The following is a 56,512-nucleotide window of genomic DNA, read 5'->3' as shown; positions in this document are numbered from 1 at the left end:
CGAGCTGGCCAACAAGGTGGCCCGGCGCTGTGTGGTGCCGCCCTGGCGCGACGGCGGTCAGGCCCAGTACATCGAGCAGCCCGTGCCGGACACGGCGGCGACCAGCACGGCGGCGACCCGTGGGTGGGCTCTCGCCCGACTGGGTGACCCGCTGACCCTGGCCGATCTCGCGGGACACTCCCGCATGAGCCTGCGCACCTTCGCCCGCCGCTTCAACGACGAGGTGGGCATGAGCCCCGGCCGCTGGCTCATCCAGCAGCGCGTCGTCCGGGCCCGCCATCTGCTGGAGTCCAGCGACCTCTCGGTGGACCAGATCGCCGGCGAGGTCGGTTTCGCGACGGGCACCTCGCTCCGCCAGCACCTGCACGCGGCGATCGGCGTCTCGCCGGGGGCCTACCGGCGCACGTTCCAGGCGGCTCGCTGAGCGACGATCGCTCGTCGTCCCCCGTGCGATCGCTCGCCGTCCCCCCGTACGCTCGCTCAGCGCCCCCCGTACGAACGATCACGGTCCCTCGTGCGTCGGAGGAGGGACAGCGAGCGTTCGTCGAACAGGGGGCGGGATGCGCAAAGGGATCGTGGCGGCGGTGGCGCTGGTGGGACTGGCGGCGGTGGGGTGCGACGACGACGGGGTGCGCGAGGGCCTCGTCGTCACCGGTACGCCACCGGCGACGCCGTACGCGGGGCGGCTGGACCTGCCGTTCAGGGAGAGCGCGGACGGCAGCGCCCGAGAATTCGAGGAGAGCTCGGGCGCGGCCGGCCGGGCGTTGGAGTGCGACGGCGCGATCTACTCGGGAGGTGGGGGCGACGGGTGGGCCGAGCGTGACGGCGGCTCGACGCCGGAGGAGGGCCTGAACGCGTACTTCGACATGGACCAGCCCGAACTGCCCGATCACGGCTACCGGGTGGAGCGCAGGTCGGCGGGCCGCGTCCTGTTCTCGTACGACGTCGACGGCAGGACCAAGATCGCCGTTGTCGTCGCCAAGGACCAGCCGGACCGCCCCGGTTGGGGCCCGGAGACCAACGCCTCCTGCGACCCGGCCGAACTCCCCGCGAGTTTCACGGACGACAGGTTCGAGATCTGGACCGACCGGGACGGCCGTCGCCTGCCCACCACGACGGTGAGCAGCTCGACGGGGCCGGAGCACTGCGATTGGCAGAGCGTCCACTTCCTCGCGTTGGGCGGGCGCAAGGACGTCAGGCAATACGCCCGTGATCCGCACGGGGTGCTCGGGAGCGAGCTGCTCACCGCGGCGTACAAGGGGGACGTCCGTATGCCCGCAGTCGCGCACGACACCGGATACCGCTTCCATGACTGGGCGCTCTGGCTGACGGACGACAAGGCCACGGCGTACGTACGCACGAACCACGGGGTGGAGGCATGGCCCGCCACGAAGGAGCGGGTGGCCTGCAAGTGAGACTTCAGCGGCTCATGTGCAGGGCGACCAGCAACTGCCAGACCTGGTCGGCGACTTCCTCCGGGGTGCCCTCAAGGAGTCCGTGCAGCCAGTCGGCGAGCACCCCCGCGAACGTGGCGGCGACCGCGGAGGCCACCAGCGGGGCGTCCGCGGCGCCCGCGAGGGTGCGCTCGGCCAGGCTGCGGGCGCGCAGGTCGCGATGGAGGACGTGCCCGAGCGGGCCGCCCCCACCCGGGCTCAGCAGCGCGCGGTAGAGGCCGGCGTGCGGGGCGAGGTCGGCGAAGAACGCGAGCAGGGCGGGCGGCGCGGACACCGGGTCGGGCCGCCCGCGCCACGCGTGCAGCGCCTCCACGGCCTCCCGTACGACATCGGCGCAGGCGTCGACGGCCAGTGCCTCCAGGTCGGCGTAGTGCACGTAGAAGGTGGCCCGGCCGACCCCGGCCCGCCGCACCAGCGCGGCGACGCCGACCTCCTCCAGCGGGTGCTCGGCGCACTCCGCGAGGAGCGCCCGGCGCAGCTTCTCGCGGGTGCGGGCGGCCCGCGGGTCCTCGGGCGTCACCGCGCGAGCAGGACGGCGGCCAGGGCGAGCGCGCCGGGCAGGGCCTGCGCGAAGAGGATGCGGCGGTTGGCGGTGAGCGCCCCGTACACCCCGGCGACCACGACGCACACCAGGAAGAAGACCTGGACGCGGAACCCGGTCGGATCGGCGGCGATCAGCCCCCACACCAGGCCCGCCGCGAGAAACCCGTTGTAGAGCCCCTGGTTGGCGGCCAACGGCGCGGTCGCCCGGGCCATCTCCGGGTCGAAGCCGTGCAGGCCGCGCCCCGGCTTCTTCTCCCACAGGAACATCTCCAGCACGAGTATGTACGCGTGCAGCGCGGCCACCAGGCCCACCAGCACGTTCGCGACCGTCTCCATCGTCAGCAAGCTCCCTCGTACACGGTTGTCCACGGTGTCCCTGGACGGATATTTCCTGGACAGGTGTCCACTATAGCTGGACGACTGTCCAGGAAGTCACGGGGCGCTTCAGGTTGCCCCGCGCGCCCCCTGGGGTAGCGATGCTGCGTTTTCCGTTGCCGGAGGGGGAGTTGACGTGTCGGGCAGCCTCGCGCCGGGTGGTTGGAGCGGGAGTGAGCGGGGCATGTGGGCCGCGTTCCGCAGGGGGGAGTGGTACGCGGACGGGGGCGAGGTCCGGGCGTCGGTGGTGCGCCGGCTGCTGCTCGCGCCGCCGCCCGCCGAACCGGGCCACCTGCCGAGGCTCAGGCTCAGGGACGTACGGATCACCGGGCGCCTCGACCTGGCCGAGGCGGTCGTCACGGGGACACTACGGCTGCGCTCCTGCCGTTTCGAGCAGGTCCCCTGCCTCGACGGCGCGTCCCTGGGGGCGCTGGAGCTGCGCGACTGCGTACTGCCCGGCCTCTCCGCGGTCGGCGTCACGATCGGCCGGCAGTGCGAGCTCACCCGGTGCCGGGTGGAAGGTCCCATCGATCTCTACGGCGCCTCGATCGGCGGCACCCTGCACCTGGAGGACAGCACGCTCACCGGGCACGGCGAGCGCCGCGGCGAAGGCGCGCTGCAACTGCTGTGCGCCACCGTCGGAGGGGACATCCAGGCGGGCTCGGGCCTGCGCGTCGACGGCTGCACCGACCTGCGGGACACCTCCGTGCGGGGCAGTGTCGTGCTCAAGCGCGCCGAGCTGCGCAACCCGACCGGGATGGCGCTGAAGGCCAACCGGCTGCACATAGGGGGCGACCTGAACTGCCGCGGCGGCCTCGTCGCCGAGGGCACGGTCGATCTGTGCGACGCCCGGGTCGGCGGCGGCGCGCTCTTCGAGGACGCCTCGCTGACCGCTGAGCACGGGCCCGCGCTGCGCGCCCACGGCATAGACGTCGGGGCCGAGTTCAACCTCTGCGACGGTTTCACCGCGCACGGCCGGCTCTCCATGAGCAGCGTCACCGTACGCAGCCGGTTCTGCTTCAAGGACGGGCTCATCGACGCCCCCGTCGGACAGCCCGCCCTCCTCAGCCGCCGCTCCACCGCCTCCGAACTCGACATGCGCTTCCGCGCACCCGTACGCGGCACCGTCGACCTCAGCCACACCCGCGTCACCGTCCTGAGCGGCACCCCGGACAGCTGGCCCACGGCGCTGCGCATGGAGGGCGTGGTCTACGACAGCCTGCTGCCCCAACTCCCCGCCGCGCAACGGCTTCCCCTGCTCGGCCGCGACCCCGAGGGCTTCACCCCGCAGCCCTACGAGCAACTGGCCGCCGCCTACCGCCAGCACGGGCACGACGGCGATGCCCGTACGGTCCTGCTCGCCAAGCAGCGGCGGCTGCGCACCACCCTGCCGTGGCCGGGGCGGGTGTGGAGCGGCCTCCAGGACATCACCGTCGGCTACGGCTATCTGCCGATGCGCGCCGTGTGGTGGCTGTGCGCGATCGTGCTCAGCGGGATCCTGCTGTTCACCCGCTGGCCCCCGCAGCCCGTCGACCCGGGCAAGCCGCCCCGCTTCCAGGCCGCCATCTACACCTTCGACCTGGTACTGCCGCTCGTCGACTTCGGACAGGAGCAGGCGTTCAGCCCGCGCGGCGGACTCCAGTGGGCGGCCGCGGTCCTGGTCTGCCTCGGCTGGCTGCTCGCGACGACGGCGGCCGCGGGCGCCAACCGCACACTCCGCAGGGCGTGAGTGTCACCGAGCCTCGGCGGCCCGCCGCAGCGTCAGCGCCCGCAGCGCGAGCTGCATCTCGAACTGGGCCGTCGGATCGTGGAGCCGCTCGCCGAACAACTCGTCCAGCTGCCGCATCCGATAGCGCACCGTCTGCGGGTGCACGGCGAGCCGCGCCGCCACCTCACTCGCGTTGTGGCCGCTCTGCAGCCAGGTCAGCAGCGTCTCGGCGAGCCGCTCCCGCTGCGGCGAGCGCATCCGCTCCAGCGGGCTCAGACGGCGTTCGGCCATCGCGTCCACCAACGCCTCGTCCCGGAAGAGCAGGAGCGTGGCCAGGTGCTCCTGGCAGCGCACCATCTCCGTGTCGGGCAGGATGCCCCGCCGCACCAGCTCCAGCGCCTCGGCCGCCCAGCGCAGCGACCGGGCGCCCTCGTGCAGCGCCACGGTGGGCCCCATCGCCGTACGTAACCCGTGCAGCGCCCCGGAGACCGCCCGCGCCCGCCCCGGCCCCTCCGGATCGGGCACGACGAGGACGGCCGGCTGGACGTCGAACCGGGCGAGGAACTCCGGCGGCACGATGGGCCGCGCCGCCGCGGGCCGCGGCCCGCGGTCGATCGCGACCACCGCCAGCGCCCTCGGCACCGGCCACCCCGCGGTGTGCGCGAGCTCGCTGATCGCCTCGGCCGACGCCGGCGGATCGGCGGTGAGCAGATCGAGGAGCCGGGCCCGCCGCTGCTGCAACTCGCCCGCCCGGTGCAGCCGTGCCTCCGTGTAGCCCGCGGTCGTCGCGGCCGCCATCTCGTCCAAGTGCAGGAACAGCGCCTCGCCGAACGCGGCCAGCACATTGCGCGGCAGCAGTTCGGCGTCGACCAGCGCGTTGATCCGACGCCATGTCACCCGCGCGCCGAGCCGCAGCGCGGACTGGAACGAGTCGAGACTGCGCCCCTCGTCCGCCTCGCCCCGCCCGATGCGCCGGTAGGTCTCCTTCACCGGCTCCCAGTCGGTGTCCGGCTGCGCCATCCGCTCCAGGAACCCCTGCAGGGCGTGCTCGACACCCCGCCGCACGACCTGCATGTACGTGTCGTCCGTCGGGCGCGCGTACTCCGGGATCTCGGTCTTGATCGCCCGTACGACCTCTTCCCTGATGTCGGTGAAAAACGGCCGGAGATGGTGGTGCAGGCCAGAAGGGATCGCCTTGAAGGGGCCGTTGGGCTCCTCGCCCGTCTCCTGGGCGGCCACCGCGTCCGTCGCGTCCGCCACGGAGTCTGTCGCCTCGACCGCTCCGCGGCCCGCGTCCTCGCTCTGCGAGGTGGGGAATCCGGTCATCGCTGCGGCTCCCTTCTGCGGGCGCGGTCGGGGGCTCGGAGACGATACCGGCAATTGACGTGCTCCCTGGCCTAAAGTCCAGGGATTCCGGCCTGGGTCTTCTGACCCTTCCGGGGGCTTCCTGCTTCAACGCGCTGTGCCGGGACTTTCGTCCTGGTCTTACCGGCGCTCTGCGAGGCGTTTGGCGTCTCCGTCCGTCCGGCGGCGACGATACGGCGTCCTTCGAAGAGGACGTTGCGGGCTGCGTTGTGGTCGCGGTCGTGCACGGTGCCGCACGCGCCGCACGTCCACTCCCGGACGTGCAGGGGCTTGGGGCCGTCACGGAATCCGCAGGCCGAGCAGACCTGAGAGGACGGGAAAGCGCGGTCCACCCTGGCGAAGGTGCGGCCGTGCCTGACCGCCTTGTACTCCAGCATGCCGACGAACGCGGACCATCCCGCGTCGTACACGGACTTGGCGAGCCGGGTGCGGCCGAGACCGGACACCGCGAGGTCTTCCACATACACCGCTTGGCTGTCACGGATGATCTGTGTGGATGCCTTGTGGTGGAAGTCCCGGCGCCGGTCCGCCACCCTGGCGTGCTGGCGGGCGACCTTGATACGGGCCTTGGCCCTGTTCTTCGAACCCCTGGCCTTGCGGGACAGCTCCCGCTGAAGGCGCTTGAGTTTCTTCTCCGCCCGGCGCAGGAAGCGGGGGCTGTCGATCTTCCGGCCGTCGGACAGGACCGCGAAGGCGGACAGGCCGAGGTCGATACCGGACTCCGCCTCCAGCCCGGGGAGGATGTCCGGCTCGGTGTCGACGACGAAGCTGAGGAAGTACCGGCCACAGCTGTCCTTGGTGACGGTCAGGGACGTGGGCGCGGCCGGTAGCCGCCGGGACCACTTGACCTTGAGGTTGCCGACCTTGGCCACGTATACCGTGCCGTTCTCCTGGAGACAGAAGGCGTTGGTGTTGAGGCGGATCGACTGACGGGTGTCTTTCTTCGACTTGTACCGGGGCGGCCCCACCTTCCGGCCCTGCCGCTTGCCGTTGATCGAGTCGAAGAAGTTCTTGTAGGCGGTGTCCAGGTCCCGGAGGGACTGTTGCAGGACGACCGCTGACACGTCGGCGAGCCAGGCCCGTTCCTCGGTGCGCTTGGCCTGGGTGATGCGGAGCCGGGACAGATCCGCCGACGTCACATACGGCAGCCCGGCCGCGTGTGCTTCCTTGCGGTCGCGCAAGCAGTCGTTCCAGACCACGCGGGCGCACCCGAACGCCTGGGCCAGCGCGCGGCGCTGGGCGGCATCCGGGTAGGCCCGGTAGTTGTAGCGGAGCTGCACAACCACGATCCTAAATACGACTGGTCTCATGGATGACGAGAACGGCTACAGACGTGGCAGGCACGTCATTTCAGCGATGCATGTGCACTTGGTCTTCGTGACGAAATACCGGCGAGGGGTCTTCAACGACGAGATGCCCACACGCCGCGAAGAGATCATGCGCAAGGTGTGCGAGGACTTCGGGGCGGAGCTGAAGGAGTTCAACGGCGAACGCGATCACGTCCACCTCCTGATCAACCACCCGCCCAAGGCCGCCGTCTGCAAGCTGGTCAACAGCCTCAACGGCGTCTCCGCCCGCCGGATACACCAGGAGTTCACCGACCACATCAACCACGCCATCATGCACGGGCACCTGTGGTCGCCCTCGTACTTCTCCGCCTCCTGCGGCGGAGCGCCGTTGGCGATCGTCCGCCAGTACATCGAGCAGCACAAACGCCCACTCTGAGGTTGCGCGTCAGTGCAGTGTTGAGATGCATTCATCCCCGGCGTGAACGCCGGGGCCTTCTGCAAGATGCCCGGTAACGAGCCGCGCCCCGTCAACGGCGGACAGACGTGGGTGTGTGGATGGTCACTCGGTGACAACGGGGACCCGACGGCACCGGCGGTCGACGGCCCGGAGCCCCCGCGGATTGGCCCCGGGCGCCGAATCGAGGCCCGGTCTTTGTCAGCCGACTGACAGAAGCCGGGTGACGAACTGTCAACACGTCGTCTAACCGGACCGGCACCCCTCGGCGGACGCTGGGCCCGTCCCCTTGCTTGCCCACCCCGCCGGACAACAGCCGCACCGTCCCCACGAGTTGGAGCCACCCCATGACCCCCGCCCGGCCGCCCGCCGACGCACCACTGACGGACCACCTGCGGCACTGGGCCCGCCACCGCCCGCAGCAACGCGCCTTCAGCCACGTCGACTTCCCCGACACCGCGTCCCCGGGACAGCACCGCACCCTCGGCTGGCGAGCCCTGGACGCCCGCGCCCGCGCCGTCGCCGACCGGCTGGTGACCCTCGCCGCGCCCGGTGACCGGGCCGCCCTGGTCATGCCCCAAGGACTCGACTACGTGGCGGCCTTCCTCGGCTGCCTCTACGCACGCGTGATCGCCGTACCGCTCTTCAGCCCCAGGCTCCCCGGTCACGCGGGCGGACTGGCGGCCGTCCTCGCCGACTGCGAACCCGGCTGCCTGCTCACCGACTCGGCCACCGTCACCGCGGTCGACGCCTTCGTCCTGGACCACGCGCTGCCCGCCGTACCGGTCGTCCCCGTCGACCGGCTCCCCCTCCAGCGCTTCGCCTTCGACGAGGTCGAGGCCGCGCCGGTCCCCGACGACATCGCCTATCTCCAGTACACCTCGGGCTCCACCCGGGACCCCGTGGGCGTGATGATCAGCCACGCCAACGTCGTCGCCAACGCCCGCCAGGCCATCGACGCCTTCGCGGGCGACCTCGACGATCCCGGCGCCACCACGGCCGTCGGCTGGCTGCCCCTCTTCCACGACATGGGCCTGGTCCTCAGCGTGGCCGCGCCCGTCCTCGGCGGCTTCCCCTCCGTCCTGATGGACCCGGCGGCCTTCCTGGAGAACCCCGCGCGCTGGCTGCGCCTGCTGAGCGCGTACGACGGCACGATCAGCGCCGCCCCCAACTTCGCGTACGACTACTGCGTGGCCCGCACCGACCCCGCCGTGGCCGACGAGCTGCGCCTCGACCGCGTACGCGCCCTGATCAACGGCAGCGAGCCGGTGCGGCCGGGCACCATCGACCGCTTCCGTGCCGCCTTCGCACCCGCGGGCCTCGACCCGGCGGTGCACTGCCCCGCGTACGGACTCGCCGAGGCCACCGTGTTCGTGTCGGCGGACGCGCCCACGGCGGAGCCCACGACGGTGGCGTGCGACGCGGGTGCGCTCGCCGAGGGGCGGATCGAGAGCGCACAGGACCGGGCGGGCGCGGCGGCCGTGCTCGTGTCCTGCGGCGCGCCCGTCGGCCAGGAGGTGCGGATCGTCGACGCCGAGGGCGCCGCGCTGCCTCAGGGGCGGGTCGGCGAGATCGAGCTGCGCGGGCCCAACATGGGGCGCGGCTACTGGAAGCGCGCCGATCGGACGCTGCTCGACCCGGGGGGTTGGCTGCGCACGGGCGACTACGGCGCTCTGCTCGACGGACGGCTGCTGGTCACCGGCCGCCTCAAGGACGTGATCATCGTGGACGGACGCAACCACTACCCCCAGGACATCGAGGAGACCGTCCAGAGCGCGGTGGACCTCGTCCGCCGGGACCGGCTGGCCGCCTTCGGCGTGACCCGCGCCGACGACACGGGCGAGGAACTCGTCGTGGTCGCCGAACACCGCCGCGAACTCGACCCCACCGAGGAGGAGACCCGCGCGAGGGAACGCGACGTACGCGCCGCGGTCTTTGCCCGCCACGGACTGCGGCTCGCCGCGCTGCTGCTCGTCCCGCCCGGCTCCGTGCCCCGCACCAGCAGCGGCAAGGTGGCCCGTGCGGCCTGCCGGGCCCGCTTCCTCGACGGCGACTTCGATCCCTGGTGAGCCCCACGCGTACGGCGTACCGCCCGGAGGCCGGACGGCACTCGTACTGCGGCAAGGGGAGTCAGGCTCCCGACGCCGCGTGGACGCGCTCACCCCCCACATAGGTCAGGGCGACCTTCGCGGAAGCGATCTCCTCCGGCGGACCGGCGTACGGGTCGCGGTCCAGCACCACGAGATCGGCCAGCGCCCCGGCCCGTACGCTCCCGGTGTCGTCGAGGTGGTTGGCGTACGCCGAGCCCGCCGTGTACGCCATGAGGGCGGCCGTCAGGTCGATGCGCTCGGCCGGCAGGAACACCGGCCTGGTCCCGTCCGGGGCCACCCGGTTGACCGCGACGTGGATGCCCTGGAGCGGGTCGGCGCTGCTGACCGGCCAGTCGCTGCCCGCGGCGAGCCTCGCCCCGGACCGCAGCAGCGCCCCGAACGGGTACTGCCAGGAGGCCCGTTCGGGCCCGAGGAAGGGCAGGGTCAGCTCGTCCATCTGCGGTTCGTGCGCCGCCCACAGGGGCTGGATGTTGGCCGTGGCACCGAGACGCGCGAAGCGGGGTACGTCGTCGGGGTGCACCACCTGGAGATGGGCGAGGTGCGGACGCGTGTCGCTGCGCCCGTTGGCCCTCCGCGCCGCCTCCACGGCGTCCAGGGCGTCGCGTACGGCCCGGTCGCCCAGCGCGTGGAAGTGACACTGGAAGCCGAGCGCGTCCAACTCGGTGACATATGACGGAAGTCGAGCCGGATCGATGAAACTCTTCCCCCGATTGACGGTGGCGCAGCCGCACCGGTCCAGATAGGGGTCGAGCAGCGCGGCCGTGCCGTTCTCGGCGACCCCGTCCAGCATCAGCTTGACGCTGCTGGCGCGGAACCGGCCGTGGCTCGACGCGGCCCGCCGTTCGACGAGTTCGGGTATCTGCTCGGCCCCACGCTCCCGGTCCCACCACAGCGCGCCGACGACACGCGCGGTCAGCGAACCGTCGCGGGCGGCCGTCAGATAGGCGTCCGACGGGTCCTCCATCCCCACGAACGCGCCGACCAGCGCGTCCTGCCAGGCGGTGATGCCGAGCGCGTGCAGCTCCCGCTGGGCACGCAGCAGCGCGGCGAGCCGGTCCTCGGCGGTGGCCCGGGGAGTGTGCCGGCCGACGTGGTGCATGGCCCCTTCCTGGAGCATCCCGTTCGGCTCGCCCGAGGCGTCCCGCTCGAAGCGCCCGTCGGCCGGGTCGGGCGTGTCCCGGGTGACGCCCGCGAGCTCAAGGGCGCGGCTGTTGACCCAGGCGCCGTGGTGATCCCGGTTCGGCAGGTACACAGGCCGGTCCGGTACGACCGCGTCCAGCAGCTCCTTGGTCGGCGTACCGCCCGCGAAGGCCTCCATGGACCAGCCGCCGCCCGTGATCCACTCCCGTTCCGGGTGCGCGTCGGCGTAGGCCCGTACGGCGGCGAGGGTCTCCTCGGCGGTCTTCGCCCCCGTGAGGTCGCACTGACTGAGCTCCAGCCCCGCCGGGACCGGGTGGACGTGGGCGTCCTGGAAGCCCGGCAGGAGCAGCCGTCCCGCCAGGTCGACCACCTCCGTCTTCGGGCCGACCAGGTCGTGGACCTCGGAGTTTCCGACGGCGGTGATCCGGTCGCCGGTGACGGCGACGGCTGTCGCGCCGCGGCCTTCGGGGCCCCTGGGACCCCCGGGACCCTCGTGGCTCTCGGGGGTGAGGACCGGGCCGCCGGTGAAGAGGAGATCGGCGTGCATGTGCATCTTTCCTTAGTTGGATGTGGCCAGTAGTTGGGGCGCGTCGGCGTCGGTGCCGTGCCCCGTACGGAAGTAGGGGGACTTACGGACCCACTTCGCCCACGCGGCGGCCAGGAAACCGGAGGCGATCATCAGGGTGGGGGTGAGCAGCAGGAACCAGCCGTTGTCCGCGCTGACTTCGAAGTGGTCGGTGGAGGTGTAGAAGGACCAGGCGAGATAACCGCCGAGCGTGAGCAGGGCCGCCGCGCTCAAGGAGGGCAGGACCACCGCCCGTATCCCCTGCCGCCAGTCCTCCCGCAGCAGGCCCCGGAAGCGGGCGGCGGCCGCGAGGGCGGTGAGCGCGTAGGACAGCGCGACGACGATCCCGACCGCGTTCACCGTCGCCATGATCATGTCGGCGAGACGGGGAATCACCAGGGCGAGGGCGGCGACCACCGTCGCCAGCGCGCCGATCAGCAGCGTTCCGGTCGCCGGAGTCCCGTACCGCGCGCTGACCTTGGACCACACCGGCCCGAGCGTACGGTCCCGGCTCATCGCGAACATGCCGCGAGCCGTCGGGATCACCCCGGCCTGCAGCGAGGCGACGGCCGAGAACATCAGGGCCACCAGCGGCAACGCGGCCAGCGGCTGGGAGGCGAGCCGGTCACCGAAGAACGCCAGCCCCTGCGCGCCGTGCCCGGCCAACTCCTGCTCGGACAACACGCGTTGGAAGGCGACCGAGCCGAGGAGGAACAGCCCCAGCATGGTGACCAGCGTGATGAGCCCGGCCCGTGAGGCGTCGCGCGGGTCGCGCACCTCCTCGTTCACGGTGAACGCCGCCTCGAAGCCCCAGTAGCAGAACACCGACAGCAGCAGCCCCTGCGCCAGCGCCGACGCCGAGGGAATCGCGAACGGGTCGAACCAGCTCAGCCGGAACGGGTGCGGACCGGTGACGATGCCGTAGCCGCAGAAGCCCAGCAGCACGACGTACTCGAAGACGAGCAGCCCGCTCTGCAGCCGGGCCGCGGTCCTGACCCCGGTGACCGCGGTGAGGGTGACGGCGACGAGGACCACGATGCCCACCGCGGTCGTCTGGGCGGTGGAACCCGGGTCCAGCACCAGCCCCGCCACCGTGTGCAGCCCGGCCTCACCGGCCAGTTGGAGCATCGCCGAGCCGGTCACGGCCGTGGTGTACGCGAGGAACGCCACCGTGGCCACGATGTTCACCCAGCCGACGAGGAAGCCGAGCCAGGGGGTGAGCGAACGGCCCACCCACACATAGCCGTTGCCCGCGTTCGGCTCGACCCGGTTCAGCCGGCTGTAGGCGCCCGCGATCCCGAGGATCGGCAGGAAGGCCAGCAGCATGATGGCGGGCAGATGCAGCCCGACCACGCCGGCCGTCACGCCCAACCCGATGCCGATGCTGGTGGTGGCCGCCGTGCTGGAGGCGGCGATGGCGACGCCGTCCACGACGCCGAGCGACTTGCGCAGGGACGGGGGGTCCTCACCGTAGGGCTGCTGCGTCATGGCCTGCTCCGATCGCACCCAGGGGGCCTGATTCCGGCCCGATGACCGGAAATGAAACTGCCCGGGGCCTTAACAGGTCAACGCCGTTGACATAAGGTGCCCGCACCGGAGGGAGAGTCCATGACGTCCATGAACGACCGGGTCGTCCCGCCCGCCGCCCGGCGGCGCAGGCGCCCCACCAAGACCGGAGTCGTGCTCTCCGAGGAGCTGATCGTCGAGACCGCGCTGCGCCTGCTCAAGGAGCACGGCGCCGACGCCCTCACCGTCCGCCGCCTCGGCCTCGCCCTCGGCGCCGACCCGACCGCCCTGTACCGGTACTTCCGCGACACCGACGACCTGCTCCTCGCCATCGCCGACGAACTCATCGGCCGCACCCTGCGCACCTGGCGCCCCGCCGGGGACTGGCGCGCCGACCTGCGGGATCTCGGCCTGCGGATACACGCCGGAGCCCTGTCGCATCCGCAGGCCGCGGTGCTCAGCTCCTACCGCGTCACCGGCCGGGTCCACGAGATCGAGGCCGTCGAAACCATCCTCGGCGTGCTGCGCCGAGCCGGTTTCCCGGACCCGGACGCGGTGCGGATCTACCACGCCTTCGTCGACCAGTCCCTGGCCTTCGCCGCCCTCGACGCGGCGAGCCTGGCGCTCCCGCGCGCCGCGCGCGACGCGGAGGCGGGCGTGTGGCGGGCGACGTACGCCCGGCTGCCCGCCGACACCCACCCGCACATCGCGGCGACCGCCCGTCATCTGCTGGTGGACATGCGCCGCAGCGCCTATCCGGTGGCGCTGGACATGCTGCTGACCGCGGCGGCGGCCTGCCTGGAAGAGGTCACCGAGCACGCCGGTCACGCCGGTCCTTTCCAGGCCCGAGCAGAAGATCAGGAGTCCGCCCGCCCATGAAGCCGCCCGCCCGATCTCCGAAGCAACGCAAGCACGACACCCTCCACCGGCTGGAGCACGACGTCGACTGCTGGGTGTCCACGGCCGACGGCGCCGGGGAAACGCCGTACCTGATCCCGCTGTCCTTCCTTTGGGACGACACGACCCTGCTGCTCGCCACCCCGGCCGCCAGTCCGACCGGCCGCAACCTGCGCGCGAGCGGCAAGGTGCGCCTGGGCATCGGCCCGACCCGCGACGTGGTGCTCGTCGAGGGAACCGCCGAGGCGCTGGAGGCCGTCGCGCTGCCGGACGGAGTCGGCGACGCCTTCGCCGAGAAGACCGGCTTCGACCCGCGCGGACTCACCACGGCGTACCTCTACTTCCGTGTCACCCCGCGGCGCGTGCAGGCCTGGCGCGAGGCCGACGAACTCACCGGGCGCGACCTGATGCGCGACGGGGAGTGGCTCGTGGCGGACTGAATTCGGCCTACGGGGTAACCGGGAACACAGCGGGCGGCCGCCGCCCGCGCCCGGAACCCGTACGGAGGACACATGGCACTGGTCACCGCAGGCGTCGTGGTGCTGGACTGCGCCGAGCCCGAGAAGCTCGCCGCCTTCTACAGCGAGCTGATCGAGGCCGAGGAGACGGACGCGACCGCGAACCGTGTGGAGATCAGGGGCGTCGACGGCATCCGGATGGCGTTCCGCCGCGACGTGACGGCGACGCCGCCCAGCTGGCCGCGTCCCGAGAACTCCCTCCAGGTGCACCTGGACTTCCAGGTGGCCGACCTGGACGAGGCGGAACGCCGGATCATCGGCCTCGGCGGGCGCCCGATCGAGACCAAGGACCCGTCCGGCCCGTTCGAGGAGCGCGGTTACGCCGACCCGTCAGGACACTCCTTCACCCTGCGCCTCCTCCCGTCGACCACACCCAAACAGGGCTGACCGCAACAGGGCTGACCGCAACAGGGCTGACCGGAACAGGGCTGAGCGCCCGGCCCGCGCCAGGCCGGTCTCGCGCGGGTCGCCGGTCCTCAGTCCCGGCCGCCCTTGTCCGAGGACGGCCAAACCCCCGTCGAGCGCTCGACGGCCTTCGCGCCCGTACGGTCCGCGGCGCTGCGCGCCACCGCGAACAAGGCGCCCTGAAGGGCCGCGGCGAGCAGCACCTCGCCCCAACCCCGGTCCTTGTCCAGGGCGTCGGGTGCGTCCTCCTCGTGCCGGATCGCCTTCCAGGTCGCCCGGAAGGCGATCCCGGCCAGCGCGCCGCTCGCCCAGCCCAGCGCGAAGCCGAGGGGCTTGTAGGCGAGGGGGAGCTTGAGTTTCCTCGGCTTCTTGGACACCTTCTTGGACACCTGGTCCTCCTTCTTGGTCGAGGCCGACGGTGTCACCGAATCCGGGCGCGGGGTAGAGGGCGTGGGCGTACGCCGAAGTGTGAGGCGGCCACGCAGGGGAAACCGGCCGAGGTGAACCGGAAGCCGAACAAGTCGGACCGCAGGACGCGCCTCACCGTGCTGGTCGCCCTGGGCGCCAACCTGTTGATCGCCGTGGCCAAGGCGGTGGGCGGCCTCCTCGCGGGCTCACCCGCGCTCCTCTCCGAGGCGGCTCACTCCGTCGCCGACAGCGTGAACGAGGTGTTCCTCGGGCGGGGCGCCGACGAGGAGGCGAGCCGTCGGATCCGGGCCCTGCTGGAGGCGCAGCCCGAGATCGACAGCGTGGAGGCGCTGCTCACCATGCAGCTCGGACTCGACTCGACCCTGGTCGCCGCCCGGATCGACCTCGTGCCGGGCCTGGACGGCGAGGAGGTCGAGGAGGTCGCCGTCCGCATCAAACGCTCCGTCGCCCACACCGTCCCGGAGGCCGACCAGATCTTCCTGGACGTCACCGACGCGGGTGCGGCACAGACCGCGGCGCGCGGGAAGGTGACAGCGGAAAGCCCCGCCGCGACGGGGGAGCGCGGCGGGGCCTGAGGCACGGGTGCCCGGCGCGCGACGGATCATGCGCACCGATTTCCACGAAATCTCAGTCCGGTCGGTCGGACGAAATCTCAGTCCGGTCGGACGGAATCTCAGTCCGGGTCGGTCGGACGGATCTTCTGTGAGGAGCGGTCAGTCCGTCGGCTCCAGCACGAAGACGGGGATTTCGCGGTCCGTCTTCTTCTGGTAGTCGGCGTACGGGGGGTACGCGGCGACAGCGCGCTCCCACCACTGGGCCTTCTCCTCACCCGTGATCTCACGCGCCGTCATGTCCTGGCGCTCGGCCCCGTCCTGGAGCTCCACGTGCGGATCGGACTGCACGTTGAAGTACCAGACCGGGTGCTTGGGGGCGCCGCCCTGCGAGGCGACCACCGCATAACGTCCGTCGTTCTCGACCCGCATCAGCGGGGTCTTGCGGATCTTGCCGCTCTTGGCACCCCGGGTCGTGAGAATGATGACCGGCAGTCCCGTGTCCAGCAGCGTGGTCCCCTTGGTGCCGCCGGAGCCCTCGTACAACTCCACCTGGTCGCGCACCCACTGCGTCGGGCTGGGTTCGTACTCACCCTCAAGAGGCATGACTTCCGTCCCATCGTCGCTCGTGCTGATCCTGTCTCGGCATGATTCAACACCAGCACCGACGCGAATCATCCGCACCCGGCCCGCAGGTGCGCGAGCTCCACTCCTCATGGCGACTCCTCACGGTGACTCCTCATGGTGCGACGAGCATCCGTATCGCCAGCACCACGATCACGGCACTCGACGCGAGCGCCGTGACCAGCCGCCCCCGGTGTCCCGTCAGCGCCCGGCCGAGCAGCGCGCCGCCGCCGGCGAGCAGGAGTTGCCAGCTCGCGGACGCGACGAACGCGGCGAGCACGAACACCCCCTGCTCCAGGGGGCGCACCGCCTCGGCCGTCCGGCTGCCGAGGACCAGGGCGGCGAAGTAGATCACGGTGGTGGGGTTGAGGAGGGTGATCCCGAGCAGGGTCAGGTACGCGCGCGCCGGGTGCACCGGGTCCCGTACGGACCGGGCCGTGAGCCGCTGTTCGCGGTACTGGCGCACCGCGCCGACCGCGCCGCGTACGGCCATGGCGAGCAGCACCAGAGCGGAGGCCCAGCGCAACGGCACGAGCACCGGTCGCAGCGCGGCGGCGAGCGCGGCGCCCCCGAGGGCGGCGACCAGGGCGTACAGCCCGTCGGCGGTCGCGACGCCCAGTGCGGCGCACCCGCCGGTTCTCAGGGACGTACGGGCGGTGAGGGAGACGAGATAGGTCGCGACCGCTCCGACGGGGATGGCGATGCCATAGCCCGCGAGAAGCCCCGCGACGAGCGCGGCGGTCACGACCGGGGAAGCTTGGGCCTCCGCGGACGGCCGGGCTGCTGCTGGACCCGCACCGGACGAGCGGCGGCGGAGGTCGGCGGCAGGAGGGCTTCGATCGTGGGCATGGGCAGATCCTGGGGCCCTCGAGCCGCCCGTGCAAGCGAATTACGCGAGGACGTCACCGAGCCACCGAAGGCGGGTGTGTACCGTGGAGGTAGCGGTTGGATCGAGCCACACACGCGCCGTACGTACGGCACCCGGGCGGCGGCCGAGGCCCGTGGGAGCCCGGCGGCCGCCCCGACCGGCGACGGTGATCGGCCAGATGGTCCGTCCGGGGCATCTGGCCGAACTTTGTGTGGCTCCTATAGGTGCCTGGGGCATCTAATGAAGATCGGCAAGAGGGAACCATCGCTTGCGAGGTCACTCATGACAGAACCCGTTGCCTTCCCCCAGGACCGCACGTGTCCCTACCACCCGCCCACCGCCTACGACGCCCTGCGCGAGGCACACCCCCTGTCCCGCGTCTCCCTGTTCGACGGGCGCAACGTGTGGGTCGTCACCGGGCACGGCACCGCCCGCGAACTGCTCACCGATCCCCGGCTCTCGTCCGACCGCACCCGCCCGGCGTTCCCGATGCCCACGGAGCGGTTCGCCCAGTCCCGCAACCGGCGGGTCGCGCTGCTCGGGCTCGACGATCCCGCCCACCACACCCAGCGCCGCATGCTCGTGCCGAGCTTCACCCTGAAACGGACCGCGGCCCTGCGTCCGCGCATCCAGGAAACCGTCGACCGGCTGCTGGACGCCGTGGAGCGGCAGGGCCCGCCCATCGAACTGGTCAGTGCCTTCGCGCTGCCGGTGCCCTCGATGGTGATCTGCGCGCTGCTCGGCGTCCCGTACGCCGACCACGAGTTCTTCGAGGAACAGTCCCGCAGGCTGCTGCGCGGCCCGGCCGCCGCGGACACCCAGGACGCGCGCGACCAGCTGGAGGCGTACTTCGGGGCGCTGATCGACCGCAAGTGGAAGGACCCGGGGGACGGGCTCCTCGACGAGCTCATCCACGAACAGCTGCGCGAGGGGAAGGTGGACCGCGAGGAGCTGATCAGTCTGGCGACGATCCTGCTGGTCGCCGGGCACGAGACGACCGCGAACATGATCTCGCTCGGCACGTTCACCCTGCTGCACCATCCCGAGCAGCTGGCGGAACTGCGCGCCGAGCCGACGCTCATGCCCGCCGCCGTGGAGGAACTGCTGCGCTTCCTGTCCATCGCCGACGGGCTGCTGCGGGTGGCCACCGAGGACATCGAGGTGGCAGGGGCGACGATCCGCGCCGACGAGGGCGTGGTCTTCTCGACCTCCGTCATCAACCGTGACGCGGGCACCTTCCCCGAGCCGGACGCCCTGGACTGGCACCGTTCGGCCCGTCATCACGTCGCGTTCGGCTTCGGCATCCACCAGTGCCTCGGCCAGAACCTCGCCCGCGCCGAGATGGAGATCGCCCTGCTGTCGCTCTTCGACCGGTTGCCCGGACTGCGTCTGGCCGTGCCGGCGGACGAGATTCCCTTCAAAGCGGGAGACACGATCCAGGGGATGCTGGAACTCCCCGTGACCTGGTAAGAGGCTGGCGGCCATGAGTATCGAGATCGCCATCGACAAGGACGTGTGCATCGGCGCGGGACAGTGCGCGCTGACCGCGCCGAACGTCTTCACCCAGGACGACGACGGCTTCAGCGCGCTGTTGCCCGGCCGTGAGGACGGCGGCGGTGACCCGCTGGTCCGGGAAGCCGCGCGGGCCTGCCCGGTGGGCGCCATCACCGTCTCCGAGAGCTGAGGCCCACGCGACGAGGCCCACGCGACGAGACCAGGGAACGACTCGACGACCGCCGAGGACCACTCGACGACCGCCGGGACCACTCGACGGGGACGGCCGACTCACGCCGGCCGCCCCCGCCGGGCGTCGGCCTGGGCCTGTCCGGCGGATCATGCCGCAGACGCGGGGCTTGGCGCGCCCTCCCTCAGGCTCTTCGAGCAGGGGGACCCCATCGCGTCGACGTCCTCCTCCTCCGCCTTGCAGCCGGACGCACCAGCCCCCGCTCACCCGCGTTCATGAGGCGCCGCCCGTTGCCTGCGACCTGATCCGCCGGACAGGACCTATCGTCGCTGGGTCTCGACGAGCACCCGTGCCGCCCCGCCCGCCTGCTCGGCCGGCTCCGTGCTTCGTGCGATGCCCGCGGTGACCATGGCGCCCTCGGCCAGCAGGAACAGCTGGTCGGTGAGGGCGCCGGGAAGTCCCGCGGCGGTCACCAGGCCGCCCAGGTAGTCCTTGAACGCTCCCTTGTGGCCGCGGACCTGGGCGACCACGCGTGGTGAGGTCGCGCCCAGTTCGCCGTATGAGTTGATCCAGGCGCACCCGCGGAAGTCGGGCTCGGCGAACCACTGCCCCAGCCATTCGAACACCGCCAGGATCCGCCGCCCGGGCTCCTCGTACCCGTCGACGTGCTCGGCCAGCCGCTGCCGCCAGCGCACGTCGCGCCGCTCGAGATACGCCTCGACCAGGAGCTCCTTCGCCGGGAACAGCTGGTAGAGCCGCTTGAGGGAGACCCCCGAGGCGCCGCGGATGTCGTCCATGCCGACGGTCTGGATGCCACGGGCGTAGAACAGCTCCTCCGCGGCGTCCAGCGCTTGTTCCCGGGCGGCGGCGAGGGCCTGTTCGCGGGCGGATGTGCTGTCCATACGGGGCTGCTCCTTGACGCGAGAACCAACGTTCTCTACGTTAGCAGTCGAAGGTGAGAACGCACGTTCTCCATTTGGGTCGAGCAGACTCGCGTGAACCTGAAAGGACACCCCCCTCATGAACGACCGCCCGCCCCTCCCGCCCTTCACCCGTGAGACCGCGGTCCAGAAGGTCCAGGCCGCCGAGGACGCCTGGAACACCCGTGATCCCCACAAGGTCGCCCTCGCCTACTCCGAGGACTCGGTCTGGCGCAACCGCGACACCTTCGTCACCGGCCGCGCCGAGATCGTCGAACTCCTCACCGCCAAGTGGGCGCGCGAAGACGAGTACGCCCTGCGCAAGGACCTGTGGGCCTTCGACGGCAACCGCATCGCCGTCCGCTTCCAGTACGAGTCGCACGACGCCGACGGGCAGTGGTGGCGGTCGTACGGCAACGAGCTGTGGGAGTTCGACGAGCACGGGCTGATGACCCGGCGCGAGGCCAGCATCAACGACGTACGCATCGAGGAGCACGAGCGCCGCATCTTCGGCCCGCGCCCGCAAGCCGAACGCGGGGACACCTTCCCGGTCCACTAGGCACCCAGCGTGTCCACCGGCGATCCCACATGTTCACTAGGGTTCCCCACGTGACCGGACACGCCGAAAAGCCCTTCCTGTACGTCGTCGTGTGCGCGGCCGGTGTCGCGCGGGACGTCAGCAAACTGATCACCACGGCACAGGAACGGAGTTGGGCGGTCGGCGTCATCGCCACCCCGCAGGGGCTCGGCTTCTTCGACGCGCCGGCCGTCGAGGCGCAGACCGGTCGCCCGATCAGGTCCGCCTGGCGGGCGCCGGGCGACCCGCGCCCCTTCCCGGCCCCCGACGCGGTGGCCGTCGCCCCGGCCACCTTCAACACCGTCAACAAGTGGGCGGCCGGCATATCCGACACCCTCGCGCTCGGCACGCTGAACGAGGCGTACGGCCTCGACGTCCCGATCGCCGTACTGCCCTGTGTGAGCGACGCGCTGGCGGCGCACCCCGCGTACCGGGGGAGCGTCGAGCGGCTGCGCGGGATGGGTGTCCGGTTCGGTGACCGCTACTCCGGGGAGCCGGGGGAGGACGGCCTGCGCGCGGAGTTCCCCTGGGGAGCGGCCCTGGACCTGCTCGCTCCCCGCGCGTGACGCCCGGAGGTCACGCGCGACGATAGATCGTGATCGAGTGGCCGACGTCGTCGATGGGCGTGGCGCCGTCGAGCAGCGCCGCCAGACGGCCGTCGGCCTTCGCGACGGCGGTGTCCGACACGGCGAGCAGTCCGTGCACCTCGCTCGGCGGCACCTTGCGCGGATCGGCCGCCTCGATCCCGTAGTACGAGGGCACACCACTGCCCTTGTAGACCAGCCAGACCCGCTCGTGCGGATACCGTTCGGACAGACGGTCGGCCAGGCGGCCCAGGTCCTGCCCCCAGTCGACGTTCGAGTCGTGCAGCCGCAGACGGGTCTGCGAGGGTCCGCCGAACGCCTCGTTGGAGTACGGCAGGTAGTACGGGAACGCGCGCAGCGAACTGATCGCGACGAAGCCGACCAGCGCCGCCGTGACGAGGTGGGCCCAGCGCCGGCGCAGGGCGACGACCCCGGCCGCCGCCACCGCCAGGAACACCGGGACGAAGAGGGCGTATCTGACGCCGAGGTCCCGGGACCCGGTCATGGCCACGGCCAGCAGGACGGCCGGGGGGAGCAGGACGTACGGGGCGGCGGTCCGCAGCCGGGGCACGGCGGCCATCACGCCGAGGCCCATGAGCCAGAGCGCGATCATGCCGAGCGGTGTCTTCACCAGCAGCGCGGCCGGCAAGTAGTACCAGAGCGAGCCGTGGTAGAGCCGTCCGAGCAGGAAGCCGGTCCACACGTCGTTCTCGAAGCCGAACTGGATCCGCATCCCGTCGCGGTACGGCCGAGGCACCGGCAGCCAGTCGATCACGAGCCCGCGCAGACCGTGCACGGCCGGGAGGTTCGCGGGGGCCGTCCAGCGCAGCTGCGGGTCGACGACCAGGTAGGTCGCCCAGACGACGGCGAGCGCCACCAGCGCCGTACCGGCCGCCACCGCCACCCCCAGGCCGACGAGCCGCGGTTGTGCGCGCAGGCCCAGGCCCGGCGTGCGGCGTGCCTGCCAGAAGGAGAGGAACACCAGGAGCAGCAGCACCGGCACCGCCGGCAGCGTGCTCATCTTGGTGGCGAGCGCCGCGCCGAGCGCCGCCCCCGCGAGAGCGAGGTGGAGCAGGGGTCGATGGCGCCGGGCCCGCCACGCCAGCCACACCGACGTCAGCAGGAAACCGGCGGCCGGTACGTCGAGTGTGGCGAGCGAGCCGTTGGTGATGACGTCGGGCGAGAACGCGTACAGCGCGAGCGCCACCAACCCGCCCACGGAGCCGACGAGTTCACGGGCGAACGCGAGGACGACCAGACCGAACAGCAGCGTCAGCACGATCACCGGCAGTCGCGCCCACAGCATCACCCGCCAGGGATCGTTGCCCGACTCGTACAGCAGCCGCCGTCCGAGCGCCGTCTGATCACCCGTGAAGTGGGCGTCCAGGTGCGGATGGGCGAACACCAGTCCGGTCGCGATGATGAGCTTGCCCAGCGGCGGATGCTCGGGGTTGAAGCGCAGGCTGTGTTCCCGCACATAGGTCTCCGCGGTGCCCACGTACACCGGCTCGTCGATCGTCGGCGTCTGCTGCGCGGCCGCCGTGACCATCGCGACCGCCATCTGGGCCAGCAGGGCGACCACCGCCAGCGCGAGCAGCCACCGCCGGTGCCGCCGGAGCCGATCGAAGCGGCCCGGCGGTCTGGCGGTGCTCGTGGGCAGGCGGTCGCCCTGCCTGCTGGCCATGGATGTCGACATGCCCTTTGATACGTCCGCTCCGTGCGCACCCGCTCATCCGGAATCCACCCGGCTTCGGTGCGAGTATGCCCGGTGACCTCTCGCGGGCCGGGGCAGCGTCCGTCAGCGCGTCCGGCGGACGTACTCCGCACTGCCCGGCGTCGACACCTGCACATCACGGCGCACGATGCTCAGCCGGCCCCCGTAGCTCGCGAGGGCCTTGCGCAGACCGCTGTCGGTGTACTCGATGTCCACCACCCGGTCGTCGAACGCCTTTGCGTACGTGCCGCACTCGTCGTACTGGCCGCACTCCTCGGCCACCGCGAAGTCGAGCTTGGTCCTCGACCTGAGCCCGGCCAGTTCCGAGGTGTTCTTCTGTCCGATGGCCAGCCCCCGGGCGTGCGCGTGGGCCGAGAGGAGGGTGATGAACGCGGTGGCGTCGCTCGCCGTCAGCAGATGGCCGGAACGGGTGTAGCTGTCGTAGTTGTCCGGCTCGACGGCGTCGAATCCCTTGTCGGCGCATTCGTCGACCCAGCGGTCGACCCGCGCGGCCACCCGCTTGCGCTTGGCCGGTGTGCGGAGGTCGAGGAGCGCCTCGTTCCAGTCGCGGTCCATGACCACCTTGCCGTGCGCGTCCCGCAGCAGCAGATCGGCCGGCCACGCCTTCGACTCGTCCGGCTGGGCCTGGAAGGCGTTGACGTAACAGATGTTGTACAGGCCGGGCGCGGGCGCGTCCGAACGGTCGCGACTGACGATGCGGACGCCGGACGGTGGCGGATAGGCGCCGCCGATCTGGTAGTCGAAGCCCGCGTGGAGCGGCGGGAGTCGTACGGCCGCCGTGCTCGGCGGGGAGGCCTTGCCCTGCTGGGGCGGCGTCCCGTCGTCCGACCCGGTCGTACAGCTCACCAGCGTCGCGAGTGCCACCAGGGCGGCGGCTGCCCCCAGGCCGGCGACACGGGAAACACGTTGGGCGGGAATGTCGGCTCCATCGATCGCGGGTACGACCCCGCCTCGGACGCTCCCGCGGTCCTGGCGACTTTGGCCGGACTCGAACGGTGTCCGCTACCGGCTGGGCGCACCTCTGCGTGCCCGGCGCGGCGCCTGGGCACCTCAGGATCAAATCGTCTCGACGACGCCCGAGTCAAGGCGGCCCCGCGACACCCGCCCGCGTCGCGGACCCGGCCCAGTCACATGACAGAAGCGTCGCTGTGACCTGCGGCGTGATGCTGACCGTCACCCTCTTGTCGTAGCCGCGGAACTCACGGAGGAGGACACCTCGTGCCCATCGGAATCATCGGTGCCGGAGCCATCGGACAGGCCCTCGCCTATCGGTTCGTGGCGGCGGGCGAGCGCGTCGTCATCAGCAACAGCCGGGGCCCGCAGTCACTGCGGGACCTCGCCGCCTCGATCGGCCCGGCCCTGACGCCCGCCACCGTCGCGGAGTCGGCCGAGGAGGAGATCGTCGTCCTCGCCGTGCCGTGGCGACGGCTGAGCGAGGCGGTGGCAGCCGCGGACGTCCTCGACTGGCAGGAGCGGATCGTCATCGACACCACCAACCCGCTCGGACCGCCCGACTTCAAGGTCGCCGACCTCGACGGCCGCACCTCCAGCGAGGTCGTCGCCGAACTCGTCCCCGGAGCACGCCTGGTGAAGGCGTTCAACACACTGACACCGGCGGTGCTCGGCTCCGATCCGCGCACCTTCGTCGGACGGCGGGTGATCTTCCTCTCGGGAAACCACCCCGGGGCCAACGAGCGCGTCACGCGGCTGGCGGAGCGGGTGGGGTGGGCGGTCATCGATCTGGGCCCACTGGCGTCCGGCGGACGGCTGCAGCAGTTCCCGGGCGGCCCCCTGCCGACGCTCAATCTGCTCCTGGAGCCCTGACCCACGCCGTATTGTCAGGACATGACCGCAGACCGCATCGAACTGGCCGTACACGACCACGGTGGTGACGGCCCACCCCTGCTTCTGCTGCACGGAGCCAGGCGTACGCTCGCCGACTGGGCCGCCGTGGCCCCCCTCCTCGTCCCCCGGCACCGGGTGCTCGCCGTGGACCTGCGCGGACACGGTCTCTCACCGTCGGGGACCTGGAGTCTTCCCCGGGTACTGGACGACATCGAGGCGGTACTCGAGCGGTACGGCCTTCCCGGCGCGCTGCCCGTCGGGCACTCGCTCGGCGGGATGATCGCCGTACGGTACGCGCTGGAGCATCCGGACGCCACGCCCGGCGCGGTGAACCTGGACGGATACGGCTGGGGCCGACCCGACCAGTACGTGGGCCTCGACGCGGCGTATGTCGAGGAGCGCCTCACCCAGGTGCGGGAGTCGGCGGCCGCGACGGTGTCCGGCGAACCGCTTCCGGTGGACGGCCTCAAGGACCTGCTCGCCGAGCAGCGCGCACTCTCCGACCAACTGGGCATCCCCTACGAACTGTTGGAGGCCGGGCTGCTGCGTACCGTGCGGCCCGCGCCCGACGGACGGCTGGTGGTGCGCCCCGAACGCGCGCTCGTGCTGGAGATGCTGGCCGCCGTCGACGCACTCGACCTCTTCGAGCTCTTCGACGCCTTCGCGCGGACGCGGCGGCCACTTCTGCTCGGACGGGCCGCGCGACCCGTGCCGCCCGCCCCCGGCCTGCCCTGGTTCGACGAACTGATGACGGCGTACGGGAAGGGGCTCGCCAGGGATCTCGCCGAACTGGCCGCGCGGCGGCCCGCCGTGCGGGTCGTCGGGATCGACGGTACGCACGAGATGCTCCTGGAGAGCCCCGGCGCGGTCGCCCACGCCCTCCTCGCCTTCACCTCCGAGGCGTTCCCCGGGTCCGACTCATGACGCCGCTCGGTGACGAGTGGATCGTCGGCCGGGACCATGAACTGGCCCTGCTGTCAAGGCTGGTGGACGCTCTCACGACGGGGCGGACCGGGGCCCTGCTGATGACGGGAGGACCCGGCGCGGGCAAGAGCGCCCTCCTCGACGCCGCCGCCCGCATGGCCCGCCGGTCCGGGGTACGGGTGCTGCGCTGCCGGGGGAGCGAGGGTGAGTCGGGCCTCGCCTTCGCCGGACTGCACCAGTTGCTGCGCCCCTTACTCGACCTGGCCGAGGGGCTGCCCGCACGCCAGCGGGCCGCGCTGCTCGGCGTGTTCGGACTCGACGACGGCACGCGGACGGTCTCCGACCCCCTGCTGACCTCGCTCGGCGCGCTCACCCTGCTCTCCGACGCCGCGGAGCACGGTCCGCTCCTCCTGGTGATCGACGACACCCACTGGCTGGACCTGGGCACCCTCGACGTCCTGGCCTTCGTGGCCCGACGCCTCGAAGGCGAGCCGGTCGCCCTGCTCCTGGCGGCGCGCGACACCGCCGTACCCGCACAACTCGACCGTCAGATCGACCGATTGACGATCGAACCGCTCGATCCGGCCGCCGCCGGACGGCTCCTCGACCATCAGCCCCGGCCACCCGCGGGACGGGCCCGCTCCCGCGTCCTCGAACAGGCGGCCGGTGTCCCCCTGGCCCTCGTCGAACTCGCCCGGGCCGTGGCGCGCGACCCGGCCGCCGCCCACGAGGACGCGCTGCCCCTCACCGACCGGCTGGAAGCCATCTTCGCCGCGGACCTTCCCGAATTTCCCCCGGCCACCCGTGCGTTGCTGCTCTTCGCGGCCGCCGCGGAGAGTGCCGAGCTGCCCGTCATCCTCTCGGCCGTGGGAGACCGGGCGACCCCGGACGACTGGCTGCCCGCCGAACGCGCCGGACTCGTCCGCATCGACGCCGACCGCGTCCGCTTCCGCCATCCGCTGATACGTTCCGCGGTCTACCGGGCCGCGACCTACACCGAACGCCACACCGCCCACCGGGCGCTCGCCGACGTCCTCGTCGGCGATCCCGACCGCCGTGCCTGGCACCACGCGGCCGCCGCCTCCGGCGTCGACGAGGAGGCCGCCCGGGAACTCGACGACAGCGCGGCCCGGGCACAGCGCCGCGGCGGCTACGCGGCCGCCGCGACGGCCCTCGAACGCGCGGCCCGGCTCAGCCCCGACCCCACCGTCCGCGCCGGGCGCCTGGTACGGGCCGCGACCATGGCGATGTACGCCGGTCACCCGCGCTGGGTCGGCGAACTGAGCGCCCAGGTCGCCACCCTCACCGACCAACCGGCCCTCCTCGCCGAGGCCTCGCTCCTGGCGGGCTGGGCGCTCGCCGTGACCACCCAGTTCGCGGGCTCGCTCGGCTTCCTGCTGCCGGTCGCCGAGGCCGCCGTCGACGAGGACCCCGTACTGACCCTCGACGCCCTGGCGACGGCCACCACACCCGCGTACAACTCCGGGGCCCCGGAACACCGCGAGAACATCCTGCGGATCGTGGAGCGCGTGCCGCCCCAGGACGACGAGACGGGCCGGCTCTGGGCCCTGGCCGGCTGCGATCCGGTACGGAACCGGGCCCAGGCCCTCGGCCTGCTCGCGGCCACCTGGACCGCGCCCCTGCCGAAGCCCGGATCAGGCGTCGACGTCCCGCTCTCCCGTCTGGTCGTCTCCGGCGGGGCGGCCTGGGTACTGGACGAGACGGCCGAGGCGATACGCCTGCTCGGCGCGGCCATGGACCATCTGCGCCGCTCCCCGACCTCCGGAGCCAACGCCACCGTGGCCCAGGCCCTCGCGCTGGCCCTCTACGAGAGCGGGTCCTGGACCAAGGCCCGCGCGGCACTCGACGAGGCGTACGGCCTGGCCGCCGAAGGCGGGCTGGAGAACGTGGTGGTGGGCGCGCCCGTGCTCCGCGCCACCCTGCTCGCCCTGCGCGGCGACACCGAAGAGGCCCGCGCCGCCGTACAGCGCGCCGTGCACGGCATCGACCTGCCCAACTGCCGCAGCCTGCAGGTGCGCACGCACTACGCGCTGGGCGCCGCCGCACTCGCGGAGGGCGACCACGCGGCGGCCTACGACCGCTTCCGCGCCGTCTACACCCGGCAGCCGGAGCCCGCGCCCCTGCACTTCCACGCCTCCGACTACTACCTGGCCGACCTCGTGGCAGCCGCCGTCCGCACGGGCCGGGCCGAGGACGCACGGCTCGTCCTCGACACGACCAGGCGGCGCCTCGCCAAGGGCGAGACATCCGCGCGGCTCACCGCGATCGTGCACCGGGCTGAGGCCCTGCTCGCCGAACCGGACGATGCCGAACGGCACTTCACGGCGGCCCTGGCCGACCCGGCGGGCGACCAGTGGGCCTTCGAACGGGCACAGGTCCGCCTCGACTACGCCGAGTGGCTGCGCCGCCGGCGCCGCGCGGTGGAGGCGCGCCCCCTGCTCGCCGCGGCGCTGGAGGTCTTCGAACGGCTCGGCACCCGCCCCTGGACGGACCGTACCCGCGCCGAACTGCGCGCCGCCGGCGTCACCCCGGCGAGCGCGTCGGCGAGCTCCCCGGACGGTCTCGCCGAACTCACCCCGCAGCAGCTGCAGATCGCCCGCCTCGCCGCAGCGGGCCTGACCAACCGGGAGATCGGCGAACGGATCTTCCTCTCGCCCCGTACGGTCGGCTTCCACCTCTACCGGATCTTCCCCAAGCTCGGCATCACCTCCCGCGGCCAACTCCGCGACGCGCTGCCCGAGCCGGGGGAATGACCTCAGTGCGGTGCCGCCGGGGCGAACTCCGTGCCGCACGGGCCCGCGCCCTCGCTCTCGGCCAGGGTGACGGGCTCGCCACCCATCGTCAGCGTGGGGTAATGGCGGCCGATGTGATGGGTGGAGCGGCCCACGTAATGGCCGATGAAGGAGCGGCGGAAGCGGTCGGCGCTGCGGTTGGGCCCGGAGCCGTGCACCAGACTGCCGTTGAAGAACAGCACGTCACCCGGTGCCATGTCGACGGGCACGACGGCCAGACCGGGCGGCGGCGGGACGTACTCCCGTACGAAGGACAGCTCCGCGTCCGCCTCCTCCGGGCAGAACAGGTCCATGCGGTGCGTGCCTGGCACCACTTCCAGGCCGCCGTTCTCCCGGTCGATCGCGTCGCAGGCGATCCAGGCGGCCACGCAGGTGCCCGGCTCGACCCGCAGATAGAAGTTGTCCTGGTGCAGCGCCTGCCCCCGGGCGCCGGGCGGCTTGAAGTAGAACATGCTCTGCGCCGCCAGGACCTCCTCGCCGAGCAGGGTCTCCAGGATCCGCCGCAACCGGGGATCGAGAAGGCGGCGCAGGGACAGCTCGCTGATGCGGTGCGGATGCATGACCCGGGGATGGGCGTCCAGCGGATCCGCCGGACCGCCGGTCCCGGTGGCCCGGGGTTCGAAGTGCCCCGGGACCGGCCCGGCGGCGTGCAGGGCCGCGAACTCCGCGCACAGCTCGTCGATCTCGGCGCCGGTGAACAGTCCGCGCACCACCACGAACCCGTTCTCCTCGAAGTCCGACCACCGCGGCCCGCCCATGTCCGTGACTGTCATCCGACCGTCCCTTCCCACCGGAGTCCCAGGTGCTTCACGCTAGGCCGACGAGCCCTCCGGGAGGATGCCCGTGCATGCTGAGGAGTTGCCCGAGCCTGCTGCCCCGTCCCCGCCGCCGGGCCTGGTGACCGTCGGTCGCTTCGACCAGGGACCGGGATACCGCGTCAACCGGCCTCGGGGCAGCGACAGTTGGCTGTTCACCTGGACCACGGGCGGACGGGGACGGCTCCGGCAGGGGGCGGCCCGCACGGCGGCCGGCGCCGGAGACCTGGTGGTCCTGGGCCCCGGCGTGCCGCAGCGCTACGCAGTCGAACCCGGCGCCGGACACTGGGCGTTCTGGTGGGCGCACTGCCAGGCCCGCCCGTCCTGGACCGGATGGCTGCGGCCGTACGCCCTCGACGACGGCCTGTACGCCGTCGGACCCGCGCCCGCCCCGGAACGTATCGAAGCGGCGTTCCGCCGGATGCTCGCCGACGCCCGCTGGACGGGAGACGGCCCGCCGCCCGAGGGCCCGGAGCCCGCCCCGGGCGAGGTCGCGGTGGCGCACGGCACCGCCGCCCGGGAGCTCTCCCTGTGCTCCCTGGAGGAGATCGTGCTGCTCGCCGCCGCCCGGGCGGAGCGCCGCCGCCCCGATCTCGACGCCCGCGTCCGGCACGCGGAGGCGGTGATCGCCGCGGACCCGGGCGCGCCCCACACCGTCCGCTCGCTGGCCGGGGCGGTCGCGCTCTCACCGTCCCGGTTCGCCCACCTGTTCACCGAGCAACTCGGCCGCTCCCCGATGCGGGCGCTGCGCGAGGCCCGGCTGCTGCACGCGGCCCGGCTGCTGGAAGCCACCGATCTCCCGGTGGAACGGGTGGCCGCGGCCTCCGGATTCACCAGCGCGTTCCACTTCAGCCGGGTCTTCCGGCAGCGCTACGGGACCCCACCGGGCGCCTACCGGCAGGGCATCGCTAGGAGTGCGGGGGACGCGGGTGATGCGGGGGGTCCGGCGAATGCGCGGGAGGCGGCGGGATCGTCGTGACGGCCGGCGTGGCCTCGGGCCAGATCAGCAGCACCGGGCACGGCGCGTGGTCGACGACGAACCGCCCGGCCCGGCCCAGGCTGTGCGGCCCGAGCCGGGCCCGGTCGCCGTCCCGGGCCACCACGAGCAGATCGGCGCCCTCGGCGGCGGCGACCACCTCACGCTCCGTGCGCCCGGCGCGTTCCTGGCGGGTACAGGGGCGGCCGAGGCGCTCGGCCGCCGCGTCGAGCAGCCGCGCCGCCGACCGGGCGCCGAGGTCCTCCAGCCGGTTCCCGGGATCACGCTCGGCGTGCCCCCGGCCGAGCAGCCCGGCGAAGGCGCCGTGCGCCAGTCCGGGCACCCCGGGTTCGCTGACGTGGAGCAGCACGACCTCGGTCGCCCGCGGCGCGTGCGTGCGCACGGCGTCCACGCAGGCCGGCCAGGTCCCCTCGACGAGCCAGACGACGACCCGCATGAGCATCAGCCTCCGGCCCTCACTTGTGCGACGGCTCAGCCCCCGATGACGCGGAGCGAGAACCACAGTGCCAGTACGGCGGGAACCAGCGCCGCCGGCACGGCGATCAGACCCAGCCGGGTGAACTCCCGCAGATCCACGCCGTGGTCGTGCTCCTGCACGATACGCCGCCACAACAGGGTCGCCAGGGATCCGGCGTAGGTGAGGTTGGGGCCGATGTTGACCCCCAGGAGCACGGCCAGCACCGCGCCGGAGCCGGACGTGGCGGCCAGCGGCAGCAGCACCAGGACCGCGGGCAGGTTGTTGATGAGATTGGCCAGTACGGCGGCGAGCGCCGCGATCCCGAGCAGCGCGGGCAGTGAGCTGCCGTCCGGGAGGAGATGCCCGAGGGCGTCGGAGAGTCCGTTGTCGACCACCGCCCGGACGACGATGCCCAGTGCGAGCACGAACACGAGGAAGGCCGGAGCGGCGGCCCTCAGCACGGTGAGCGGGGTGGCGCGCCCGCGCATCAGGGCCCGGACGGCGAGCACCAGCGCCCCCGCCGCGGCGGACCATGCAGGGTCCACGCCCAGCGCGGAGGCGACGACGAACCCCGCCAGGGTGCAGCCCACGGTGACCAGCGCGAACAGGGGCAGCTCCGGCGGCTCCCCGGCCGTCGGCTCGGGCACGGCCGCTGCCAGGTCGCCGGCGAAGAACCGCCGGAAGACCACGTACTCGGCCCCGATGGCGACCAGCCACGGCAGCACCATCAGCGCCGCGAACCGAGTGAAGCTGAGACCGCTCGCGGTGAAGGCGAGCAGATTGGTGAGATTGGAGACCGGCAGCAGCAGCGAGGCCGTGTTCGACAGATGGGTGCAGGCGTACACGTGCGGCTTCGGGCGGGCGCCCATCCGGGCGGCGGTGGCGAACACGACCGGGGTGAGCAGCACGATGGTGGCGTCCAGGCTCAGTACCGCGGTGATCGCCGAGGCGAGCGCGAAGACCGCGGTCAGCAGGCGCCCCGGCCGCCCCGCCGCCCAGCGGGCCATCCACGCGCCGCAGGCGTGGAAGAGCCCCTCGTCGTCACAGAACTTGGCGAGTACCAGTACCGCCGCCAGGAAGCCGATCACCGGCCCGAGGTGACCCGCCTCCGCGCCCGCGTGGTCCCAGGAGATCGCGCCGGTGGCGATCACCAGCAGGGCGGCCGGAGCCGCGACGACCGCCTCGGGCCAGCCGAAGGGGCGGACCACCGCGCAGACGAGGACGGCGACGAGCAGGACGACGGACAGGGATTCGGCGAGCGGGGTGTTCAGGGTTCGGTCCTCCGGGACACAAGTCGTGGTGCCCGACCATCACATCAGACGCCGCACCCCGCCCCGCTCACCGACCCTTCGGACCTGCGTCGATGTCGTCAGAACTCCCCGAGGAGCGACAGCTCCGCCCAGATCGTCTTGCCGTCGGCCGTGTGGCGGCTGCCCCAGCGCTGGGTGAGCTGGGCGACCAGCAGCAGCCCGCGCCCGCCCTCGTCGTAGGTCTTGGCCCGGCGCAGATGCGGCGCGGTGTGGCTGCTGTCGGAGACCTCGCAGATCAGGGTCTCGGCGTCGTGGATGAGCCGCAGCCGGATGGGCGGCTCGCCGTAGCGGATCGCGTTGGTGACCAGTTCGCTCACCACGAGCTCGGCCGTGAACGTCGCGGCGGTCAGCTCCCAGGCGTCGAGCTGGTCGACGACCTGCTTGCGGATCGGCGCGACCAGGGCGGGGTCGGCGGGAATGTCCCAGGTCGCCACCTGGGAGGGCGGGAGCCCGTTGGTCCGGGCGAGCAGCAGCGCCACGTCGTCCTGGGCGCCGCCCACCGGAAGCAGGGTCCGCAGAATGTCGTGGCAGGCACCTTCCAGGGAGTCCGCGGACTCCGCCAGGGCATGGCACAGCAGCTCGTGGTTGGCCTCGACGTCCCGCTCGCGGTTCTCGATGAGGCCGTCGGTGAACAGCGCGAGCACCGTGCCCTCGGGAATGGCGAGCTCGACGGACTCGAAGGGCAGTCCGCCCAGGCCCAGCGGCGGACCGGCCGGCAGCTCGATCTGCCGGGGCGGGCCGCCGGGCGGGAGCATGACCGGCGGGGGATGGCCGGCCCGGGCGAGGGCGCAGCGCCGTGAGACCGGGTCGTAGACCGCGTACAGGCAGGTCGCGCCGACCTCGCCGGTGGTGCCCTCGACGCCGGCCTCCGTGGAGAGCCGTAGGACGAGGTCGTCGAGGTGGGTGAGCAGTTCGTCGGGGGCGAGGTCGATGTCGGCGAGCGTACGGACGGCGGTGCGCAGCCGTCCCATGGTGGCCGAGGCCGCGATGCCGTGGCCGACGACGTCTCCGACGACCATGGCGACCCGCATCCCGGACAGCGGGATCACGTCGAACCAGTCGCCGCCCACTCCGGCCCGCGCGGCGGGCAGATAGCGGGAGGCCGCCTCCACGGCAGCCGTCCGGGGCAGTGACTGGGGGAGCAGACTGCGCTGGAGGGCGAGGGCCGTCTCCCGTTCCCGGGAGAAGCGCCGGGCGTTGTCGATGCAGACGCCGGCCCTGGCCGTCACCTCCTCGGCCAGCAGTACGTCGTCGGGGGTGAACGGATCGGGGCGCCGGGATCGGGTGAGGACGGCCACCCCGAGGGTCTGGCCCCGCGCCTTGATCGGCACCGACATGATGGTGTGCAGGCCGTACTCGGCGATGCGGGCGCCGCGTACCTCGTCCCAGGAGAGCCACTCCGCCAGCGTGGCGTGGTCGTCGGGGGCGACGATGGTCCGGGAGGTCGTGAGGGAGGCCGCCTGCGGTGAGCGGGCGGGGTAGACATCGGCCTGGCCGGGTTTGACGACCGCCTCCGGGCAGCCCTGGTCCACCGACTGGTGGGCGGCGCGGCGCAGCCTGATCGGCAAGGTCGGCGGCTCCGGGTGGGGTTCGCCGCCGTGCTCCGGCGGGTCCAGCAGGTCGACGCTGACGAAGTCGCCGAGGGCGGGCACACAGACGTCGGCGAGCTCCTGGGCCGTTCGGGTGACGTCGAGGGTGGTGCCGATGCGCACGCTGGCCTCGTTGACGAGCTGCAGCCGCTCCCGGGCGTTGTACTGCTCGGTGAAGTCGTGCGCGGCGAGGCACACTCCCCGTACCTGGCCTTCGGCGTCGGTGAGCGGGGCCATCCGGGCGAGCCAGGCGTGCGCGTGGTACTCGCCGCCCGTCTGCATGAACGTCTCCACGTCACGACTGGTTCCGGTGACGAGGACCTCGTGCAGCTGTGCTTCGAGGGCTTCGCTCTCCTCCTTGCCGCCGATCTCGGAGAACCTCAGGCCCTGGATGCGGGACTCGGGGAGGCCGATCACGTCGGCCATCGCGTCGTTCACCCCGAAGAGGCGCAGTCGGTCGTCGTAGACCGCCATCGGGCACGGGGACTGCGCCAGCACCGCCGTCGTCAGCGGGTCGTCCGGCGAGCGCGGGCCGCGGGCCTCCAGCGGGGTGACCACCAGCCACGTGGCCGGGCCGCCGTCCTGCGGCTTCCTGCGGTGGGCGAGCAGCCACACGGAGACGGTGTGTCCGTCGCGGTGGCGCAGGTCGAGGCTGCCGTTCCAGCGGTTACCGGTCGGTTCGGCCGGTACGGGTGTGCCCGTGGCCAGCAGATCGGCGGCGGGGCGCCCCTCGACCTCCTCCGGGGCATGGCCCAGCAGACGGCGGGCCCCTTCGCTCCATCGGAGCAGGGTGCCGTTCCCGTCGATGACCGCCCGTGCTGTGGCAGCCTCGTCGAGCGGGTGGACCGGGCTCATCGTCGCCACTCCATTGCGGACACTCACTGTGAACAGGCGCGTCACTCGGGTTCCAGCCTAGTGCGTACGCGCGTTCCGCACCCGGCACACGGGCGGCCCCAGCAGTACATCGGTACGACGGATTCCGGCCGATGTGATGCGCGGGGCGGAAGTGGGTGCCGCACCCTTGACGGGGCTGTGTGTCACCCCGTCAGAATCTGTTTGTTCACGATCAGTTGTGATGACTTATGGGCCCTTGACGAGGGAGAGTCGCCATGTCGGTCACTCGAAGATCGGTTTTGATCGCAGGAACCGCCGTACCCGCGGCCGGATCGCTCCTGGGCGCCGCCGACGCCTGGGCGGACTCGCCGGGGCACGCCGCGGGCCGCCGCTCGGTCGAGCTGCGCGACGGCTGGCGCTTCGCGCTGGTCGATCCGGGTGGGATCACCGACCCCACCGGCGCGTACGAGGGCGCCGCGCAGCCCGGCTACGACGACTCGGCGTGGCGGGAAGTCTCCGTTCCGCACGACTGGAGCATCGAACAGACCCCTACCACGGAACACGGCACCACCAGTGGCACCGGCTTCTTCCCGGGCGGCCTCGGCTGGTACCGCACCACGTTCACGCTGCCGCCCGCCCTCGCCGGCCGGCGGATCTCCGTGGAGTTCGACGGCGTCTACATGGACGCGCACGTCTACTGCAACGGCGAGGAGGCCGGCCACCACCCCTACGGGTACACGGGGTTCGCCTTCGACCTCACCGGTCTGCTGCACACGGACGGCACCACCGAGAACGTCATCGCGGTGAAGGTGCAGAACCAACTGCCCAGCAGCCGCTGGTACTCGGGCAGTGGCATCTACCGCGAGGCCCGGCTCGTGGTCACCGGACCGGTGCACGTCCAGCGCTGGGGCACGTATGTCACCACGCCGGACATCACGGCGGAGCGGGCGGTCGTACGGGTGCGGACGAGCGTCGTCAACGAGTCCGGTGCCGCCGCCGAGGTCCAGGTGATCTCGCGGATCGTCGATCCCGACGGCCGTACGGCGGCCCGTACGTCCACCACGGTCGCGGTTGCCGACCGCGCGGACGAGACCCATGAACTCACCGTCGCCGAGCCACGGTTGTGGGACTTCGCGACCCCGGGCCACCGCTACACCCTGGAGACCGAACTGCGGGTCGCCGGCGCGGGGGTCGACACCTGCCGCACTCCCTTCGGTATCCGCACCTTCCGCTTCGACCCGGACGAGGGCTTCCACCTCAACGGCGTCCACGCCAAGATCAAGGGCGTCGACCTGCACCACGACCAGGGCGCGCTGGGCGCCGCGATCAGTGTCGACGCCGTACGCCGGCAGATGACCATCATGAAGTCGATGGGCGTCAACGCCTTCCGCACCTCGCACAACCCGCCCTCGCCGCAGATGATCCAGGTCTGCGAGGAGCTGGGCATCGTGATGATGGTGGAGGCCTTCGACTGCTGGCGGACCGGCAAGACGAGGTACGACTACGGCCGGTTCTTCGACGAGTGGTGCGAGAAGGACGCCACCGAGATGGTCCTCGCGGCCCGCAACTCGCCCGCCGTGGTCCTGTGGTCCATCGGCAACGAGATCCCCGACTCCACCTCCACCCCGGGCCTCGCGATGGCGGACCGGATCATCGCCGCGATCAAGGCGGCGGACGACACCAGGCCGCTGGTCATCGGCTCGGACAAATACCGCCGCGTGCCCACGAAGGGCTCCGCTGCCGACCTCATGCTCGCCAAGCTGGACGGGCTCGGTCTGAACTACAACACCGCCCAGTCGGTGGACGCCCTGCACGCCGCCTATCCGCACCTCTTCCTCTTCGAGTCGGAGTCGTCGTCCGAGACCTCGACCCGCTCCAGCTATCAGGAGCCGGAACACCTCAACACCGGCGAGAACCACACCCCGGGCCGGCGCGCGGTCTCCTCGTACGACAACAACCTCGCGTCCTGGACGATGAGCGGCGAGTACGGGCACAAGAAGGACCGGGACCGCAAGTGGTTCGCGGGCGAGTTCCTGTGGTCGGGCATCGACTACATCGGGGAGCCCACGCCGTACGACGTGTTCCCGGTGAAGGCGTCCTTCTTCGGCGCGGTCGACACCGCGGGCTTCCCCAAGGACATGTACCACCTGTTCAGGAGCCAGTGGGTGAGCGAACCCATGGTCCATCTGGTGCCCATGACCTGGAACCACGAGGCCGGCGACACGGTCGAGGTGTGGGCGTACGCGAACGTCGACACCGTGGAGCTCTTCCTCAACGGGAAGTCCCTCGGCACACGGAAGTTCGACACCAAGACGACCACCGACGGCCGTACCTATCTGGAGACCACCGAGGCGACCGGCGACGACAAGACCTTCACCTCGGGCCCCTACCCGGGCAGTTACACCAGCCCGAACGGCAGCGCGGGCAAGCTCCACCTCACCTGGAAAGTGTCCTACGAGCCGGGTGAGTTGAAGGCGGTGGCCCGCCGCGGCGGCCGTACGGTCGCCACGGACGTCCTGCGCACCGCCGGGGCGCCGCACGCGATACGCCTCACGTCCGACCGCACGTCGCTCCCCGCCGACGGCCGTTCGCTGGTCTTCGTGACGGCCGAGGTCGTCGACGCCCGTGGTGTGGTCGTGCCCGACGCGGAGCACCTGATCGCCTTCGACATCGGCGGCGGCTCGCTCGCCGGGCTCGACAGCGGCCGGGAGGAGAGCGCCGAGCGCTATCAGGCGAGCACCCGAACGGCCTTCCACGGCAAGGCACTCGCGATCGTACGATCCGGCACGCGGCCAGGCTCGCTGAAGGTGACGGCCCGCTCCGAAGGACTGCGGGGTGCCACCCTCACCGTACGCACCACCTCGGCACGCGCGAAGGCGACCACCCCGCCCGCGGTCTTCCGGCCGGACCCGGGCCCCGGCGCCCCGAACGAGCCGCTCGCGGACGCCAGTTACTCCGGCCGCCCGGACACCCTGCCCGCCGCCATGCTCGACGGCGACGCGGCCACGGGGTGGTCCAACGCCTTCTACAAGTCGGCGACGGCCCTGCTGCCCGCCTTCAGCGGGGCCCGCCCCGAGGACTGGGTCTCGGTCGCCTGGGCCCGTCCCCGCGCGGTCGACCGCGTCGAGGTCTCCTTCACCGTCGACGCGGCGCACACACTGCCCGCGTCGGTCGAGGTCGCGGTGTGGGACGGCAGGCGGTACGTGCCGGTGAAGGGCGCGGCCGTCGACTGGGCCACCGCGTCCGACGCGCCGACCGTGATCACCTTCGACGGGGTGCGCGGCTCACGGCTGCGGCTCCTCATGGCGAGCGGGCACCCGGGCGCCGTCGAGGGCGGGCTGCGGATCAGCCGTCTGGAGGTCCCGGTGGTCTGAGCGGTCCCGGTGCTCGTGCTCGGTCAGCGTGTGGAGTTCGGCCGCGCTGAGCGGGCGGTGCACCTCGACGTACTCGCCGTGCGGCAGGCGTTTGACGACGCCGGTCGCACGGCCGTGCGCCACCAGTTCGCGATCCCGCAGCTGCAACCCCAGGCAGATGCGCCGGGTGACCACGAAGACGACGACCGGGACGACGAACAGGGAGATCCGCACCGCCCAGGTGACGGTGTTGATCGACAGATGGAAGCGCGTCGCCACGATGTCGTTGCCGCCGCCCGCGAGCAGGATCAGATACAGGCTGATCCAGGCCGCTCCGATCGACGTACGGACCGGCCGGTTGCGCGGGCGGTCGAGGAGATGGTGCTCACGCCGGTCTCCCGTGACCCACGACTCGACGAACGGGTACACGCCGATGGCGACCAGAAGCAGCGGGAAGACGACGATGGGGATCAGCACACCGAGCACGAGCGTGTGCCCGGCCACGCTGATCTCCCAGCCCGGCATGACGCGCACCAGGCCCTCGGCGAAACCCAGGTACCAGTCCGGCTGGGCGCCCGTCGACACCTGGTCGGCGCGGTAAGGGCCGTACGACCAGACCGGGTTGATGGTCGCCACCGCCGAGATCAGCGCGAGGACACCGAACACCAGGAAGAAGAAACCGCCCGCCTTCGCCAGGTAGACCGGCAGGAACGGGGTGCCCACGACGTTGCGTTCGCTCTTCCCGGGGCCCGCGAACTGGGTGTGCTTGTGGTACACGACGAGGATCAGATGGGCGACGACAAGTGCCGCCATGATCCCCGGGATCAGCAGGATGTGCAGGGAGTAGAAGCGGGCCACGATGTCGTGGCCGGGGAACTCCCCGCCGAACAGGAAGAACGACAGATAGGTGCCGACCACCGGCACCGACAGGATCGCCCCGTCCACGAACCTGAGCCCCGTCCCGGACAGCAGGTCGTCCGGCAGCGAGTAGCCGAAGAGGCCCTCGAACAGACCGAGGAGCAGCAGTGTCCAGCCGAACACCCAGTTCACCTCGCGGGGCCTGCGGAACGAGCCCGTGAAGAAGTGCCGCATCATGTGCGTCAGCATCGCGGCGAGGAAGACCAGCGCGGCCCAGTGGTGCAGCTGCCGGACCAGCAGTCCGCCGCGCACGTCGAAGCTGATGTGGAGCGTCGAGGCGTACGCCTCCGACATCCGGATGCCGTTCAGGGGGACGTAACCGCCGTGGTACGTCACCTCGTTCATGGAGGGGTGGAAGAACAGGGTCAGGTACACCCCGGTGAGGATCAGCACGACGAAGCTGTAGAGGCATATCTCGCCGAGGAGGAAGGACCAGTGGTCCGGGAAGACCTTGCGCAGATAGCGCCTGCCGAGGGCGTACACACCGAGTCGGCCGTCGAACCAGTCGGCGACGCGTTCGCCGGCGGGCGCCTTCGCGGGCCGGTGGGCCGTGTCGCTCATGCGCGCTCCCCTTCCGCGACCCCGGTCTCCTGGCTCTCCTCGTCGCGCCGCACATGCGCGAGCTTCTCGGGATTGGTGACGATGTAGACGCCTGACACCTGCTCGCCGTCCGCGGTGAGGTCCATGACCATGACCGCGTACGGCGACTCGCCCTCGAAGAGCACGGCGGAGTCGTCGCCGTTGACGCGTCGGTAGCGCAGGTCGAAGCCGGTGCTGCGCCGGGTCGCGTAACCGGCGAACAGCCGTGCCGCCTTGTCCCGGCCGTGCACCGGACGCAGCCCGCCCGAGGCCTTCCCGCCGCCGTCCGTCCACACCGTGACGTCCGGTGCCAGGATCTCCATCAGGGCCGCGATGTCCCCGCCGAGCGCGGCCTCGACGAAGCGCTCGGTCGCTTGCCGGCGGACGCGCGGATGGGCCTGGTAGCGCGGCCGACGGGCGTGCACGTGCTCCCGCGCGCGGTGCGCGAGCTGGCGTACCGCCGCGGGGCTGCGGTCGATGACCTCCGCGATCTCGGTGTGCGCGTAGCCGAACACCTCGTTGAGGACGAAGACCGCGCGCTCCAGTGGGGTGAGGGACTCCAGGACCACGAGCATCGCCAGCGACACCGACTCCGAGCGCTGGGCCCGGTCGTCGGCCGAGTCCTCGGGGGCGGGCTCGTCGAGCAGGGGTTCCGGCAGCCAGGGGCCCACATACGTCTCGCGACGGCGGGTGATCGCGGCGCGTCGCGCGAGCGCGTGGTTCACGGCGATGCGTACGAGATAGGCGCGCGGGTTGGTGATGCCCTCCAGCGGGGTGCGGTGGGCGCGGCCCGTCCAGGACAGCCAGGTCTCCTGGAGGACGTCGTCGGTGTCGGCGACGCTGCCGAGGATGTTGTAGACGATCGCGAAGAGCAGCTCGCGGTGGTCGACGAACACCTGCGTCGCGCCGTCGGCCGTCCCGCTCGCGGGGCTTTCGGACATGCCTTGCCTCCCTTGGTGCGCTCACTACTGCGAGGGGAGAAGCGGGTCCGAATGTGACGTCCGGAGGGCGAAATGTGACGTACGTCTCACGGGGTCTGTTGGGCGTCACACCGGTCGAAGCCCGCGCCCTCTTGAACGCGAGTCCGATGCCTCGACACAAGGAGACAGACACCGTGTTCAAGAAGTGGCACGACAAGTGGCACGGCAACCCATGGGCGATCCTCATCACGCTCTCCCTGGGCTTCTTCATGACCCTGCTCGACCTGACGATCGTGAACATCGCGATCCCCGACATGGGCCAGGACCTCGACGCCTCCCTCGACGAGATCCTGTGGGTCGTCAACGCCTACACCCTCGCCCTGGCCGTCCTGATGATCACCGCGGGACGCCTCGGCGACCTGCGCGGCAAACGCAACCTGTTCCTCGCGGGCGTCGCCCTCTTCACTCTCGCCAGCCTCGCCTGCGGCCTCGCGCAGAATCCGGCGCAGCTGATCGCGTTCCGCGCGGTCCAGGGCCTGGGCGCGGCGCTGCTCATGCCGCAGACCCTGTCGATCATCGCGGAGGTGTTCCCGGCCGACCGGCGGGGCGCCGCGATGGGCATCTGGGGCGTGGTCGCGGGTGTCTCCGGCGCCCTCGGCCCGATCATCGGCGGCGCGCTGATCACCCACCTCGACTGGCGGTGGATCTTCTTCGTGAACCTGCCGCTCGGGGTCGTGGTGCTGGGCCTCGCCGCGGCGGTCATCCCCGGTTCACGGCGCACCGTACGCCACCGCTTCGACACCCTGGGCGTGCTGCTCGCCTCGGGAACCCTGTTCTGTCTGGCCTTCGGTCTGACGGAGGGGCAGCGCTACGACTGGAACGCCTGGATCTGGTCGCTGTTCGGCGCGGCGGCACTCCTCTTCGCCGCCTTCCTCGGCCATGAGCGCGGCCGGCAGGACGACGACCCGCTCGTCCCGTTCTCGCTCTTCAGGGACCGCAACTTCACCCTCATCAACTTCGTGGGCGTCACCGTGTCCTTCGGCGTGGTCGGGATGTTCCTGCCGCTGACGATCTACCTGCAGTCCGTACTGGGCTACAGCGCGCTCAAGTCCGGGCTCGTGCTGCTGCCCCTCGCGCTCGGCTCGTTCGTGATGGCCGGGCCCGCCGGGGTCCTCGCGGACAGGATCGGCGGCAAGTTCATCCTGATGACCGGGCTGCTCGCCTGGACGGCGGCCCTGGTGTGGATCGTGGCCGCGGCGGACGTCGGGTCGAGCTGGACGGCGGTCGCCTTCCCCCTCTTCCTCGCGGGTCTGGGCGCGGGCTGCACCTTCGCACCGATGGCCACGGAGGTCATGCGCAACGTACCGGCGAAGCTCTCCGGAGCGGCGTCCGGCGTCAACAACGCGCTGCGCCAGGTCGGTTCGGTGCTCGCGGGCGCCGTCGTCGGCGCCGTGCTCCAGGCCCAGCTCGCCTCCTCGCTCACCGACCAGGCCCGGCAGCGGGCCGGACAACTGCCCGCCGCGTACCGCGACGGCTTCGTCGGCGGTTTCTCCCGGGCGGGGACCGATGTGAACGCGCGCCAGGCGGCACGGCTGCCGGCGGGCGTACCGCACGACATCGCCGACCGCATGCGCGCGCTGGGCGCCCAGGTCTTCGGCCACGGCTTCGTACACGCCATGGGCCCCGCCGTCCTGGTCTCGGCCGCCGTCCTGCTGACCGGCGCGCTCGCCTGTCTCGCCGTACGCCGTCACCGCGGCCCGTCGGCCAACCCGCACGCCCTGCCCGTCTACGAACCCGAACTGGAGGAAGCGACCTCATGACCACCGAAGCCGCGGCCGGCACTGTCGACCTCACCGTCATGTACGCAGCCCACGACGCCTTCCGCCGCGACCTGGAACGCCTCGGCGACGCGGCGGCCGACGGCACCGCCTTCACCCCCCAGGTCCGCGCGGGCTGGGACAACTTCAGGCATCAGCTGCACATCCACCACACCGCCGAGGACAGCGATCTGTGGCCGCGCGTGGAGCGCAGGGTCGCGGGCCGTCCCCGGGACGTCGCCCTCCTCGCCGAGATGGAGGCGGAGCACGCCCTCCTCGACCCGCAGCTGACCGCCGTGGATGCGGCCCTGAAGGACCGGTCGGCCGAACTCCCCGCCCTGGTCCGCACGTTGGCATCGACCCTCGACGACCACCTTGCCCACGAGGAGGAGAGCGCCCTGCCGCTCATCCAGGAGGTGCTGACGCCCGCTGACTGGGGCGCGTTCACCGGCCGTATCCGCAAGACGCAGGGCGTACGCGGGGCCGCGCTCTTCGTACCGTGGATCGTCGACGGAGCGCCGCCCGCCGACCGGGCCCGGTTCCTCGGCGCGCTGCCGCCGCCCGTACGCGTCCTCAACAAGCTGTTCTGGGAGACGGGCTACCGCAGGCGTGGGCTGTGGGGGGCCTGAGGGCACGGAAGCGCGTAGGCGGGGTATCGACGTGCCGTGGCCGCTGCGGCGCCATGAAGAGGTGCTGCCCGACCGGCCCACGGTCAACGACTTCTCGGCCCTGGTCGCCGCCGTGGCCCGGCATCGCGTCGACCCGCCCCGCCCCGGCGTCGACTCCGACCCGGTCTGGCGCGCCGCCGCTCTTCCGCACACCCTGGCCCTGCTGAAGCCGCTACCGGCCGCCAACGCCCGTTTCGCCTGTTCGGCGGCGGTGGCGTACATGTTCGTCAGCGGTGTCGGGATCGACCCGCCCTGCGGGGCGCTCGTCGATCCCGCCCGGGATCTGATCTCCGGCAAGACCGATGTCTACGGCGCGGCCGACCGGTTGCGCTCCTGGCAGATCTGATACCCGCAGCGCGGCCCCGCCTGCCGCCCCCGAGGCCGCCGGCCGAGGGCGGGAGGATCGGGGCCGGCGGCCGGTTTCGCGCGGGAGAGCCGCCGTCCTGCGCGGGGCCTCCGAGAAGGGCCGGGTTCCAGTGGACTACGGAGCTCCGCGCGCCGGGAGCGTGCGACGGGCTCCGGAGCGAGCGCGCGGTTCACACGGGGCGCGTGAGAACACATGGCGTATGAACGTGGTGCCGCGGTGAGGCGCGTGAACGTGGAGCGGGAAATTTCGAAAGCCGGTGCGAGTGACGTGAGTTGGCGCAGTTACTGACTATCTTTCAATATGCGCATGTTGCCCAAGTGCCTTGTTGGTCATGAGCGTGTTGTGCGAGGGTGAACTTACCGCGCGGGTCAATGGCCGGGTATGAAATCGGTGTTCATTATTCCGGGCCGGCGGCCATTTTCCCGGCGCTCCGTCAAAAAGGTGTGCACCAGGCAGGGGCTCCCTTTTTGGCGACCAAGGAAATTCTGTGCACCACCTTGCACCGTGGAAGGAACCCGCTCTGTGCCCACCCCCCACCCCCCTCGCCCGTCCTATCCTCCCGGCGGTGCTCCCGGGGAGTCCGACGAAAGTCTCGCCGCGCGGCTGAGAGGCCGGACGGAGGGCGAGGCCACGCAGTCCGTCGCCCTGCTGATGGCGCGGCACTGGCAGCCGACGTACGACTACGCTGCCATCTGCCTCGCCTCTTCCTCGAGCGTCGCCTCCATGGTCGCCGCGACCTCCTTCCACTACGCCCTCGACTGCCTGATACGCGGTGAGTCCGGAGCGGCCCTGCGGCCCCGACTCCTCGTGACCGTGCGGGACACCGTCGATGAGTGGTCCGGTGAGGGCCGGATATCCGGCGTTCTGCCGGATTTGAGGAAACCCGCCGGGGGGCGGGGTATGCGGGCGGCGCAGTCCATGACCGCCGAAAATCGGAAGCTCGCCGAGCGCTCTTTCCATACCTTGCCGCCCCTCGCCCAGTGCCTGCTGTGGCACACCGAGGTCGAGGCCGAGGACATTTCCGTACCGGCCGGTCTGTCGGGCCTGGACGTCGACACCGCGTCGGCCGCTCTGGAGCAGGCCCGTGAGCAATTCCGCCAGGGATGTGTGCGCGCCCACCGGGAACTCGCGCCGAGCAAGGAATGCGGCTTCTACAACCGGCTGCTCGACGTCCCGATTCGTCGTGGGGGCGCCTTGCTGCCGGATGTCCGACAGCATCTGGGGGAGTGCCGCCACTGTCGGCACGCGGCTGAGCAACTCGGTTACTTCGAGGGCGGCTTGGGGATTCTGCTGGCCGAAGCGGTGCTCGGTTGGGGCGCGCGACGCTACCTCGACGCACGCCCGGGGCGCGGGCGGCAAGCAGTGCGCCCCGAGGAGAGGTCCGCGTTCGGCGGCGGACGGGCGGGCGCCGACGGACGCATGGGTACCGGCGGACGCATGGGTACCGACGGACGCATGGGTACCGGCGGGCGTCTCGGGACCGGTGGACGTCCTGGGAGTGCCGGCCGGCATCGTCTGCTGGCGCAGATCCCCGCCCCCGGGCGGCTGGCCCAGATCGCCCAGAAGCACTCGAAGGTCCTGCTCACAGGGGCGGGCACGGCCTCGGCGGTGCTGCTCGTGACCGTGCTCACCATCAGCCTGTGGTCCCACGGCGACGGTGGCGCCGACCCGACCGCCTCCACGGGCGTCGGCAGCAGCCACACCGTCTCGCCCAGCCCGGACGCCCCAGGTCCCTCCGCCGACTCCTCACCCCCGACCTCGGCCGGACTGCCCACCGTCACCGAGCAGACCCGGCTGCGCAACCTCGCCGCCGACCTCTGCCTCGACATCCGGGGCGGCAAGGCCGAGGTCGGTGCCGAGGCCGAGCTTGCCGTCTGCTCGTCCGCCTGGACCCAGCAGTGGTCGTACGAGAGCGACGGCCTGCTGCGCAGCGTCGCCGACCCCGCGCTGTGCCTGGACTCGCACGCCGACGACGGTGTCGTCGCCCTGGACCGCTGCGTCGCCAAGAGCGCCGCGCGGGGCGGCGACGTGCGCTACGACCTCACCGTGCGGGGCGAGTTGCTGTCCCGCTCGCGCGAGGGACTCGCGATCACGCCCAGTTCCACCGATCCGAACGCCGACATCGTGGTCAAGGACCGGGACGGCTCCGACGCGCAGCGGTGGCGGACCGACTCCGCCTCGGCCGACCCCGGATCGCTGTCGATCGCGGGGACGGCCAGCGCCTCGACCCGGCCGGTCAGCAGGCCGCCGTCCCCGCAGGGTACGGCCGGTGAGCCGAGCGCGTCGCCCAGCGAGCCGCCGACGGACGGCCGGGCCGACCCGTCGGCGACCCCCTCGGAGTCCTCCGCCGAGCCCCGTTCCGTGACCGTCGGCGACCGCACGAGCCCCCAGCCCGTGCTGCCGCTGACCGCTCAACTCTCCTCCCTCGTGGAGGGGTTGGGACTGTAACGGGCGCGCCGGGCGGCAGGGCTAGGACACCACGTCCCGGGGCGGCTTGCCCGCCACGAAGTCGGCGGCGTTCTGGACCGCCGCCAGCGCGATCCGTACGAGCGTCTCGCGCGTGACGCCCGCGACATGCGGCGACAACACCACGTTCGGGGACTTGAGCAACCGCAGGGCCGCGGTGGGCGGTTCGGGGTCGAAGACGTCGATGCCCGCCCCGGCCAGGGCGCCCGCCTCGAGCGCGTCCGCGAGGGCGTCCTGGTCGATCAGGGCGCCCCGCGAGGTGTTGACCACGAACGCGGTCGGCTTGAGGAGCGCGAGCCGCTCGGCGTTCAGCAGATGCCGGGTCTCCTCGGTGAGCGGGGCGTGCAGCGTGACGTAGTCCGACGTGCGCAGCAGTTCGTCGAGTTCGACATGACGGGCACCGCCGAGCCGTGCCTCGGCCTCCGTGCCGACGGACTGCGGACCGGCGTACACGATGCTCATGTCGAACGCGACCGCGCGCCGGGCGACCTCCTCGCCGATGTGGCCGAGCCCGACGACGCCGAGGGTCTTGCCGGACAGTTCGGTGATGGAGCGCTGCAGCCTCGGCAGCGCCCAGTCGGCGTCGACGAGCGCGGTGTGCGCCGGGATCAACTGCTTGGCGAGGGCCAGCATGAGGGCGAAGGTCTGCTCGGCCACGTTCTGCTTCTCGGCGCCGCTGGAGCCGATGTTGCACACCGGCACACCCTTGGCGCGGGCGGCGTCCAGGTCGACGTAGTCGAAACCGTGGCTCGCGCACTGGACCAGTTCCAAGTCCGGTGCGGCGGCGAGGTGTTCGGCGGTCACCGGGCCGAGACCCGTGATGATGACATGGGCCTCGCGCAGCGCGGCCGGGTCCTCGTCGGTCGTCTCCACGACGGTGACCTTGGCCTCGCCGGGGAAGACGGTGGCAAGCGCGGCACCGGCGGTGCGACCGCCGACGTGGGCCGAGACCACGGCCAGAACGTTCTTCGCCGCCGCGGTGACCGTCGTGTCGGTCGTGTCGGTCGTGTGAGTCGTGTGGGTCGTGTGGGTCGTGCTCATGCGGATTCCTCGATCAGGTCGTCGGGGCCGAGGGTGGCGGGGCGGGCGTGCCCGGACAGGGCGAGGGTGAGGTCGAACTCGGCGAGCAGACAGCGGACGACGTGTTCGACGCCCGCCTGTCCGTCCAGGCCCAGCCCATAGGCGTACGGGCGTCCGACGAGCACGGCGCGAGCGCCGAGCGCGAGCGCCTTGAAGATGTCGTCGCCGGTGCGGATGCCGCTGTCGAAGAGGACGCTCAGCCGTTCGCCGACCGCCTCGACCACCCGTGGCAGCGCGTCGGCCGCGGCCACCGACCCCGCCACCTGCCGGCCGCCGTGGTTGGAGACGACCACGCCGTCCATCCCGGCGTCGGCGGCGCGTCGGGCGTCGTCCGGGTGCAGGATGCCCTTGAGGACGATCGGCCCGTCCCAGTTCTCCCGCAGGAACGCGAGATCGGGCCAGGTCTTGCCCGGGTCCGCGAACATGCCGACGAAGTGCAGCACGGCCGCGTTCGGGTCCTCGTGCACCGGCTTGGCCAGACCCGCCTGGAACGCCGGGTCGGAGAAGTAGTTCGCCGTGCCCACACCGTGCAGGAACGGCAGATACGCCTGGTCGAGGTCGCGCGGACGCCAGGCCAGCAGCGGGGTGTCGAGAGTGACGAACAGCGCGGTGAACCCGGCCGCCTTCGCCCGGTCCAGGAAGGACCGGGTGACCTCGCGGTCCTTCGCCCAGTACAGCTGGAACCAGCGCTCCGCCCCGCCCATCGCCTCCGCGACCTGCTCCATGGGCGTGCTGGAGGCCGAGGACAGGATGTACGGGACGCCCTGCGCCGCGGCGGCCCGCGCGGCGGCGGACTCCGCGTCCGGATGCATGATCGACAGCACGCCCACGGGCGCGAGCGCCAGCGGCGCGGGCAGGGGGCGCCCCAACACCTCGACGGACAGGTCGCGTTCGTGTACGTCGCGCAGCATGCGCGGCACGATCCGGCGCCGGTCGAGGGCGGCCCGGTTGGCCCGGGCGGTGCTCCCGTTGCCCGCGCTGCCCGCCACGTAGCCGACCGGACCGGGCCCGAGCCGCTGCTCGGTGAGCTCCTCCAGCCGGGTCAGATCGGTGGGCAGCCGCGGTACGGCGCCCGTCATTCCGTTCAGATAGATCTCGTACTGGAAGTCGGCCCAATGCTTAGCCATCCGTACGTCCCGCCTCTCGTCCCTGAGACCGCGCTGTACGCCGTCGATCCTTGCGAAGGTGACAAGGGCCGTCCACCGTGGTGCGCACATCGCGCGGCTGGGATCATCACCCTGTGACAAGTCAGCCCGTTGCCGCCAGAGAACACGTCCGGCAGGAGATGGTCGCCGATCCGCGCGTCGTGGCGGCGATCGTCTCGGCGGTCCACGAACAGGTCCCGGTGTACGCCGCGCTCGACGACAGCCGGCTGCCGGAGGTACGGGCCATCGCGGCCTGGGGCCTGGAGCGGCTCCTCCACCTGTGGGTCACCGACGGCGCCCTCGAACCGTCGGACCTGCGGCGCTTTCGAGGCATCGCGGCGGCCCGCGCGGCGGACGGGCGGCCCGTGCAGGCGGTGTTGCGGGCCTACCGGGTGGCGGCGACCGTCCTCACCGACGAGATCGCGGCCCGCGCGCCCCGGCTCGCCGCCGCGGACGCCTTCGCTCTCGCCCGGATGCTGCTGACCGCGCTCGACACCCTCTCCGAGGAGATGACCACGGCGTACGCCGCCACCGACGAGGACCTCGCGGCGGACCGTGACCGGGCACTGCGGCTGCTGCTCGACGACCTGATCGCCGGGCGGCACGCCTCGGTGGGTGCGCTGAGCGACCGGTCGGCCCGGCTGGGGGTCCAACTCCCGGACCCTTACTGTCTGTTGGTGGCCGAGCCGGTGGGCGCGGAGCGCCCCGACATGGCGCTCGACGCGGCGGCGGGACTGCTCGACGCGTTGGCCGTTCCGGGCGACGAGGTCGCCTCGACCGCGACGGTACGTGGCTCTCGTGCCGTCCTGCTGCTGCCGGGTGCGGCTGCCGCCAGGGCGGGGACGGTGCTGGGCGCGCGGTCCTGGCGGGGCTGTGCGATCACCGGGGAGAGCCTGGACCGGGTCGCCGTGGCGCATCGGCTCGCCGCCGACGCCCTCGACACGGCGCCCGCCCACGCGCACCGGCCGGGGCGTGTCCTCACGGACGCCGACGCGCATGTCCTCGCGCTGCTCGGCGGGCATCCGGCCGCCGCGCCGGACCAGGTCGCCCGCCTCGTTCTCGGGCCGCTCACCGAACCGGGGCAACGGCATCTCATGGAGGCGCTGACCGCGTACATCGACGCCGGCTCGGCGAACGCCGCCGCGCGGGTGCTGCATCTGCACGCGCAGTCCCTGCGCTACCGCCTGCGGCGCATCCACGCCCTGACGTCCCGTGATCCCCGCGACCCCTGGCAACGCCTCACCCTGGACATCGCCCGCACGATCAGACCGTAACCTCCTCGCCCCCGCCGCCCCTACCCTCCCCCAAGCTCTCGGCTTCGCTCGAGCAGGGGGGACCCCCATCATCCCCAGGGGCTCTGCCCCTTCAACCCCGACCCCGGGGGGCTGCGCCCTCAACGCCGACCGGGCCGAGGCTTTCAGGGGCGCGGGGAACTGCGCGCACGGCCCCCACCGGCCCGCAGCCAGACGAATCCGGGCGGGCCGGGATCCGGGGCGAAGCCCCGTCTGAGGGGCGCGGGGAACTGCGCGACCAGCCCCCCACCCGCCCGCACCCGACGAACACACCCCAGGTAGGGACTCTCCCGGGTAGGGGCTACCGCGCGCGGGGCGTGATGCGGGCCGTCGCCCGGACCGGGCCCCCGTCGGCCCCGGCGAGGCGCATGGGGAACAGGAACACCTCTGCCGAACACCCCGCGGCCTGCGCGTCCGCGACGGCTCCGAGCCCGGTCAGGTTCTCGGCGATCACACCCCCCGCTCCGCACAGCACACGGTGGGAGGGCAGATCCACGGGACCGGTCGGATCGACGCTCAGCGCGTCGATCCCGACGGTGAGGACACCCGCCGCGACCACGGCCTCCGCCGCCTCGGGCGTGAGCCAGGGATGGGCCAGGTAGTCCTCGGTTCCCCAGTACCGCGACCACCCGGTGGCCAGCAGCAGGACCGAACCGGGCCGCAGCAGACCGAGGGCAGGGGCGAGCAGGTCGGGAGTGATCGGCGCCCGCGCCGGCAGCCCACGGACGTCGGCGACGACCGCCGGCCCCGCGAACCGCTCCAGCGGCAGATCGTCCAGCGTGGGCCACGCCTCGTCCACGTGGTACGGGGCGTCGACATGCGTACCGGACTGCGACCCCATGTGCAGCCGAAGGACGTTCACCCCGTGCTCGGCGACCCGCAACGCCCTGGAGACCTCCACCTCCGGATCACCGGGATAGACGGGCATCCCGGTGACCACGGGCACGGACAGGTCGAGCCAGCTCTCCATCAGTCCTCCACCAGCCAGTTCTCCATGAGCCTGTGCTCCATCAGCTCGTCGACCAGTTCTCAGTTCTCCATCGGCGCGTCAACTGCCGTCGACGGCGAGAACCGCGGGCGCGCCCTCGGTCTCCGCACCGGGACCGGTGATCGGCGGCACCGGCACGTCGACGGTACGGGCCAGCCGCGGGCCCTCGGGCCCGTACACCGCCCGCGGCTCGGGGAACAGTCGCAGCATCGCCAGATACAGCACGGCGGCGACGGCCAGCGACAGCGGCAGGCTGATGTCGATGCCGTTCGCCAGGTCGCCCAGCGGTCCGACGAACTGGCCGGGGATGTTGGTGAACAGCACACCGACCACCGCGGCCACCCACCAGGCCGTCATGCCCCGCCAGTTCCAGCCGTGCGTGAACCAGTAGCGGCCGCCGCGCTGACGGCGGTTGAAGACCTGGAGCGCGTCCGGGTCGTACCAGCCGCGCCGGGTGTAGAACCCGAGGATCATCACGACCATCCAGGGCGTGGTGCAGGTGATGATCATCGTGGCGAACGTCGAGATGGACTGCACCAGGTCGAAGCCGAAGCGGCCGATGAAGATGAACGCGATCGACAGGACTCCGACCAGGATCGTCGCCTGGACCCGGGACAGCCGCGGGAACACCGACGAGAAGTCGAGCCCGGTGCCGTACAGCGACGTCGTGCCGGTCGACATGCCGCCGATCAGGGCGAGCAGACACACCGGCAGGAAGAACCAGCTCGGCGAGATGGCCAGCAGGCCGCCGACGAAGTCGGGGGCCGCAGGGTCGACGTACTTCGGCGCCTTGGTCGCGATGATGCTCGCGGTCGCGAGCCCGAAGACGAACGGCAGCAGGGTGGCGATCTGGGACAGGAACGCGGCACCGACGACCTTGCGGCGCGGCGCGTTCGCCGGGATGTAACGCGACCAGTCGCCGAGGAACGCGCCGAAGGACACCGGGTTCGACAGCACGATCAGTGCCGAGCCGATGAAGGAGGGCCAGAACAGCGCCTGCGTCGCCGAGTCGGCCGAGGCCGTGAAGACACCGGCGTACGAGGGATCGAAGTCACCCGCGAAGGCGATCGCGCCGAGCAGGAACAGCACGGTCGCCGAGGTCACCGCGATCTTGTTCACGAACAGCATGAACCGGAACCCGTACACGCACACCGCGAGCACCAGGCAGCCGAAGAGCGCGTACGCGACCACGTACGACAGGTTGCTGCGCTCCAGGCCGAACAGCCGGTGCGCGCCGCCGACCAGGGCGTCGCCGGAGCTCCACACCGAGATCGAGAAGAACGCCACGGCCGTGAGCAGCGACAGGAACGAGCCGACGACCCGGCCGTGCACACCGAGGTGCGCGGAGGAGGCGACCGCGTTGTTGGTGCCGTTGACCGGGCCGAACATCGCCATCGGGCACAGGATCAGCGCCCCGACGACGACTCCGAGGAGGGTGGCCGCGAGCCCCTGCCAGAAGGAGAGGCCGAAGAGGATGGGGAAGGCCCCGAGGACGCAGGTGGAGAAGGTGTTCGCACCGCCGAAGGCGACTCTGAACAGGTCGAGCGGCGACGCGGTGCGGTCCGCGTCGGGGATGCGCTCGACGCCGTAGGTCTCCACCTCGGTGAGAGACGGCGACGACGTGGCGGGGGAGTTCTCGGACAAGGGTGCTCCAGCGAAGTGCCTGTACCCGGAAGCGGGCGGTGGAGCGCGTGGTGGCGCGAGGGGAGGAAGGCCCCGTTGTCGCCGCGGGGGTGTGCGGCGGCCGATGCCGTCCTTGGTAGGTCTGCCGACGCTAAGGCCGGGCCGGAGACCTGCGCCAGAAGGTAAAACATCCATCTTCCGCGCCCGGGGTGGAGCATTCGTCCAGTCCGGCGTTTGTCCGGCGGGGGAGGTGCCCGGCGCCGGCTCAGTGCTCCGGGCCGGGCTCCGGTGTGGCGCGCCAGCCGTGCCAGCGGTGGACGGTGACGGCGATCACCGGGCCGTCCGGCGGCCGCTGCCGGTACTGCGCGTACTTCTCGCGCAGCAGGCCGATCGCCGCCGTGTACTCGTCCTGTGTGCCGGGCGGCAGGACCCGGGCGTCGCCGTCCGCCCGTACCCACCACAGCTGCTCCCAGTCCTCGTCGTAGGCATCGACGAGCAGGCACACGGCGGGGTGGGCGGCGATGTTGCGCAGCCGCCGCAGCCGCCGCGATCTCTTGGGTTTGTGGTCGACGGCGGTGACGATCTCGCCGCCGCGCACCGCGAAGACGAGGGGCACCAGGTGCGGGCGCCCCTCGGCGTCCACCGTCGCCAGGCGCGCCACCCGTGCCGCCACGAACCGGCGGCGCGCCTCCTCCTCGTCCATGTCCGGCACGGTGAGCTCCGATTCCCCGGTGGCGGGGACGCGGCGAGCTCGCGCGATCCCCGGCGGCCGCAAGCGTCAGCGATGGGCGGACACGGCCTCGGCCAGTTCGTCGAGCGTGCGCAGTGTCTCGTCCTCCGGCTGGGTCGGCAGATACAGCAGCACGCGGTCGACGCCGAGTTCCGCGTAGGTGTCGAGGGACTCCCGGTCGTCCCCGCCCGCGTAGACCACGACGGCCGGCCGGTCACCGGCCGTCTTGCGCATCTGTTCGATGCGCGCGCCCAGTTCCTTGGGCGGTACGGCACTGGGGAGCCACGCCGATCCGTACTCGGCGACGCGGGCGAAGGTGCGCTCGCTGTTGCCCCCGACCCAGATGGGCGGGTGCGGCCGCTGGACCGGCTTGGGCCAGGCGTAGACCGGTGCGAAGTCGACGAAGTCGCCGTGGAACTCGGCCTCGTCCTTCGTCCACAGTTCGATCATGGCGCGAATGCGTTCGTCCATCAGCCGGCCGCGGGAGGCCGGATCCGTGCCGTGGTTGCGCATCTCCTCCCGGTTCCAGCCGGCGCCGACACCGAACACGGCACGGCCGCCGGAGATCAGGTCGAGGGAGGCGATCTCCTTCGCGGTGGTGATCGGATCGCGCTGGACCACCAGAGCGATCCCCGTGCCCAGGAGCAGGTCCCGGGTCACGGAGGCAGCGGCGGCGAGCGCCACGAACGGATCGAGCGTGCGGTAGTAGACGCGGGGCAGTTCGCCGCCGCCCGGATACGGCGTCTCCCGGTTCACCGGGATGTGCGAGTGCTCGGCCAGCAGCAGCGTGTCGAACCCGCGCTCTTCCAGAGCGGGACCCAGGGCCCTGGGGCCGATGCCCTCGTCGGTGATGAACGTCGACACTCCGAACTTCATCCGCGACCACCTCGTCTTGTCGGCTGTTGCTGCCAGTGTGACGCGGGAGGTCACTCCTCGTCAGGTGTGGCGTCCCGCGGCGTGGCGTCCGGACCCTGGGCCCGGACCCGCTGCACGTGTTCCAGCGAGTCGCGCAGTTCCGTCAGCCAGTCGTCGGCGTGACGCTGGACGAGGCGGACGCACCAGGCGAGGGCGTCGCTGCGGCTGCGCGCGACCCCGGCGGCGATGAGGGTGTCGAGGACCTGGCGCTCGGGCTGGCGCAGCCGGGTCATGACGGGCGCGGCGATGTGGGTGAACAGGGCGCGCTCGCCCCCGCACTCCACGCCCCAGGAGACCTTCTTGCCGAACCGGTGCTCGGCTTCCCGTGCCACCGCGACCCGGTCGTCGCGGGTGCGCTCGCGGAATTCCTGGATACGGGCCTGGGCGGCCGCCTCCTTCTCGGCGTCCGAGGCGCCTTCGGCGAGCCCGGGCTCGGGGATACGGCCGACGACGGTGATCTCCTCCCGGTCGACCGTCACCTCCACCAGGCTCTCGAAGAGATCGTCGGGCAGGCGGCCGGCGAACCAGCCGCGCAGCTTCTCGTGCTGCTCTGAAGTAATCATGTAATGACGATTACTCCGTTGCGGGGAAGAAGCAAGAGGGTCCGCCGGAGGCTGAACCGGAATGTTTCAGGCCTATTGCGGAGCCGGGGGAATCCGGCCAGGAGGGTGTCCTAGGCGATCAACAACCCCTCAGTTCCGGGGCTTGAACGTTCGAATTTCGTAACTTCACGCCACTGATTCAATACTCAAGGTTACCGAAACGCATGGGGTCGATGTGTGTTTCCCGTCCGGACTCGGCAGACTCGCGCTCGCCGCACCGGCACCCAACCGAGCCGGTACTGCATTCAATCGAGCGGAAGGATGCACACAATGCCGAACACCGCGCGCTGGGCAGCGACTCTCACCCTCACGGCCGCTGCCGTCTGCGGCCCCTTCGGGGGGTCCGCCCTCGCCACCCCGGCCCACGCGACCCAGACGGTCACGAGTCAGGCCCACGCCACGCCGGCCCTCGCCCCCTCAGGGCTCTACGCCCCCTCGGCCCTGGTGCTCACCATGGGCCACGGAGAGACCGCCGCCACCGTCACCCCGGAGCGCGCGGTCACGCTGAACTGTGCCCCGACCCCCTCCGGCACCCACCCCGCCGCCTATGACGCCTGCGGCGAACTCCGGGCGGTGAACGGCGACTTGGACGCCCTGACCCTCAGAGACGGCGCACTGTGTACGCGGCAGTTCGATCCGGTGGTCGTCACCGTCGAGGGCGTGTGGCGCGGCAAGCGCGTCTCGTACGAACGGACCTTCGCCAACGAGTGCGTGAAGAACTCCTACGGGACGAGCTTCTTCACGTTCTGAGAGACCGGGATCGCGCGGCCTTCGTGAGCGTCGAGCGGGGTCAGTAGGTGGGGAGTGCGCGCCCCGAAGCACGGAGTACGACGCGATCTCGCATCGGGGGTCGGTCAGGCGGAGTGGGGCCGCCGGCCGGCCCCCGACATCTGTCTGTCCCGGCTCGGTGTCCTCAACTCGTAGTCGCGTCAGAAGTGTTGACCCCGCACTCCCGAACTCGTCGGTGCAAGCGCCCGGGTCACGACTGGGGGCGGGGTTCTGATCCGCTTTCCGGACGGGACGGAGGAGGAACTGCCGGGCGGTCCTGCGGGTGCGTCGAGTCCGGTGCTTCCGGGAGGTCGGCCAGCGGCGGAAAGCGGCTGAGCAGGTGCGCGGCGCGCAGGAGGCGGTGGACGCGGGGTCCGTCGGAGACGACGCGGAGCCGCCCGCCGCGCTCTCGCGCCCTCGTCTCGGCGCGGCACAGTACGCGCAGGCCCGAGCAGTCGAAGAAGGTCACCCGGCGCAGATCGACCAGCACGTCCGGCTCGGCCCGGGCCGTCGCCGCCGACAGATGCTCGGCCAGTGCCTCCGCCGTCGCGATGTCGATCTCTCCCGTCACCTCGACCACGGTGAACGGACCGCGCGGATAACTGTGGGCATAGGGGTTGGTCGAGGGAAGCCCGGAATCTGCGAGGGTCATGTGGTCTCGCTAGCTACCCCGGCCTGGTCGGAAACATCCTCAGGCCGCCACGAACACGATCCCGTTCACTCGAACGAGTGAATATTGGGGATGGTGTATTGACTGGGGATGCCGAGGCGGTCCGGGTGCCGTAGCCGTGGGGCATGAGTGTTCTCGGCGAGTGGGACCGACGGCTGTTCACGCGGGTGGCCGCGGCACGGGTGCCCGGCGCGGATCCGGCGCTGCGACGGCTCAGCCGCTGCGCCGATCACGGACGGCTGTGGCTCGGCACGGCGGCCGGCCTCGTGCTCGTCGGGGGCCGGGCGCCCCGCCGGGCGGCCCTGCGGGGCGTGGGCTCGCTCGCGATCGCCTCGCTGACCGTCAACACCGTCGTGAAGTGGAGCACCAGGCGGCCCCGTCCGCTGCTGGAGCACGTGCCGTCGATCCGGCACCTGAAGCGTCAGCCGCACACCACTTCCTTCCCCTCCGGCCACTCCGCCTCGGCCGCGGCGTTCGCCACCGGAGTCGCCCTGGAGTCCGCCGGTTACGGCGCCCTGGTCGCGCCCTTCGCTGCCGCCGTCGCCTTCTCGCGGGTGTACGTCGGAGTGCACTATCCCGCAGACGTGCTGGCCGGGATGGCGATCGGCGTCGCAGCCGCCGCGCTCACCTGCCGCTGGTGGCCGCCGCGCCCCGCGCTCCCGGCGCGCGAACGGCCCTCGGTGCCCGCGCCCGCGCTGCCCGGCGGCGAAGGGCTCGTCGTCTTCGTCAACACCCCGGCCGGGACGGGGGCACCCGGCACACCGTTGCCGCCCGCCGAGCGGCTGCGCGGACTGCTGCCACGGGCCGAGCTGGTCGTGCGCGGCCCGGACGACGACTTCGCCGCGCTGCTTCAGCGGGCGGCGGACAGGGCGGTCGAGCGGGCCGGGGCGGCGGGCGGTGTGCTCGGTGTGTGCGGAGGCGACGGCAGTGTCAACGCGGCGGCCGGGCGGGGGCTCGCACTCGCGGTGTTCCCCGGCGGCACCCTCAACCACTTCGCCCAGGACGTCGGCGTACGGGATGTCGAGGACACGGCCGTCGCGGTCGGGCGGGGCGAGGCGGTGGCCGTGGACCTCGGCGTGGCGCGGTCGGGGGCGGGTCCCGAGGTGCGGTTCCTCAACACCTTCAGCATCGGCCTGTACCCCGAACTCGAGCGGATGCGGGAGCACTTGGAGCAGCGCATGGGCAAGTGGCCGGCGGCGGCCGTCGCCCTCGTCCGGGTGCTGCGCACCGCGACGCCGGTGGAACTGAGCGTCAACGGACGCCGCCGCCGTCTGTGGCTGCTCTTCGCGGGCAACGGCCGCTACGAACCCCAGGGCTTCGCTCCCGCCTACCGGCCCCGCCTGGACGACGGGCTGATCGACGTGCGGCTGATCGACGGCGAACACCGGCTCGCCCGTACCCGGGTGATCGTCTCCGCGCTCGCCGGCACGCTCGGCCGGTCCCGGGTCTATGGAGCGGAGGCGGTCGCGTGGGTCGAGCTGGCGGCGCTCGGCGGTGCGGACACACTCGCGTACGACGGTGAAGTCGCGCCCGCTCCGCCCGGGTTGAGGCTGGAGAAGGAGCGCCGGACGCTCGTCGTGTACCGGCCCTACGTACAGCGGAACGAACCCGCCCGGCGTCCCCGGCCGGCCGCCCGGGCCGCCCGCCGCCGTAGACGTGAGAGGGGCCGCCGTCTCCCTGCAGACGGCGGCCCCTCGGCCTGTGGGTGATCACACGGGACTTACA

The 56,512-nt window shown here is 71.9% G+C and carries 52 protein-coding genes (2 of these 52 running past the window's edge); 25 read left to right on the top strand and 27 right to left on the bottom strand.

Going from position 1 to position 56,512, the window contains the following annotated elements; translation table 11 throughout:
* Together AQJ27_RS00920 and AQJ27_RS00915 are read left to right on the top strand one after the other, a co-directional pair.
* On the top strand, window positions 1-424 hold the end of the coding sequence (locus tag AQJ27_RS00920) for a GlxA family transcriptional regulator (RefSeq protein ID WP_067360191.1). The gene continues 533 nt to the left of window position 1, outside the view; the window shows 424 of its 957 coding nt (coding positions 534-957); its start codon lies beyond the left edge, outside the window; the stop codon is at window positions 422-424.
* A gap of 136 nt (window positions 425-560) precedes the next feature.
* Window positions 561-1,415 (top strand): hypothetical protein, encoded by an 855-nt coding sequence (locus AQJ27_RS00915; RefSeq protein ID WP_067360189.1) that lies wholly within the window; start codon window positions 561-563, stop codon window positions 1,413-1,415.
* Between the two features lie 4 nt (window positions 1,416-1,419).
* Here AQJ27_RS00915 and AQJ27_RS00910 read toward each other — a convergent pair whose 3' ends face one another.
* Together AQJ27_RS00910 and AQJ27_RS00905 are read right to left on the bottom strand one after the other, a co-directional pair.
* Window positions 1,420-1,974 carry a TetR/AcrR family transcriptional regulator gene (locus tag AQJ27_RS00910; protein WP_067360187.1) on the bottom strand — a complete coding sequence of 185 codons (555 nt, stop codon included), beginning with the start codon at window positions 1,972-1,974 and terminating at the stop codon, window positions 1,420-1,422.
* Window positions 1,971-2,333, bottom strand: coding sequence for a DUF1304 domain-containing protein (locus AQJ27_RS00905; RefSeq protein WP_067360185.1), 363 nt, complete (start codon window positions 2,331-2,333; stop codon window positions 1,971-1,973). The genes AQJ27_RS00910 and AQJ27_RS00905 overlap by 4 nt, the downstream gene beginning before the upstream one ends.
* Window positions 2,334-2,508: 175 nt before the next feature.
* On the opposite strand from AQJ27_RS00905, the gene AQJ27_RS00900 reads away from it, so the two are divergent.
* Window positions 2,509-4,101, top strand: a complete 1,593-nt coding sequence (locus AQJ27_RS00900; RefSeq protein WP_159064305.1) for an oxidoreductase — start codon at window positions 2,509-2,511, stop codon at window positions 4,099-4,101.
* Between the two features lie 3 nt (window positions 4,102-4,104).
* Here the strand turns inward: AQJ27_RS00900 and AQJ27_RS00895 are convergent, their stop codons facing one another.
* Together AQJ27_RS00895 and AQJ27_RS00890 are read right to left on the bottom strand one after the other, a co-directional pair.
* Complete coding sequence (locus AQJ27_RS00895; RefSeq protein WP_079064717.1) at window positions 4,105-5,406, bottom strand: PucR family transcriptional regulator; 1,302 nt, start codon at window positions 5,404-5,406, stop codon at window positions 4,105-4,107.
* A 71-nt stretch (window positions 5,407-5,477) separates the two neighbouring features.
* Window positions 5,478-6,725 carry an RNA-guided endonuclease InsQ/TnpB family protein gene (locus AQJ27_RS00890; RefSeq protein WP_067360180.1) on the bottom strand — a complete coding sequence of 416 codons (1,248 nt, stop codon included), beginning with the start codon at window positions 6,723-6,725 and terminating at the stop codon, window positions 5,478-5,480.
* Between the two features lie 28 nt (window positions 6,726-6,753).
* Between AQJ27_RS00890 and tnpA the strand changes: the two genes are divergently transcribed.
* Together tnpA and AQJ27_RS00880 are read left to right on the top strand one after the other, a co-directional pair.
* Window positions 6,754-7,170 (top strand): IS200/IS605 family transposase, encoded by a 417-nt coding sequence (gene tnpA / locus AQJ27_RS00885; RefSeq protein ID WP_067360178.1) that lies wholly within the window; start codon window positions 6,754-6,756, stop codon window positions 7,168-7,170.
* Window positions 7,171-7,535: 365 nt separating this feature from the next.
* Window positions 7,536-9,257, top strand: coding sequence for a fatty acyl-AMP ligase (locus AQJ27_RS00880; protein WP_067360176.1), 1,722 nt, complete (start codon window positions 7,536-7,538; stop codon window positions 9,255-9,257).
* 61 nt (window positions 9,258-9,318) lie between these two features.
* Here AQJ27_RS00880 and AQJ27_RS00875 read toward each other — a convergent pair whose 3' ends face one another.
* Both AQJ27_RS00875 and AQJ27_RS00870 read right to left on the bottom strand, forming a co-directional pair.
* The gene (locus tag AQJ27_RS00875) at window positions 9,319-10,986 is read right to left on the bottom strand and encodes an amidohydrolase (RefSeq protein WP_067360174.1); all 1,668 of its coding nucleotides are present in this window, start codon (window positions 10,984-10,986) and stop codon (window positions 9,319-9,321) included.
* A gap of 12 nt (window positions 10,987-10,998) precedes the next feature.
* Window positions 10,999-12,492 carry an APC family permease gene (locus AQJ27_RS00870; RefSeq protein WP_067360172.1) on the bottom strand — a complete coding sequence of 498 codons (1,494 nt, stop codon included), beginning with the start codon at window positions 12,490-12,492 and terminating at the stop codon, window positions 10,999-11,001.
* A gap of 129 nt (window positions 12,493-12,621) precedes the next feature.
* Between AQJ27_RS00870 and AQJ27_RS00865 the strand changes: the two genes are divergently transcribed.
* The 3 genes from AQJ27_RS00865 to AQJ27_RS00855 all read left to right on the top strand — a co-directional run bounded on the left by AQJ27_RS00865 (window position 12,622) and on the right by AQJ27_RS00855 (window position 14,312).
* Window positions 12,622-13,389, top strand: coding sequence for a TetR/AcrR family transcriptional regulator (locus AQJ27_RS00865; RefSeq protein WP_067362567.1), 768 nt, complete (start codon window positions 12,622-12,624; stop codon window positions 13,387-13,389).
* Entirely contained in the window at window positions 13,386-13,847 is a 462-nt protein-coding gene (locus AQJ27_RS00860; RefSeq protein ID WP_067360170.1) for a pyridoxamine 5'-phosphate oxidase family protein, read from the top strand. Before AQJ27_RS00865 ends, AQJ27_RS00860 begins: the two co-directional genes overlap by 4 nt.
* A gap of 72 nt (window positions 13,848-13,919) precedes the next feature.
* Complete coding sequence (locus AQJ27_RS00855; RefSeq protein WP_067360168.1) at window positions 13,920-14,312, top strand: VOC family protein; 393 nt, start codon at window positions 13,920-13,922, stop codon at window positions 14,310-14,312.
* Window positions 14,313-14,401: 89 nt separating this feature from the next.
* Here AQJ27_RS00855 and AQJ27_RS00850 read toward each other — a convergent pair whose 3' ends face one another.
* Window positions 14,402-14,719 (bottom strand): DUF4235 domain-containing protein, encoded by a 318-nt coding sequence (locus tag AQJ27_RS00850; protein WP_079064799.1) that lies wholly within the window; start codon window positions 14,717-14,719, stop codon window positions 14,402-14,404.
* A 111-nt stretch (window positions 14,720-14,830) separates the two neighbouring features.
* On the opposite strand from AQJ27_RS00850, the gene AQJ27_RS00845 reads away from it, so the two are divergent.
* Window positions 14,831-15,334 (top strand): cation efflux transmembrane domain-containing protein, encoded by a 504-nt coding sequence (locus AQJ27_RS00845; RefSeq protein ID WP_067360166.1) that lies wholly within the window; start codon window positions 14,831-14,833, stop codon window positions 15,332-15,334.
* Window positions 15,335-15,472: 138 nt separating this feature from the next.
* Here AQJ27_RS00845 and AQJ27_RS00840 read toward each other — a convergent pair whose 3' ends face one another.
* Both AQJ27_RS00840 and AQJ27_RS00835 read right to left on the bottom strand, forming a co-directional pair.
* Window positions 15,473-15,916, bottom strand: coding sequence for a nitroreductase family deazaflavin-dependent oxidoreductase (locus tag AQJ27_RS00840; protein WP_067360165.1), 444 nt, complete (start codon window positions 15,914-15,916; stop codon window positions 15,473-15,475).
* 133 nt (window positions 15,917-16,049) lie between these two features.
* On the bottom strand, window positions 16,050-16,679 hold the full coding sequence (locus AQJ27_RS00835; protein ID WP_067360164.1) for a LysE family transporter: 630 nt from the start codon (window positions 16,677-16,679) through the stop codon (window positions 16,050-16,052).
* Window positions 16,680-17,084: 405 nt separating this feature from the next.
* On the opposite strand from AQJ27_RS00835, the gene AQJ27_RS00830 reads away from it, so the two are divergent.
* Entirely contained in the window at window positions 17,085-18,272 is a 1,188-nt protein-coding gene (locus tag AQJ27_RS00830) for a cytochrome P450 (RefSeq protein ID WP_235613424.1), read from the top strand.
* Between the two features lie 19 nt (window positions 18,273-18,291).
* Window positions 18,292-18,486 (top strand): ferredoxin, encoded by a 195-nt coding sequence (locus AQJ27_RS00825; RefSeq protein ID WP_054234301.1) that lies wholly within the window; start codon window positions 18,292-18,294, stop codon window positions 18,484-18,486.
* Between the two features lie 320 nt (window positions 18,487-18,806).
* Here AQJ27_RS00825 and AQJ27_RS00820 read toward each other — a convergent pair whose 3' ends face one another.
* Window positions 18,807-19,388 (bottom strand): TetR/AcrR family transcriptional regulator, encoded by a 582-nt coding sequence (locus tag AQJ27_RS00820; RefSeq protein WP_067360160.1) that lies wholly within the window; start codon window positions 19,386-19,388, stop codon window positions 18,807-18,809.
* A gap of 118 nt (window positions 19,389-19,506) precedes the next feature.
* On the opposite strand from AQJ27_RS00820, the gene AQJ27_RS00815 reads away from it, so the two are divergent.
* A complete protein-coding gene (locus AQJ27_RS00815; protein WP_067360158.1) occupies window positions 19,507-19,965 on the top strand; it encodes a nuclear transport factor 2 family protein in 459 nt (152 codons plus the stop codon).
* Window positions 19,966-20,015: 50 nt separating this feature from the next.
* A complete protein-coding gene (locus AQJ27_RS00810; RefSeq protein WP_067360156.1) occupies window positions 20,016-20,549 on the top strand; it encodes a flavoprotein in 534 nt (177 codons plus the stop codon).
* A 10-nt stretch (window positions 20,550-20,559) separates the two neighbouring features.
* Here the strand turns inward: AQJ27_RS00810 and AQJ27_RS00805 are convergent, their stop codons facing one another.
* Window positions 20,560-22,251 (bottom strand): phospholipid carrier-dependent glycosyltransferase, encoded by a 1,692-nt coding sequence (locus AQJ27_RS00805; RefSeq protein ID WP_201264240.1) that lies wholly within the window; start codon window positions 22,249-22,251, stop codon window positions 20,560-20,562.
* 114 nt (window positions 22,252-22,365) lie between these two features.
* Entirely contained in the window at window positions 22,366-23,166 is an 801-nt protein-coding gene (locus AQJ27_RS00800) for an endo alpha-1,4 polygalactosaminidase (protein ID WP_235613425.1), read from the bottom strand.
* 354 nt (window positions 23,167-23,520) lie between these two features.
* Between AQJ27_RS00800 and AQJ27_RS00795 the strand changes: the two genes are divergently transcribed.
* From AQJ27_RS00795 to AQJ27_RS00785, 3 genes are read left to right on the top strand one after another with little or no spacing between them, the layout of a single operon-like run.
* Window positions 23,521-24,126, top strand: a complete 606-nt coding sequence (locus AQJ27_RS00795; RefSeq protein ID WP_067360148.1) for an NADPH-dependent F420 reductase — start codon at window positions 23,521-23,523, stop codon at window positions 24,124-24,126.
* 21 nt (window positions 24,127-24,147) lie between these two features.
* Complete coding sequence (locus AQJ27_RS00790) at window positions 24,148-25,071, top strand: alpha/beta hydrolase (protein WP_067360147.1); 924 nt, start codon at window positions 24,148-24,150, stop codon at window positions 25,069-25,071.
* Window positions 25,068-27,845 (top strand): helix-turn-helix transcriptional regulator, encoded by a 2,778-nt coding sequence (locus tag AQJ27_RS00785; protein ID WP_067360146.1) that lies wholly within the window; start codon window positions 25,068-25,070, stop codon window positions 27,843-27,845. The genes AQJ27_RS00790 and AQJ27_RS00785 overlap by 4 nt, the downstream gene beginning before the upstream one ends.
* A 2-nt stretch (window positions 27,846-27,847) precedes the next feature.
* On the opposite strand, the gene AQJ27_RS00780 is transcribed toward AQJ27_RS00785, so the two are convergent.
* The gene (locus AQJ27_RS00780) at window positions 27,848-28,657 is read right to left on the bottom strand and encodes a phytanoyl-CoA dioxygenase family protein (RefSeq protein ID WP_067360144.1); all 810 of its coding nucleotides are present in this window, start codon (window positions 28,655-28,657) and stop codon (window positions 27,848-27,850) included.
* A 64-nt stretch (window positions 28,658-28,721) separates the two neighbouring features.
* On the opposite strand from AQJ27_RS00780, the gene AQJ27_RS00775 reads away from it, so the two are divergent.
* Window positions 28,722-29,678 (top strand): AraC family transcriptional regulator, encoded by a 957-nt coding sequence (locus AQJ27_RS00775; protein WP_079064715.1) that lies wholly within the window; start codon window positions 28,722-28,724, stop codon window positions 29,676-29,678.
* Here the strand turns inward: AQJ27_RS00775 and AQJ27_RS00770 are convergent.
* The 3 genes from AQJ27_RS00770 to AQJ27_RS00760 form a co-directional block, all read right to left on the bottom strand.
* Window positions 29,608-30,132, bottom strand: a complete 525-nt coding sequence (locus tag AQJ27_RS00770) for a universal stress protein (RefSeq protein WP_067362564.1) — start codon at window positions 30,130-30,132, stop codon at window positions 29,608-29,610. The two genes, AQJ27_RS00775 and AQJ27_RS00770, sit on opposite strands and share 71 nt — an antisense overlap.
* Before the next feature lie 35 nt (window positions 30,133-30,167).
* A complete protein-coding gene (locus tag AQJ27_RS00765) occupies window positions 30,168-31,424 on the bottom strand; it encodes an arsenic transporter (RefSeq protein ID WP_067360142.1) in 1,257 nt (418 codons plus the stop codon).
* 98 nt (window positions 31,425-31,522) lie between these two features.
* Window positions 31,523-33,907, bottom strand: coding sequence for a SpoIIE family protein phosphatase (locus AQJ27_RS00760; RefSeq protein ID WP_067360140.1), 2,385 nt, complete (start codon window positions 33,905-33,907; stop codon window positions 31,523-31,525).
* A gap of 254 nt (window positions 33,908-34,161) precedes the next feature.
* Between AQJ27_RS00760 and AQJ27_RS00755 the strand changes: the two genes are divergently transcribed.
* Window positions 34,162-37,260 carry a glycoside hydrolase family 2 TIM barrel-domain containing protein gene (locus AQJ27_RS00755; protein WP_067360139.1) on the top strand — a complete coding sequence of 1,033 codons (3,099 nt, stop codon included), beginning with the start codon at window positions 34,162-34,164 and terminating at the stop codon, window positions 37,258-37,260.
* Here AQJ27_RS00755 and qcrB read toward each other — a convergent pair.
* Together qcrB and sigJ are read right to left on the bottom strand one after the other, a co-directional pair.
* Window positions 37,171-38,718 (bottom strand): cytochrome bc1 complex cytochrome b subunit, encoded by a 1,548-nt coding sequence (qcrB, locus tag AQJ27_RS00750; protein ID WP_067360137.1) that lies wholly within the window; start codon window positions 38,716-38,718, stop codon window positions 37,171-37,173. The two genes, AQJ27_RS00755 and qcrB, sit on opposite strands and share 90 nt — an antisense overlap.
* Window positions 38,715-39,677, bottom strand: a complete 963-nt coding sequence (sigJ, locus tag AQJ27_RS00745; protein ID WP_067360135.1) for an RNA polymerase sigma factor SigJ — start codon at window positions 39,675-39,677, stop codon at window positions 38,715-38,717. Before sigJ ends, qcrB begins: the two co-directional genes overlap by 4 nt.
* Window positions 39,678-39,850: 173 nt before the next feature.
* On the opposite strand from sigJ, the gene AQJ27_RS00740 reads away from it, so the two are divergent.
* The 4 genes from AQJ27_RS00740 to AQJ27_RS00725 all read left to right on the top strand — a co-directional run bounded on the left by AQJ27_RS00740 (window position 39,851) and on the right by AQJ27_RS00725 (window position 44,956).
* Window positions 39,851-41,476 carry an MFS transporter gene (locus tag AQJ27_RS00740; RefSeq protein WP_067360132.1) on the top strand — a complete coding sequence of 542 codons (1,626 nt, stop codon included), beginning with the start codon at window positions 39,851-39,853 and terminating at the stop codon, window positions 41,474-41,476.
* Window positions 41,473-42,102, top strand: coding sequence for a hemerythrin domain-containing protein (locus tag AQJ27_RS00735; RefSeq protein ID WP_067360130.1), 630 nt, complete (start codon window positions 41,473-41,475; stop codon window positions 42,100-42,102). The genes AQJ27_RS00740 and AQJ27_RS00735 overlap by 4 nt, the downstream gene beginning before the upstream one ends.
* 25 nt (window positions 42,103-42,127) lie before the next feature.
* Complete coding sequence (locus tag AQJ27_RS00730; RefSeq protein WP_201264259.1) at window positions 42,128-42,487, top strand: toxin Doc; 360 nt, start codon at window positions 42,128-42,130, stop codon at window positions 42,485-42,487.
* A gap of 543 nt (window positions 42,488-43,030) precedes the next feature.
* Window positions 43,031-44,956: an RICIN domain-containing protein gene (locus tag AQJ27_RS00725; protein WP_079064714.1), complete on the top strand. Its 1,926-nt coding sequence runs from the start codon at window positions 43,031-43,033 to the stop codon at window positions 44,954-44,956.
* 21 nt (window positions 44,957-44,977) lie between these two features.
* Here AQJ27_RS00725 and AQJ27_RS00720 read toward each other — a convergent pair whose 3' ends face one another.
* Window positions 44,978-46,015, bottom strand: coding sequence for a 2-hydroxyacid dehydrogenase (locus AQJ27_RS00720; RefSeq protein WP_079064713.1), 1,038 nt, complete (start codon window positions 46,013-46,015; stop codon window positions 44,978-44,980).
* A complete protein-coding gene (locus AQJ27_RS00715) occupies window positions 46,012-47,181 on the bottom strand; it encodes a lactate 2-monooxygenase (protein ID WP_067360124.1) in 1,170 nt (389 codons plus the stop codon). Before AQJ27_RS00715 ends, AQJ27_RS00720 begins: the two co-directional genes overlap by 4 nt.
* A 113-nt stretch (window positions 47,182-47,294) precedes the next feature.
* Between AQJ27_RS00715 and AQJ27_RS00710 the strand changes: the two genes are divergently transcribed.
* Entirely contained in the window at window positions 47,295-48,473 is a 1,179-nt protein-coding gene (locus AQJ27_RS00710; RefSeq protein ID WP_159064304.1) for a PucR family transcriptional regulator, read from the top strand.
* A 319-nt stretch (window positions 48,474-48,792) separates the two neighbouring features.
* Here AQJ27_RS00710 and AQJ27_RS00705 read toward each other — a convergent pair whose 3' ends face one another.
* From AQJ27_RS00705 to AQJ27_RS00685, 5 genes are all read right to left on the bottom strand, one after another.
* A complete protein-coding gene (locus AQJ27_RS00705) occupies window positions 48,793-49,461 on the bottom strand; it encodes a cyclase family protein (RefSeq protein ID WP_067360119.1) in 669 nt (222 codons plus the stop codon).
* Between the two features lie 78 nt (window positions 49,462-49,539).
* Window positions 49,540-51,123, bottom strand: coding sequence for a purine-cytosine permease family protein (locus tag AQJ27_RS00700; RefSeq protein ID WP_067360116.1), 1,584 nt, complete (start codon window positions 51,121-51,123; stop codon window positions 49,540-49,542).
* 244 nt (window positions 51,124-51,367) lie between these two features.
* Window positions 51,368-51,814, bottom strand: a complete 447-nt coding sequence (locus tag AQJ27_RS00695) for a TIGR03668 family PPOX class F420-dependent oxidoreductase (RefSeq protein WP_067360114.1) — start codon at window positions 51,812-51,814, stop codon at window positions 51,368-51,370.
* Window positions 51,815-51,880: 66 nt separating this feature from the next.
* Window positions 51,881-52,708: an LLM class F420-dependent oxidoreductase gene (locus tag AQJ27_RS00690; protein ID WP_067360112.1), complete on the bottom strand. Its 828-nt coding sequence runs from the start codon at window positions 52,706-52,708 to the stop codon at window positions 51,881-51,883.
* Window positions 52,709-52,758: 50 nt separating this feature from the next.
* Window positions 52,759-53,310: a hypothetical protein gene (locus AQJ27_RS00685; RefSeq protein ID WP_067360110.1), complete on the bottom strand. Its 552-nt coding sequence runs from the start codon at window positions 53,308-53,310 to the stop codon at window positions 52,759-52,761.
* Window positions 53,311-53,619: 309 nt separating this feature from the next.
* On the opposite strand from AQJ27_RS00685, the gene AQJ27_RS00680 reads away from it, so the two are divergent.
* The gene (locus tag AQJ27_RS00680; protein ID WP_067360107.1) at window positions 53,620-54,099 is read left to right on the top strand and encodes a subtilase-type protease inhibitor; all 480 of its coding nucleotides are present in this window, start codon (window positions 53,620-53,622) and stop codon (window positions 54,097-54,099) included.
* Between the two features lie 229 nt (window positions 54,100-54,328).
* On the opposite strand, the gene AQJ27_RS00675 is transcribed toward AQJ27_RS00680, so the two are convergent.
* Window positions 54,329-54,769 (bottom strand): STAS domain-containing protein, encoded by a 441-nt coding sequence (locus AQJ27_RS00675; protein ID WP_079064712.1) that lies wholly within the window; start codon window positions 54,767-54,769, stop codon window positions 54,329-54,331.
* A gap of 143 nt (window positions 54,770-54,912) precedes the next feature.
* Here AQJ27_RS00675 and AQJ27_RS00670 point away from each other — a divergent pair, with 143 nt between their 5' ends.
* Window positions 54,913-56,496, top strand: coding sequence for a bifunctional phosphatase PAP2/diacylglycerol kinase family protein (locus AQJ27_RS00670; protein WP_067360105.1), 1,584 nt, complete (start codon window positions 54,913-54,915; stop codon window positions 56,494-56,496).
* Between the two features lie 11 nt (window positions 56,497-56,507).
* Here AQJ27_RS00670 and AQJ27_RS00665 read toward each other — a convergent pair whose 3' ends face one another.
* Window positions 56,508-56,512 carry the final stretch of an MFS transporter gene (locus AQJ27_RS00665; RefSeq protein WP_067360103.1) on the bottom strand. It continues 1,495 nt past the right edge of the window, so only the last 5 of its 1,500 coding nucleotides appear in the window; the start codon falls outside the window, past its right edge — the gene reads right to left on this strand; its stop codon occupies window positions 56,508-56,510.

Source organism: Streptomyces olivochromogenes, assembly GCF_001514115.1.
In the GTDB taxonomy this organism is placed as follows: Bacteria; Actinomycetota; Actinomycetes; order Streptomycetales; family Streptomycetaceae; genus Streptomyces; species Streptomyces olivochromogenes.
The sequence above is the reverse complement of the archived record's forward strand: the minus strand, read 5'-3'. Positions and strand labels throughout refer to the sequence as shown.

Coding starts and splice junctions, on each gene's coding strand:
- AQJ27_RS00780 (WP_067360144.1), bottom strand. CDS start 28,657: ATGACAGTCACGGACATGGGCGGGCCGCGGTGGTCGGACTTCGAGGAG.
- AQJ27_RS00690 (WP_067360112.1), bottom strand. CDS start 52,708: ATGAAGTTCGGAGTGTCGACGTTCATCACCGACGAGGGCATCGGCCCC.
- qcrB (WP_067360137.1), bottom strand. CDS start 38,718: ATGAGCGACACGGCCCACCGGCCCGCGAAGGCGCCCGCCGGCGAACGC.
- AQJ27_RS00880 (WP_067360176.1), top strand. CDS start 7,536: ATGACCCCCGCCCGGCCGCCCGCCGACGCACCACTGACGGACCACCTG.
- AQJ27_RS00775 (WP_079064715.1), top strand. CDS start 28,722: ATGCCCGTGCATGCTGAGGAGTTGCCCGAGCCTGCTGCCCCGTCCCCG.
- AQJ27_RS00670 (WP_067360105.1), top strand. CDS start 54,913: ATGAGTGTTCTCGGCGAGTGGGACCGACGGCTGTTCACGCGGGTGGCC.
- AQJ27_RS00685 (WP_067360110.1), bottom strand. CDS start 53,310: ATGATTACTTCAGAGCAGCACGAGAAGCTGCGCGGCTGGTTCGCCGGC.
- AQJ27_RS00870 (WP_067360172.1), bottom strand. CDS start 12,492: ATGACGCAGCAGCCCTACGGTGAGGACCCCCCGTCCCTGCGCAAGTCG.
- AQJ27_RS00855 (WP_067360168.1), top strand. CDS start 13,920: ATGGCACTGGTCACCGCAGGCGTCGTGGTGCTGGACTGCGCCGAGCCC.
- AQJ27_RS00805 (WP_201264240.1), bottom strand. CDS start 22,251: ATGGCCAGCAGGCAGGGCGACCGCCTGCCCACGAGCACCGCCAGACCG.
- AQJ27_RS00705 (WP_067360119.1), bottom strand. CDS start 49,461: ATGGAGAGCTGGCTCGACCTGTCCGTGCCCGTGGTCACCGGGATGCCC.
- AQJ27_RS00760 (WP_067360140.1), bottom strand. CDS start 33,907: ATGAGCCCGGTCCACCCGCTCGACGAGGCTGCCACAGCACGGGCGGTC.
- AQJ27_RS00815 (WP_067360158.1), top strand. CDS start 19,507: ATGAACGACCGCCCGCCCCTCCCGCCCTTCACCCGTGAGACCGCGGTC.
- AQJ27_RS00895 (WP_079064717.1), bottom strand. CDS start 5,406: ATGACCGGATTCCCCACCTCGCAGAGCGAGGACGCGGGCCGCGGAGCG.
- AQJ27_RS00865 (WP_067362567.1), top strand. CDS start 12,622: ATGAACGACCGGGTCGTCCCGCCCGCCGCCCGGCGGCGCAGGCGCCCC.
- sigJ (WP_067360135.1), bottom strand. CDS start 39,677: ATGTCCGAAAGCCCCGCGAGCGGGACGGCCGACGGCGCGACGCAGGTG.
- AQJ27_RS00715 (WP_067360124.1), bottom strand. CDS start 47,181: ATGGCTAAGCATTGGGCCGACTTCCAGTACGAGATCTATCTGAACGGA.
- AQJ27_RS00770 (WP_067362564.1), bottom strand. CDS start 30,132: ATGCGGGTCGTCGTCTGGCTCGTCGAGGGGACCTGGCCGGCCTGCGTG.
- AQJ27_RS00875 (WP_067360174.1), bottom strand. CDS start 10,986: ATGCACGCCGATCTCCTCTTCACCGGCGGCCCGGTCCTCACCCCCGAG.
- AQJ27_RS00830 (WP_235613424.1), top strand. CDS start 17,085: ATGACAGAACCCGTTGCCTTCCCCCAGGACCGCACGTGTCCCTACCAC.
- AQJ27_RS00915 (WP_067360189.1), top strand. CDS start 561: ATGCGCAAAGGGATCGTGGCGGCGGTGGCGCTGGTGGGACTGGCGGCG.
- AQJ27_RS00820 (WP_067360160.1), bottom strand. CDS start 19,388: ATGGACAGCACATCCGCCCGCGAACAGGCCCTCGCCGCCGCCCGGGAA.
- AQJ27_RS00735 (WP_067360130.1), top strand. CDS start 41,473: ATGACCACCGAAGCCGCGGCCGGCACTGTCGACCTCACCGTCATGTAC.
- AQJ27_RS00720 (WP_079064713.1), bottom strand. CDS start 46,015: ATGAGCACGACCCACACGACCCACACGACTCACACGACCGACACGACC.
- AQJ27_RS00680 (WP_067360107.1), top strand. CDS start 53,620: ATGCCGAACACCGCGCGCTGGGCAGCGACTCTCACCCTCACGGCCGCT.
- AQJ27_RS00675 (WP_079064712.1), bottom strand. CDS start 54,769: ATGACCCTCGCAGATTCCGGGCTTCCCTCGACCAACCCCTATGCCCAC.
- tnpA (WP_067360178.1), top strand. CDS start 6,754: ATGGATGACGAGAACGGCTACAGACGTGGCAGGCACGTCATTTCAGCG.
- AQJ27_RS00840 (WP_067360165.1), bottom strand. CDS start 15,916: ATGCCTCTTGAGGGTGAGTACGAACCCAGCCCGACGCAGTGGGTGCGC.
- AQJ27_RS00860 (WP_067360170.1), top strand. CDS start 13,386: ATGAAGCCGCCCGCCCGATCTCCGAAGCAACGCAAGCACGACACCCTC.
- AQJ27_RS00785 (WP_067360146.1), top strand. CDS start 25,068: ATGACGCCGCTCGGTGACGAGTGGATCGTCGGCCGGGACCATGAACTG.
- AQJ27_RS00755 (WP_067360139.1), top strand. CDS start 34,162: ATGTCGGTCACTCGAAGATCGGTTTTGATCGCAGGAACCGCCGTACCC.
- AQJ27_RS00905 (WP_067360185.1), bottom strand. CDS start 2,333: ATGGAGACGGTCGCGAACGTGCTGGTGGGCCTGGTGGCCGCGCTGCAC.
- AQJ27_RS00790 (WP_067360147.1), top strand. CDS start 24,148: ATGACCGCAGACCGCATCGAACTGGCCGTACACGACCACGGTGGTGAC.